We start from the raw sequence: 56,307 nt of genomic DNA on the forward strand, positions 1-56,307 counted from the left end.
ACCAGCGGGGGTTCGGCGTAGCCGTCCTCCGCCAGGAGGTGGAGAACCACCGCGCGCCGCGCCGCGCGCCGTCCGGACCGGACGGCGCGTCGGAAGTCGTCGGACCGGCGCAACCGGTTCGACGCAGGCAACACGAGGTGGTCACCGTCGATGAGTCGCTCAGGCCGCGAGGCGCTGGCGACCCTTGCCACGGCGGGCGGCGATGATGGCGCGACCCGCACGGGTACGCATCCGAAGACGGAAGCCGTGCTTCTTGTGCCGGCGACGGTTGTTCGGCTGGAACGTCCGCTTGCTCACTGGAATGACTCCGGTTACTCGAGATCACAGAATTTGTCGACAAATCCACTGATTGGATCTGCCCGGTGGTGCAGTCCTGCGAACCATCGGAGAACCAGAGAGAAGGTCTCGCAGGGAGCGCAGCACGAAACGGCCGGCTCAACACCGACTGATCCACGGTACGTGGCTGGCTGTGGACAGGTCAAACCAGGTATCCCCAGACTTTTCCACAGCCTTGTGGACAGAATAGTGGGCAGCCGGTCGCGCCGATGTTCGTCACGGTCCGAACTGGACCGCCACTGAGAGCGATCACCAACCATGACTACGCTCCGACGTCTACCCGACACGCCGCAAGTTGCCCCCAATTTCCTGTTCATAGCCTGTGGATGACGGCTTGAAGCTGCCTGGTCGAACTTGTTAGCGTCACTCCCTCACACCAGAGGTCCCGCACCCCGCGATCGGTAACCAACCTGCTCCCGCGTTCGTTCACAACTGTGGACAACCGTGTGGACAGTGCGGCCGCCGAGAGCGGAGTCAGCTGCCGCGCTGAGCCGAATAGCACCACGACTCACCGGCCGCACGGGCGTCCGGGTCGAACGGCCGCACCGCCCGGGTCCCCCCGGTAACGAGTCGGCCGCCGCAGCGATGAATCGGGGAGCAACGCGTGGTCGAGGACGATTCCGCCAGTGCGGAAGTCACACCGGTGGAATACACGACAGCCGAGTACCGGACCGACTACAACGGCGACGGCAGACAGGACCTGCGCCCCGAACCCGACGCCGGCCTCCGCCCCGAACCCGAGGCGAATTTCCGTACCGAGGTCCTACCCACGCCCGAGCCGCTGCCCCGCATAGACACCGCGCCGGCGCCCAGGCCCGAAAAGCCGCGGATGGATCCGGGCGACTACTTGAGTCCGTCGCTCCCGATCCCGATGCCCGCCTCGCCGGCCCCCGGCTACCGGCCGGCGCCGCCTCCAGGTCCCTACGGCTACCGCTCGGAGCTCGAGCGCGCGGCCACCGATCTTCCAGCAGGACCACCACAGCCCACGGCGGGTACGACGTACTTCGGTACGGCGCCTGCCGTCGGCAATGTCCGCTACTCCGGTCAGCCCGGCGCGTGGGGTGCCGCGACCGAATGGGGTACAGGCAGCGGTGACATCGCGGGCTCGCTACCGAACGAGGGTGATGCACGTGTGGACACCACCAACCAATGGTCACCAGACCAACGGCCTGCTCAGCAGAACGCCGCTGACCGGCCGCCCGTCGAGCACCGCCCGGCAGACGCACCGGCCCCGGAGCCGCACGCACCCGAGCGGCCAGTCCAGCAACAGCAGCCAGTCCAGCAGCCGGTCCAACCGCAGCAGCAACAGGTCCCACACCAGCACGCACCTCAGCAGCCGGCACCGCAGCAACTCGCACCGCAACACCACGTGCCTCAACAGCAGCCAGCTCAGCCTCAACAGCAGCCAGCTCAGCAGGTCCCCCAGCAGCAGCCCCAACAGCAGGTGGTCCCACAGCAGCAGGTGGTCCCACAGCAGACGGTCCAGGAGGTGGCAGCACCGGTGACGGATCTAGGCGAAGCCTGGGCCCGGGTGCTCGCGGGTCTGCCGCCGAACCAGCGTGCCTGGCTGACCAACTCACGTCCGGTGACGCTGCACGAAAGCACCGCGATCGTCGCGGTGCCCGACGACTTCACCCGCGGCCAGCTGGAGACCCGGCTCCGTCCGGACCTCGAGCGGATCCTGACCGAGAGCTTCGGCCGGGACATCCGGATCGCCGTCACCGTCGACCCGTCCCTCGACCCCGAGCTCCGCGAGCAGCAGCAGGCCGCCCAGCAACCGCCCCAGCCGTACGCCCAGCAGCAACCGCAACACCACCCACAACAGCAGCCGCCGCAACAGCCCGCGGTACGCCAGCCGCTGAACACCGACGGCGCCTACCAGCCGACGATCCAGTCGGCTCTCACCGATCCGGCCAACGCGGCACCACAGCAATTCCAGCAGCCGGCGCCGCAGCAGCAGTCGCCGTTCGGTCAGCCAATCGGTTCGGTCGCCCCGCTGCCGAACGGTGCGCCGACGGCCACCGAGGGACAAGGTGAAGCCCGGCTCAACCCGAAGTACACCTTCGAGACCTTCGTCATCGGCAGCTCGAACCGGTTCGCGCACGCGGCCGCGGTGGCGGTCGCCGAGGCCCCGGGCAAGGCGTACAACCCGCAGCTGATCTACGGCGACTCCGGTCTGGGCAAGACCCACCTGCTGCACGCGATCGGGCACTACGTCCGCAGTCTCTACACCGGGGCCCGCGTTCGATACGTCTCCAGCGAAGAGTTCACCAACGACTTCATCAACGCGATCCGCGACGACAAGGCGTCCCAGTTCCAGCGCCGGTACCGCGATGTCGACGTACTGCTGATCGACGACATCCAGTTCCTGGAAGGCAAGATCCAGACCCAGGAAGAGTTCTTCCACACCTTCAACACGCTCCACAACGCGAACAAGCAGATCGTGATCAGCTCCGACCGCGCGCCAAAACGCCTGGAGGCGTTGGAGGACCGGCTGCGGAACCGGTTCGAGTGGGGCCTGATCACCGACATCCAGCCGCCCGACCTCGAGACCCGGATCGCGATCCTCCGGAAGAAGGCCGCGACCGAGCGACTGACCGCGCCGCCGGAGGTGCTGGAGTTCATCGCGTCGAAGGTGCAGACGAACATCCGTGAGCTCGAAGGCGCCCTGATCCGCGTCACCGCGTTCGCCAGCCTGAACCGGCAACCGGTCGATCTGAGCCTGGCCGAGATCGTGCTGAAGGACCTGATCCCCGAAGGCAGCAAGCCCGAGGTGACCGCCTCCATGATCATGGGCCAGACCGCGTCGTACTTCGGTCTGTCGATCGACGACCTGTGCGGCTCGAGCCGGAGCCGCGTGCTCGTGACCGCTCGTCAGATCGCCATGTACCTGTGCCGCGAGCTCACCGATCTCTCGCTGCCGAAGATCGGCCAGCAGTTCGGCGGACGCGACCACACCACCGTCATGCACGCGGAACGGAAGATCCGTCAGCTGATGTCGGAGCGGCGCAGCGTCTTCAACCAGGTGACCGAACTGACCAACCGGATCAAGCACCAAGCGAAGCAGCAATGAGGTCCGGTGACCGCGATCAGTTTCCTGTACGCCGAGCGCTACGACGCGGTCACCGAACCACACAGCCTGGGGACACAGCTGTGGAAAACTGTGGGTATTGCTGGGGACACGTCGGTCGAACGTGTGGACGCCCTGTGGGGACAGAATCCGTCATCCGCAGCCGTCCCCAACACGACCGAGATTCATCCACACGGCGTCCCCAACCCAAAAGGGCACGTGACCTGGGAAGTCGCCGCTTTTCCACAGTATCCACCGGTGCGAAGAACACTATGGAATCTGTAGAGAGGTCCCAGTCCACAAAACGAACGGCCGGCCCGATCTGGGGAAAACCCCACTCTCGCGCCGGTTGGACGAACCTGTCAGGCTGTCTCCGTAGGCACCTGAAGAACCCCAGCAACGACGGCGACGCGACCCGCCCGAAGCGCCACGTCAGGCCCGATTGGCGCACAACACACTTGTCCGTGGCAGGATCTGCCTGGCACACAGCCGAATCAGGAGGCACCCAGCGGTGAAGTTTCGCGTCGAGCGCGACGTACTGGCCGAGTCGGTGGCCTGGGCCGCGCGCAGCTTGCCCAGTCGTCCCAGCGTTCCGATCCTTGCCGGCCTTCTGGTCGAGGCATCCGACGGACAGATCACCTTGTCCGGCTTCGATTACGAGACCTCGGTCCGGGTCACTGTGCCCGCGCAGGTCGCGGACGCCGGCAAGTGCCTGATCTCCGGCCGGCTGATGGCCGATATCTCCAAGAGCCTTCCGAACCAGCCGGTGGACATCGCCGTGGACGGCGCGAAGGCCCAAGTCACTTGCGGCAGTTCGCGCTTCACGCTCCAAACGCTTCCCACAGAGGAATATCCGGCTTTGCCGGAGCTTCCGGCTGCCAGCGGGACGGTCAAGGCCGACGTCTTCGCTCAGGCCGTCTCCCAGGTGGTCACCGCAGCAGGCCGTGAGGACACCCTCCCGGTGCTGACCGGTGTCCGGGTCGAGATCGAGGGATCGACGATCTCCCTGCTCGCTACCGACCGCTACCGGCTGGCCATTCGTGAGCTCGAGTGGAACCCGCAGTCCCCCGACGCATCGGCGGCCGCTCTCGTGCCGGCCCGGGTGCTGTCCGAGACCGCGAAGGCGATGACCGGCTCCGACGTGATCGTGTCGCTGGCCGCACCCGGCACCGGTGACGGCATCGTCGGCTTCGAGGGCGAGGTGTCCGGCGGCAACCGGCGCGCCACCACCCGGCTGCTGGACGGCGAGTTCCCGAAGGTCCGCGGCATCATCCCGACCGACTCCGCGATCGCGACCCGGGTCCGGATCGACACCGCGACCCTGGTCGAAGCGGTCAAGCGGGTCGCGCTGGTCGCCGAGCGGAACGCTCCGGTTCGGTTGACCTTCGACGACGACACCGTGACCCTGGATGCCGGCAGCGGCGACGAGGCGCAGGCATCCGAGTCGATCGAGGCCCGTGTCTCCGGTGACCCGGTGACCGTAGGCTTCAACCCGACGTACCTGCTCGACGGTCTGAACGCGATCGGTACGCCGGTCGCGCACCTGGCCTTCACGCAGGCGACGAAGCCGGCCGAACTGACCGGTGTCAGGGACTTCGACGGCGAACCGATCAGTGAGTTCCGGTACGTGCTGATGCCGGTCCGCCTGAACAGCTGAACGCCAACAGAACAAGGGGATTCACGATGGAGCTCGGCCTTGTCGGTCTCGGCAAGATGGGCGGCAACATGCGCCAGCGGATCCGCAACGCCGGCCACACGGTGGTCGGCTTTGATCACAACCAGGACATCTCCGACTCCACGGACTTGGCCGACATGGTCGGCAAGCTCACCGCAACCGATCAGCCCAAGGTCGTCTGGGTGATGGTGCCGGTGCAGGCCATCGACCCGGTCGTCACCGAACTGGCCGAGCTGCTCTCCCCCGGCGACATCGTCATCGACGGCGGCAACAGCCGCTGGACCGACGACACCCGCCGCGCCGCCCAGCTCGCCGAGAAGGACATCCGCTTCGTCGACTGCGGTGTGTCCGGCGGCGTCTGGGGTCTGGAGAACGGCTACGCCCTGATGTGCGGCGGCGACACCGACACCGTCGCGACCGTGATGCCGATCTTCGAAGCGCTCAAGCCCGAGGGCGAGTTCGGCTTCGTGCACGCCGGCAAGGTCGGCGCCGGGCACTTCACCAAGATGGTCCACAACGGCATCGAGTACGGCATCATGCAGGCGTACGCCGAGGGTTTCGAGCTGCTCGAGGCCGCGGAGATCGTCGACAACGTGCCGGCCGCGTTCGACTCCTGGCGTGAAGGCACCGTGATCCGGTCCTGGCTGCTGGACCTGATGGTGATCGCGCTCAAGGAAGACACCCACCTGGACAAGATCCGCGGGTACGCCGAGGACTCCGGTGAGGGCCGTTGGACCGTCGAGGCTGCGATCGACAACGCCGTACCGGTGCCTGCCATCGCCGCCGCGCTGTTCGCCCGGTTCGCGTCCCGGCAGGACGACTCGCCGGCGATGAAGGCGATCGCCGCGATGCGCAATCAGTTCGGCGGTCATGCCGTGAAGGGTGCCGACGCGGCCGACCCGTCGTACGCGACACCCCCGATCAAGCACTGAGGTGTACGTCACCGCCCTGGGTCTGCTCGACTTCCGGTCCTACCAGCAGGCGGAGGTCCAGCTCACCCCGGGCGTGACGTCCTTCGTCGGGCCGAACGGCCAGGGCAAGACCAACCTGGTCGAGGCGATCCACTACACCGCGACGCTCGGATCGCACCGGGTGGCCAATGACGCACCGCTGGTGCGAGCGGGCGCCACCCGGGCGATCGTGCGGACCGAGATCCGCAGCCAGTACGACCGGGACGTGGTCGTCGAGCTGGAAATCAATCCTGGGAAGGCAAATCGGGCCCGGATCAACCGATCACCGGTTCCGCGGCCCCGGGAAGTGCTCGGTCTGCTGCGGACGGTGCTGTTCGCGCCGGAGGACCTGGCGCTGGTCAAGGGCGATCCGTCCGAGCGGCGCCGGTTCCTGGACGAGCTGCTGACTCTGCGGGCGCCGCGGATGGCCGGCGTACGGCAGGACTACGACCGGGTGCTCAAGCAGCGGAACTCGTTGCTTCGCAGCGCCTCGCAGGCACGTCGGCAGAACCGTTCGAGTGCGGCCGAAGGGCAGTTGCGCACCCTCGAGGTCTGGGACTCCAACCTCGCCCGCGCCGGGTCGGAGCTGCTCGCGACCCGGCTGGAGTTGCTGGAATCCCTGCGCCCGTTGGTCTCCGGCGCGTACGACGCTGTTGCCCGGGGCAAGGGTGATGCCCGGTTGGAGTACAAATCGTCGGTGCTGCTCGAACCGGGCGTGACGTCGCGCGAACAACTGGCCGAGGTCCTGCTCGAGGGAGTCCGGGAGAAGCGCCAGGACGAGCTCGATCGCGGTGTCTCGCTGGTCGGTCCGCACCGCGACGACGTCGTACTCGGGCTCGGGGACTTGCCGGCGAAGGGGTACGCGAGTCACGGTGAGTCCTGGTCGTTCGCACTCGCGCTGCGACTGGCGTCGTACGAACTCCTTCGTGCGGACGGGGGTGAACCGGTGCTGATTCTCGACGACGTGTTCGCCGAGCTCGACACCCAGCGCCGGAACCGGCTGGCGGAGCTGGTCGCGCCGGCCGAGCAGGTGCTGGTGACCGCGGCGGTCGGCGCTGACGTGCCCCCAGAGCTCAGCGGGGCGCGGTTCGACGTCGGCGAAGGGGTCGTTCAGCGTGCCTGAACCCCCGGATTCCTCTGAGAGCGGGCCTGAGAGCGAACCGGAGCATGACAAGCAGGGCCTGGATCTGGCGAAGTCGCTGGCGGGCCGGCTGAAGCAGCAGGCCGCGAAGGGCGGCATCAAGCCGGTCAAGCGGCGCCGCCGGCCGCGGATCGACGGCTCCCAGATCAGCAGCGCCCGACCCGACGACCGCGATCCGCAGAAACTGACCAACACGCTCGGCCGGCTGATGCGCGACCAGGGCTGGGAGGTCGACGTCGCCGTTCACGGCGTGATGGCCCGCTGGCCGTCCATCGTCGGCCGCGAGATGGCCGAGCACTGCAAGCCCGAGTCGTACGACGACACCGTGCTGACCGTCCGTACGTCGTCCACTGCCTGGGCGACCCAGCTCAAGCTGCTCGCGCCCGACCTGGTCCGCCGCCTGAACGCCGAGCTCGGCGAAGGCACCGTCACCCGCGTCAACGTCCAGGGCCCGCACACCCCCTCGTGGCGAAAAGGCCCCCGCACCGTCCGCGGCGGCCGCGGCCCCCGAGACACCTACGGCTGACCGGACTGGGTTGTGCCCGCGACCCATCCAAGCCCTAGGATCGGGCGCGATGCGCACGCTCGTTGACGGCTTTCGCGAGATGGTCCACCTGATCGGAGACACGTTCCGGCTCTGGTGGAAGAACTTGCTGCCCATGACCACCTGGTGGATCGCCGGTTTCGTCGGCTTCACGGTCTGTGTGCAGGGCGCGATCTGGCTGGCAAAGCATGCGCATTCCAGTCTCGGCACCGGCGTGTTCGCCGTCGGCGTGCTGCTGCAGATCACCGCGGCCGTCGGCATGATCCGGACCTGCGCGATGTCGCTGTACCGCTGGCGGGACGCGGCGAGCAGCGAGTCCGAGGAGACGTCCGACCCGACGCAGCGTGGTCTGCTGGAGTTGCTGGCCATCACGTTGCTGCCGCTGGTCGCGGTCTGGTCGGCCTGGGGTTTCTTCGACGACCAGGTCAGCTCGCTCAGTGCGACGTACCTGGTGCAGAACGGGGCGCAGCCCGGCTCTGCGTTCTTCCACCTCGGCAATCACAGCTGGCATGGGTACCTGCCGGCGCTGGTGATCCTGCTGGTACTGCGCCGGGTGCTGCAGGCGGTCGACGACCGCTGGCCGAACCGCCCGGTGAAGTTCGCGCAGGTCTGGGCCGAGGCCTTCTTCGTCCTGCTGACCTTCGTCATCACGCCGTACGCGATTGCCGAGGGCAAGGTCTGGTTCCAGACGCGGAGTTTCTGGTACTGGTCGCTGGACTGGTGGGACGGCGTCAAGCACTTCTTCGAAGGCATCCACATCCCGCTGCCCGCCGGTATCGAGTTCCTCTGGGGCTTCACCTGGGAGACGCTCTGGCCGCTGTTCAAGCTGGGCGTCGGCGAGCCGCTGACCTGGCTGGCGATCACCACGGTCGTCTTCGGCCACCGGGTGCTGTCCAGCGGCGGCGTCTTCCGTGGCACGCGGCTCGAGAGCCGCCTCGGCGGCCAGGCCGAGCAGCAGGAGGCGCAGCAGCGTGGCCGGCTGGTCGGGCTGACCTACAAGGCGCCGGACCTGCTCCTCGGTGGTCTGCGGGAGAAGTTCTACCCGGCCATCAACGCGTTCCGGCTGCTGGTTCGGGTCGGACCGGTGTTCCTCGGCGTGGTCTGCATGGTCTACACCCTCTGGCTGCTCGGTGACGACTGGGCTTTTGTCTGGATCCAGCGGCTGCTCGGCATCCACGGGCAGTACTGGGGCCTGATGACGTACGAGATCGCCGACCTTGGCCGGAGCATCATCTTCGAGCCGCTGCGGATCGCCTTGCTGGCGGCCGCCTTCGACCTGTGCATCTCGGTCGGCAACGAGCGGCGTGCCGAAGCCGCGGCGGCGGCGCAGGCCGAGGCACCGGAGACCAAGCAGACTGTGACCGTCTGACGGTAGGGATCCTGATCAGGGAGTGATCAGGACCCGGTGGTGCTCGATGTAGTCCTCGACGACCAGGCCGGTCAGGTGCTCGACCGCGGACTTCGGCACGATGTAGACCTTCGCGACCTGGGCCGGCTTGTCCATGGTGAACGGATGGTCGTCATCCCCGCAGTACGTCGGTAGCGGGTAGTCGAACGGCTGCTCGGTGTCCCACGTGTTCCCGCGGTCGTCGCGGAGGTTCGCGTCGCAGGTAAACCCGCGGTCCTTGAGAAACACACCGGTGCGCGGGGTGACGGTCAGGGTGGCCACGACGATCACCGAGCCGGCGGGCTCGTCCATGCTGATCGTCTCGCCGTCCTTGTCGAGCAGCGTGGTGGTGGCCTTCAGCGAATCAAGCTTCCACTCGACGTGCTGAACCGTCACCGGTCCCTGGCTGACGACGTTGTCGATCCGGCCCTCGTTGTAGATCCGCTCGTCGTCGTTGAGGTACGGCCGCAGCATCACGAAAGTACCGGTGGACAGCAACGCCAGCAGCAGCCCGGACTGAACCACCAGCCGGGACACCCGGCCGCCGATCTTCACGACGCCACCCGGGTGACCGAGGACTCGACGATGTACTGCGGAGCCGCGGTGTCGGCCATCTGCTGGGCGATGGCCTCGGTCGGGATCCCGAGGTCGACCTGGATCTCGGAGTTGTAGACGTTGAAAAGCATCATCGAGCGCAGTCTCAGGGTCAGGTTCTTCATGTCGGTCGGATTGACCTCGAACACGATCGTGCCGGCGCGCGCGTAGCCGGCGTTCGGGAAGTCCAGGTTGCTGTTGTTCAGGCCTTCGGCCGGCTCGTACACACTGCCTCCGTCGGCCGTCAGCGTCGGCTCGATGCTGTCCGGCTTGCGGTCGCCGCGGACCGTGTCCCACTCGATCGCGACATAGATCCCGTTGGTGTCGATCGGCTTGTCGTCATCGCCGGCGGAGCTGTCGAGCACCGTCCGGGCGAACTTGATCCGGGTCACCTTCACGGTCGAGCCGCTGCCGGTGAAGTCGAGCGCCTGGCCGATCGTGCCGTGCTCGACCTTGATGTTCTGCTGGTCGTACACGTGCTCAGGGGTCGCCAGCCGGGTCAGGCCGCCGAGCAGCACGAACAGGATGCCGACCAGGATCGTCGCGGGGCGGTAGAGCTTCACTTGCTGCCCCCGTCGACGACGACCTTCGGCGCGAGCCGGACGACCGCGGCCGCGCTTTCGTTATGCCAGTAGGGTTTGTCGCTCGCACCGAGGCTGGAGTTGTCGGATTCGTAGTGCTCCTCGAGGACGCCGATCTCGACGACGTCGGCGGTGAAGTTCGGCCCGACCTTGAACTTCACGCTGCAACTCTCCGGCGGCAACCCGTAGACGAGCTGCCAGCCGATCTTGTCGCCATGACAGGACGCGCCCTCGGACTCCACGTTGTCCTCACCGTGGCCCGGCACGAACAGGAACATCTCACCGTCGACGCGGCTGCTCGTGTGTTCCTCGGAGTCGATGTTCTTCGCGTCGAAGTACACCACCAGGTTCGCCTCGGCCGCGTCGTACTCCGTCTTTGGCTTCCGGACGATCTCCGCCTTGGTCAGGCTGTACTCGAACCGGCCCGCGGTCACGGTTGCCGGGGCGGTCAGGGTCGGGACCGTGCGGCCCACCTTCTTCTTCCAGCCGCCGGTGGCCAGCACGACGAGCGATGCCACCACGACGAGGGCGATCACCAGCAGCCAGATCCGCCGGTGCCGGTGAATCACCCGGTCGGCGATCATCGCATCGATGACCTCGTCGAGACTTTCCACGGCAGCGATCCTAAGGGGCGGTGGGTGCGCGCCGGGCACCGCTTACCCAGCATCGGCCCACCATCGGCTCACCATCGCTCCGGAGCCCGGGAAGCGGTCTGGACCGGTCGGTGCCGGAATGGTCAGTCGTGAAACGCCCGAAGGCCACTGAGTGGCCGTGAGCGCTTTCCGGCCCCCCACCCGCGAGAGGGGACATGGCGAGGCGGGAGAAAAGACGCCCTGAGGTGAGTTTCGGGCGGCTGGTGGCAGGTTCTGCTTCGGTCGACGGGTAAGATGGAGGGTGTAGGGCGAGCCGCGCCTCTACCATCACCGTAGAGGGCGGCTCTACTGTGCCGCGATGCCTCGCGAAGGCGGGGTCCGAGGAGGACATTCACCGGTGACCGACGAGCCGATCGAGATCGACGCCAACCAGTCCGCTGACCCCGTCGGCTCCGCCGTACCCGACACAGCCGTGCCCGACCCGGTCGCACCCGATCTCGACGAGATCCCGTCGACGATCGTCGAGCGGGAGTACGACGCGAGTGCGATCCAGGTCCTGGAGGGTCTGGACGCGGTCCGGAAGCGTCCCGGCATGTACATCGGGTCCACCGGTGAGCGCGGTCTGCACCACCTCGTCACCGAGGTCGTGGACAACGCGGTCGACGAGGCAATGGCCGGGTACGGCGACCGCATCGTCGTCACGCTGCTCGCCGACGGCGGCGTCCGGGTCGAGGACAACGGCCGCGGTATCCCGGTCGACATCGTCGAGTCCGAGGGCTTGCCGGCCGTCACCGTCGTACTGACCGTGCTGCACGCCGGCGGCAAGTTCGGCGGCGGCGGGTACAAGGTGTCCGGCGGTCTGCACGGCGTGGGTGTGTCCGTCGTGAACGCGTTGTCCACCACCCTCCGCGTCGACGTGAAGCTGAACGGCAAGCTCTACACCCAGACCTTCACGAACGGTGTCCCGAACGCGGACCTCGCCGAGATCGGTACGTCGACCTCGAACGGAACCACCGTCACGTTCTGGGCCAGCCACGACGTCTTCGAGACCACGACGTACTCGTTCGAGACGCTGGCCACCCGGTTCCGTGAGATGGCCTTCCTGAACAAGGGCCTGGAGATCGTCATCCGTGACGAGCGGCCGGACCACACCGAGGACGGCCACCCGGTCGAGCAGTCGTTCAAGTACGACAACGGCCTGGTCGACTACGTGAAGTACCTGACCGGCATCCGCGAGACCGTGCACCGCGACGTGATCTCGTTCGAGGCCGCGGCGCAGGAGAAGAACAGCATGAGCCTCGAGGTCGCGCTGCAGTGGAGCGGCTCCTTCCAGGAGTCGGTGCACACCTTCGCGAACGCGATCAACACCCACGAGGGCGGCACTCACGAAGAGGGCTTCCGGGCGGCGCTCACCTCGCTGGTCAACTCGTTCGGCGAGAACCAGGGGATGATCAAGAAAAAGGAGGACAGGCTCACCGGTGACGACATCCGGGAGGGCCTGACCGCGATCATCTCGGTGAAGCTGGCCGAGCCGCAGTTCGAGGGCCAGACCAAGACCAAGCTCGGCAACACCGAGGTCAAGGGCTTCGTCCAGCGGGTCGTGAACGACCGGCTCGGTGCCTGGTTCGAGCAGAACCCGGCCGAGGGCCGCGAGATCATCCGCAAGGCGACCGCGGCGGCGAGCGCCCGGATCGCGGCCCGCAAGGCCCGCGACCTGGCCCGCAACCGCAAGGGTCTGCTCGGCGGCGGCGGTCTGCCGGGCAAGCTGGCCGACTGCCAGTCGACCAACCCCGAGGAGTGCGAGGTCTACATCGTCGAGGGTGACTCGGCCGGTGGCTCCGCGAAGGGCGGCCGGGACCCGAAGTTCCAGGCCATCCTGCCGATCCGGGGCAAGATCCTGAACGTCGAGAAGGCACGGATCGACCGGGTCCTGCAGAACAACGAAGTACTGGCGATCATCTCCGCGCTCGGCACCGGTATCCACGAGGACTTCGACGAGGACAAGCTCCGGTACCACAAGATCGTGATCATGGCCGACGCCGACGTCGACGGCCAGCACATCCGGACCCTGCTGCTAACGCTGCTGTTCCGGTTCATGCGGCCGCTGATCGAGCGCGGTCACGTGTACGCCGCCCAGCCGCCGCTGTACAAGATCCGCTGGAGCAACCAGCCGGACGAGCTGGCCTACACCGACCGCGAGCGGGACGGTCTGCTCGAGGCCGGCGCCGAGGCCGGCAAGAAGCTGCCCAAGGAGAACCCGATCCAGCGCTACAAGGGTCTGGGCGAGATGAACGCGAACGAGCTGTGGGACACCACGATGGATCCGGCCAACCGGGTCCTGCTGCAGATCACGCTGGACGACGCGATCCGCGCCGACGAGACGTTCCAGACGCTGATGGGCGACGACATCGAGGCGAGGCGCAGTTTCATCCAGCGCAACGCCAAGGACGTCCGCTTCCTCGACATCTGATCTCGCTGCTCACCGACGTACTGATTTGAACGGGACTTTTTCATGACCGAGACCCCTACTGGCCACGACCGCGTCGAACCCCTCGACCTGCAGACCGAGATGCAGCAGTCGTACCTCGACTACGCGATGGCGGTCATCGTCGGCCGCGCGCTGCCCGAGGTCCGCGACGGCCTCAAGCCGGTGCACCGCCGCATCCTCTACGCGATGTACGACGGTGGCTACCGGCCGGATCGTGGTTTCAACAAGTGCTCCCGCATCGTCGGTGACGTGATGGGTCAGTACCACCCGCACGGCGACTCGGCGATCTACGACACCCTGGTCCGGCTGGCGCAGCCGTGGGTGATGCGCGCGCCGCTGATCCAGGGCCAGGGCAACTTCGGTTCGCCCGGTAACGACCCGGCCGCCGCGATGCGGTACACCGAGTGCCGGATGGCGCCGCTGGCGATGGAGATCGTCCGCGATATCGACCAGGACACGGTCGACTTCCGGCCGAACTACGACGGCAAGTCGCAGGAGCCGGTGATCCTGCCGGCCCGCTTCCCGAACCTGCTGGTCAACGGCTCGTCCGGGATCGCGGTCGGCATGGCGACGAACATCCCGCCGCACAACCTCCGTGAGGTCGCGGCCGCGGTCGACTGGGCGCTGGAGCACCCGGACGCGACCCGGGAAGAACTGCTCAACGCCTGCCTGCAGAACATCAAGGGCCCGGACTTCCCGAACGGCGCGCTGATCGTCGGCTACAAGGGCATCGACGACGCGTACCGCACCGGCCGTGGTTCGGTCACGATGCGCGCGGTCGTCGACATCGAGGAAGACGCCAAGGGCCGGACCAGCCTGGTCGTCACCCAGCTGCCGTACATGGTCAACCCGGACAACCTGGCGCTGAAGATCGCCGAGCTGGTGAACACCGGCAAGATGACCGGCATCGCCGACATCCGCGACGACAGCTCGTCCCGGACCGGGCAGCGGCTCGTCATCGTGCTGAAGCGTGACGCTCAGCCCCGCGTCGTACTGAACAACCTCTACAAGCACACCCCGCTGCAGGACACCTTCGGCTGCAACATGCTCGCGCTGGTCGACGGCGTACCGCGCACCCTGAGCGTTGACCTGTTCATCAGCCACTGGATCGACCACCAGATCGAGGTCATCCAGCGGCGGACTCGCTTCCGCCTGCGCGAGGCCGAGAAGAACGCGCACATCTACCGCGGGTACGCGAAGGCGCTGGACGCCCTCGACGAGGTGATCGCGCTGATCCGGCGCAGCCCGGACGTGGACGAGGCGCGCACCGGCCTGATCCAGCTGCTCGACATCGACGAGATCCAGGCGCAGGCGATCCTGGACATGCAGCTGCGCCGGCTGGCCGCCCTGGAGCGGCAGAAGATCATCGAGCGGTTGCAGGAGCTCGAGACGATCATCGCCGACCTCGAGGACATCCTGGCCAGCCCGGAGCGGCAGCGCTCGATCGTCAAGGACGAGCTCGGCGAGATCGTGGCGAAGTACGGCGACGAGCGTCGTACCGAGATCATCGCGGCCGACGGCGACCTGTCGGTGCAGGACCTGGTGCCGGACGAGGACGTGGTCGTCACGATCACCCGCGGCGGGTACGCGAAGCGGACCAAGACCGACCTGTACCGGACGCAGAACCGGGGCGGCAAGGGCGTCCGCGGCGCGCAGTTGCGGGCCGAGGACGAGATCAGCCACTTCTTCGCCACCACGAACCACCACTGGATGCTGTTCTTCACCACCAAGGGCCGGGTCTACCGGGCCAAGGTGTGGCAGCTGCCCGAGTCCGCCCGGGACGCGAAGGGCTCGCACGTCGCCGGCTTGCTCTCGTTCCAGCCGGACGAGCAGATCGCGCAGGTGCTGACGCTGCGTGACTACGAGCAGTCCGAGTACCTCGTCCTCGCGACCAAGCGCGGCCTGGTCAAGAAGACGGCGCTGACCGACTACGACTCGGCCCGGCAGAGCGGCATCATCGCGGTCAACTTCCGCGAGGACGACGACGAGCTGATCGGCGCCGACCTGGCCACCGCCGAGGACGACCTGCTGCTGGTGTCCCGCAAGGGCCAGTCGATCCGCTTCACCGCGAACGACGAGCAGCTGCGGCCGATGGGCCGGGCCACGTCCGGCGTGACCGGGATGAAGTTCCGCTCCGGTGACGAGCTGCTGTCGATGTCGGTGATCCGAGCCGGCGCGGACGAAGAGGCGCAGTTCGTCTTCACCGTGACCGATGCCGGGTACGCGAAGCGGTCGCGAGTCTCGGAGTACCGCCAGCAGGGTCGTGGCGGTCTCGGTATCAAGGCGGTGAAGCTGAACGACGAGCGTGGTTCGCTGGTCGGCGCGATCATCGTCGTCGACGACGACCAGGTGCTGGCGATCAAGGCCAGCGGCCAGGTCGTCCGCAGCCGGGTCGACAGCGTGCCGGTCAAGGGCCGCGACACGATGGGCGTCCGGTTCGCCGGCGTCGGCGAGTCCGACGCGGTCGTCGCCATCGCCCGGAACACCGATCTGGCCATCGCCGAGGAGGAATCAGAGGCGGCCGAGGAGGGTACTGTCGCTGAAGGTGCCCAGAATGTGGACGGATCGACAACCGAAACCACCTCTGAGAGCGTCCAGAATGATGACGAACGTTCGACGGACGTGGACGGCGCGGCTACCGTCGAAGACGACGAAGCCGGCCAGGAGGGTGACTGATGACCAACCGCGCGAGGCCAACGTGGCCTGAAGGCGCGGCCGACAGCTCCAAATCCCAGCGCACCGCGCCGGGTGGGACGCCGTCTGCCGCTCCGGCCAACCCGGCCTCCAACGGTCGCTCCAACGGCCAGCCTCCGAACGGTCAGCGGCCGTCGGAGTACCGACCGCAGCCGCGACCGGGCAACGCCGGCGCCCCGGTGCAGCAGCGCCCCGCCCCGAGTACGCCGGGCCGGCCGGAGCCGTGGTCCCCGGGAGTCGTCGGTACGCCGTCGATCACGCCGACCCCAGGCTCGCCGTTCGCCGAACCCGAGGCGAAGCCCGACTCGTTCGGTGACCGGGTGAGCGCTGCTCGTCAGGCAGTGCTCGACAAGGCCGCCGCGGTGAAGGCAGCCAAGCCGGACCGGTCCGAGCGGGTCGATGCCAAGCAGGCCCGGCTGGCCGAGAAGGACGCCAAGGCGTCGGGTCGGCCGCAGACGCGGAAGGCGCGGCTGCGGATGTCCCGGATCGACCCGTGGTCGGTGATGAAGACGGCGTTCCTGCTGTCGATCGCCTTCGGGATCGTCACCTGGATCGCGGTGTTCATCATCTGGTCCGCGATCGGTGCGGCCGGGGTGTTCGACAACATCAACAGCACCGTCCAAGAGGTACTGGGCACGCCGACCGCCGAGCCGTTCCGGGTCGAGAACTACATCAACACCGGCAAGGTGATGGGGTTCACCACCCTGCTGGCGTGCGCCGATGTGCTGATCATCACCGCGCTCGCCACCCTCGGATCCTTCCTCTACAACATCGCCGCCACGCTGCTCGGCGGCCTCGAAGTCACCCTCGCCTCGGAGGACTGATCGGCCGCGGCCGGGTCCGGTGCGGCCCGGCCGGAACCGGTTTGGGAGTAGGGCGTCTGGTGCGGTAATCTCTCCCGGGTTCGATACCGCAGTACGCGGGCCTATAGCTCAGACGGTTAGAGCGCTGCCCTGATAAGGCAGAGGTCACTGGTTCAAGTCCAGTTAGGCCCACCCTCACGTATGTGAAGCCCTTGATCCGAGGAGTTCCAGTGCTGAAGAAGCTCCTGCTGGTGCTGGTAGCCGGCATCGGTGGATACTTCGCTTACAAGAAGACCCAGCAGTCCCGCGCCGACAAGGACCTCTGGGCCGAGGCCGTCGACCCGGTAACCCCGGGCCGCTGACCACCCCACGGGGGCGTAGCTCAACTGGCAGAGCACTGCCTTTGCAAGGCAGGGGTTAGGGGTTCAAGTCCCCTCGTCTCCACCGCCGCCGGTTGCTTCTGAGCAACCGGCTTCTTGCGTACTACGGTCAACCCCGCGTGCGTGCGACTACTCGGCCGGCGCCCGCGAGTGAGGCTGCCGTCGATGGGGGCCGTGAACACCCTCTGGTGGCCTAGCACCTGTTATTACCTGTCCCAGCCCACCAGTAGGTGTTCAAGCCCCCGACAGTTCGCGGCGACGGCCGGCCTACGGCGGGTGACGTCGACTGCCGGTCAGCACCGTCCCCTTGGTCGCTCGATTGTCGGGCCACCACGTCATACGTCAGGAGCGCTCCGCGTTCTATTGCAGGCGCGTGCCTGGCATGATTCGTGAGTGAACACAGACCGTCGCGTGGAGCCGCGATTGGCTGACGGTGCGGCCGGCCACTGTTGGCGGGTGGCGCTGCCCATCCGGCTCGGCACGGGAGCGGCAGTCGTCGCTACCGGCGCGATCGCCCTGATCTCCACCGCGATGCAAGACGACCACCCGATCAGCGACCCGCTAACGGCGCTCGCGATATATGCGGCGCTCTGGTGGCTTGGCATCGTACGGCCCGCGGTCTGGCTCTCACCCGGCGAGCTGGTTGTGCGCAATCCGCTGCGGACTCACCGAATCGCCCGAGACAACGTCGTTTCGGCTAGGGCCCGTTCCCGAGGAGTTGCCATCATTCGGCGCGATGGTCGCCGCTGCACCGCCGTGGGCTTGTGGAAGCCCAGGATCGCCCAGGAGCGCGCGGCCAGCCTGATTACCAACTGGGCGCAGACCCCGCCATCGAGCAATCAAGGCGAGGCCCCCGAGAGTTCGTACCCGGAGACCCAGGAAAGCCCGACCAGGCGGCGCGTTGTCGACATCCTGGCCGCCGCTGGCCTCGCCGTCGCCCTCACCATTCCGGCCCTACTCCTGGCCTGGCCCCACAACCCTCAGTGGCTGTGGGCAGTCGCCGGCCTCATCGTGGTCATCGCGATCGTGCCGTTCGGCATAACTCGACAGGCGAAGGATGCGCTTCGGCGCGATCACTGAGACCCCACAGAACCCCGACGACCCTGAGCCAGAGCAACCGGCAGTGCGGAACTATGCCTGTACCGGCCCATCCGGATGCAGGCGCTCGTCCAGCCATCGGGGCCATCGGGGCCAGCGATGCTCCCAGTCCCACTGCCAGGTCTCATTGGCGAACCCGACAGGGTCCAGCTCGATCCCGGGCATTCCGATGGCTTGACCGTGTTCACGTAGGAGCCTCTGGAGCAGCTTCGGGTCCAGTTCGTCGGTCAGCTCGAGTACGACCAGCTCCTTCTCCGTCCTCATCGTGATCACGCGACCTGTCTCCGTCAGAGCAGCGTCGTACTCGCCGTCATCGACGTCGATCGCTTCCATCCAGTCCTGTGCGTCGGCTATCGACGGGAACACATTCACGTCGACACCGGCGAAGACGAAGACAACTCGCGGAGAGGCAAGCACACCCTCAGCATCGCGAATGTACGGCGATCACGCACACGACCCGCCTGAGCGCCTGATCGCTTGGCCGGCGTCTGCTGACGAGCGAGCTGTCGGGCCGCGCTCTCGGCGTACCCGGCTACCTGCGGAGCATTGTCCAGAGGGTCGGGCCGTTTTCGGGGAGTGAGATCTCCTGGATCACGGCGAAGCCGAATCGCTCGTAGAGCGGAACGTTCCTCAGATTGCTGCTCTCCGTATAGGCAGGCCCGTCGATGCCTGCCAGGCGGCGTTCCAGCAAAGCCGAACCGACGCCTCTTCCCGGAGTCGAGGCGCCGAGCTGTGCGAGGTACCAGAACTGTCCGGCCGGCCTTGCTCGCGTGAAGGCGCGCTCCAGCACAACTCCACGGCGGAAACCCGACCGCATGCCGAGAAGCAACCTCGACAACCCCATCAGCGCTTGCCGAGGTGACACGCTGTGGCCCGGTGGATCCCACAAGGCCGCCCCCACCGGTCGACCGTCGTCCAACGCAAGATCGGCGCAACTGGGAGCGGCATGCAGGTGAAGGGCAAAGGCTCGAAACATCTGAAGGTCGCCGCCTGCCTTCGGCATCAGCCAGCGGACCACGGGATCGGCGACGAACGCAGTGGCCAAGACCTTGCTGACGGCAGTCCGATCCTGCGCCGTGGCTCCACGGACCTCCAGCATGCCGGGAGTCTATTGGCCCCAGCTTCGCCAAGCGACATGTGCTGGACCGAGGAGTCAGACAGGGCTGATCGCGGGGCGGAGGCGGAGCAGTCCGTCTGGGAGGGTGTCGGCCCAGGCGGCCATCTCGGCGGTGACCTGGATTGGTTGGGCCATGATGAATGGCTGGGCTTGCGCGTCTGAGCCGGTGCCGAAGGACTCCAGGCGCCAGTCCCGCCAATTGGCCCGCAGGACGTCGCGGAGCTCATCGAGTTGCGCACAGGTGAAGGGGCTGGGCACCACACACAGCTGATCCGGAAAGTGCTTGGACAACTGCCGCTTCATCGCGTCGACGTCGGTGGCGGCAACGACGAGGACTTCGTGGTCTGGGGAGGGACGGAAGATCACCCGGTGGACGATTGCCCCGGACGATTCCAGGTCGCCGAAGTCGATGTCGACGTCCAGGTCCCGTACGTGGTGTCGCCAGCCACCGTGGGGCGGCGGGCACAGTGGATCCCTCCACTCCGGATGTGACTCCCGAGGAAGCCTCTCCTGTCTCTGTGCCTCGACCTCGATGCTCTCGTCGCGCCATATCCCGACCACCGAGAGATGGCCGCGGATCCCGTTCGGTGCAACATCGGTGGGCACTGCCTCCGCGCCGATCAGCCGGATCGACCGATCTGACTTCCAGCCGGGCGGTCTGATGATCAGGTCATGTACGCGCGCCACGTCCAGCCAATCACCGTCCGGACCGGTCACCAGCCGACCCCACGTCCGGACCCTGTCCCCTGCCCCGAACACCAAGTCCCTGGCCCGCCATAAATCCATGGTCCTCCCCGGCCGGAACGACGACCCGCAGCCGCCGGTGTGCCCGCTATTCGCCGGTGGTGCCGTCTAGGGATTGGCGGAGGAGGTCGGCGTGGCCTAGGTGGCGGGCGTATTCCTCGATCACGTGGGCGAGGATGAAGCGGACGTCGGTGTCGCCGAACTCCGGGTTGGGGACTGTGCGCGGTACGTTTCGGGTGCCGTTCGTGAAGAGGGCGCGTGAGTCCTCGCAGGCTGCCAGGTAGTCGGCGTACACCTCGTGGGCGGGCGTGGGGTCCGTCTCGTCGAACCACTCGCCGCCGTCTGCGGTGATGTAGGACTGGTACGGGAAGAACTGCGGGGTGGTGTCCGCGAGTTTGAGTTGTAGCCAGTAGCGCTCGACTCCCTGTAGGTGGCGCATGAGTCCGAGCAATGTCAGGTCCGACGACGGTACGGACCGTTGGCGCAGCTGAGCGTCCGTGAGTCCCTCGCACTTCCAGAGGAACGTCGCCCGGTGGTAGTCGAGGTTCGACGCGATCACCTCCAGCCACGAACCAGTCAACACCCGCTCGGGCCTGACCACCTTCTCGATAATCACGATGTCGCTCACGCGGCAGCCCTCCATGGTTCGCATGCGTGTACCTGTTCGATGCCCGGGGTGGCCGTGGATCGACAGACTGGTGCGCTAACGACAGGAGGTATCGGGCGATCTGGCCTGAATCGCGAACCGCTCAGGCGGGCGAGGCGGTATACGTAGACGACTACGTCCTGTCGTTACGGCGACCGTTGGTCAGTGTTCGAGCAGACCGCCGGCTAGGACTGGTGGGACGTGGCCGGTTGGCGGGCGTGACTGGAACAGGGCGAGGCCGATGTCGACCAGCGCGGCGCGGCGGAGGGCGGGGACGTCGGCTAGAGGGGTCCAGACGGATTCGGCCGTTTCGCCGTTGGGTTCGGGGCGGAGGGTGCCGGCGGTGATGCGGGCGGCGTAGAAGATGCCGATGTTCTGATGGTCCTCGGTGCCTGGCCGGCGACTCTCGACTCCGGGGATCACTCGGGAGTCGACGCCGAGCAGGCTCTCGACGACAGCCGTGCAGCCCGTCTCTTCCGCGATCTCGCGGACGACGGTGTCGAACGGGTCCTCACCCGGTTCAACGCCACCACCGGGCAGCGTCCACCAGGTGCCATCGCCGTACGGCGAGACGTATCTCGCCAGCAGCACCCGTCCGTCCTCGACACACACCCCGTACGCCGCCAGCCGTCGACTCATTCCCCGAACCCTAGATGCAGAAGGGGTGCCCGGCCGGGTCGGCGTAGACGTGGTGGTGGGGCCCGCTGGTTTGGAGGGGTTGGGCGCCGACGGTCAGGGCGTGAGCGCGGGCTGCGGGTACGTCGGGGGTGGACAGGTCCAGGTGAACTTGCTGGGGGTAGGCAGGGTCGGGCCAGCGTGGAGCGGGTGACGTGCTCTGCTGGAAGGCGAGTGCCGGGGTGCCGGCGAGGACTACTCGAGAGGGTGCGTCGAGCGGTCGGTCCAGGAGCGTGCTCCCCGGGCACGCGAAGACGATGTTCTGGATCGTCAGGCTCACCCCTTCACCTCACCCGACCGCACGGCGGTTGTCGAGCGGTGGGCGATTGTGTGCGGTTTGTAGTCGAGAGCTTGCGGGCTGTTAGCGTCTGACGTGAGTTCAAACGATCGTGTGAAATGACTACTGGGGAGAGTTGATGAGAAAAACTGCGGCCATGTTGGCCGGTCTTCTGTTGGCGGCGGGTGGTACGTATCTCGTGGCGGCGCCTGCGGCGCAGGCGGCTGATTGTGGAGGGACCTACACGATTGTGGTCGGTGGCACCGGCGACAACGACTCCAATGCGCCGTACTGGCAAGGGAACATCAGCCAGCGGGTCGGGTATCCGGCCCAGCCGATCGGTTACAACGCCCGCCAAGGCGTCAACGAGCTGAACCGGCTGATCCGCGATCACCGCAACGCCTGCCCGGATCAGCACGTCAAGGCGATCGGGTTCTCGCTAGGCTCAGCGGTGGTGCACACGTGGGTCACCGAGAACTGGCAGACGATCGATAACGTCAACGCGGTCCTGATCGCCGATCCCAAGCGGGCCGCGGGTCCGGGCAACGCGGGAGCCGCGGCGCACCCGCTCGTCGCCCCGGTTGTCGGCGCACCGCTGGCCGGCGCGGACAACTTCTTCGGCGACATTCCGACGCTGACGCTCTGCACCGACGACATCATCTGCAACATCGACGCGTCGTCCGGGCTCCCGGGATACCTCTGGGAAGGCAAGCACGGCAACTACAACTTCAACGTTGACGTGTACTCCGACGACGCCAGAGGCCAATGGTTCAACGGGGTCTACATCCCCTGACAGGTACGACGGCGTGCCGGCCGGCAACCAGTCGGCCGGCACCCCGCACTCAGCTGAGATCCGGGACGGTTGCAGCGCTGACGTAGTCGCGGAACAGCTTGATCTCACCGTTCTGGATCCGGAACACCTGGACGCAGGTGGCCTGGAACGGTTCGCCGGTCGTCGTGTTCCGGCCGTCGGTGACGAGTTCGAGGATCACCACCTCGGGGTCGACCGTCTCGTGCAGCTGGACGACGCGCAGGTCGACGATCTCGACGGGATGATCGGCAGCCTTCAACGAGAACTCGCGGATCGCCTCGCGTCCGTCGAGGCGATCAGGTAGGCCGGCAACGGCGAACGGCATCTCGATCACGCCGTCCTCGGCGAACAGATTCGCGAACGACTCGAAGTCGCGATCGACGATGTGGCGGCGACGGAGCTCGAGTACTTCCAGTGGTGTCATGACCCCTCCAGCGATGTTTGGTTCAACGACCGTAGAACGAAAACCCCAGATATTCAACATCTGTAGAATGAATTCGGTGAACGAGACCACCAGAGACCGGCGGCGGATCGAGACGCAGGAGCGGATCCTCGCCGAGGCACGTCGGCTGTTCGCCGAGGCCGGGTACGACCGCACGACGATCCGCGCGATCGCCGCGGCCGCGCAGGTGGATCCCGGTCTGGTGATGCACTACTACGGCAATAAGCAGCAGCTGTTCGCACGCGCAGCGGAGACGAAGAGCCAGGCCGTCCTCGACGGAACCGCGGACGAGATCGCCGAGCAACTGCTCGACCGGCTGCGGCAGTCGCTGATCGAGGAGCCGGTCGCCTCACTCGCCGTACTGCGCTCGATGCTCACCCATCCCGACGCCGCCGACGAGGTCCGCGAGAACGCACAGCTCCGCGGCAGTACGTTCAGCAAGGTCATCCCGGGCGACGACGGCGAGCTCCGGGTCGATGTGGTCAGCGCCGTGCTCATCGGCGTTGTACTCGGTCGGCACCTGCTCAAACTCGACCATCTCGCCGATGCCGACCCGGACAAGATCATCGAACTCCTCCGCCCCGCGGTCGAATCCCTCACCCGGGCGGAATAGGGCCCTCGAAGCGGAGGTTGGCGACGGTATGAGTGTTGAGATCGGAGTGATCCTGCCGACGTCCACCCCGGATCCCACCAAGCCGATCCTGGGCGACGTGCGGGACAGCGCTCGGTACGCCGAGGAAGTCGGGCTGGACTCGGTGTGGTCGACGGACCATCTGATCGCGAGCGCGCCGATGCTGGACAGTTCCGTCGTACTCGCGACCGCTGCCGCGGTAACGGAGCGGATCACCGTCGGATACAACGTGATGCTGCTGGCGTTGCGACCGGTGGCGTGGGCGGCGAAGCAGATCAGCACGCTGCAGCTGGTGTCGAACAACCGGCTCGTTCTAGGTGTCGGCACGGGCAACCCGGCGCACGGTGACATCGGCTGGCGGGCGGCCGGCGTCGACTTCACCCAGCGCGGGCGGCTGACCGACGAGGCTCTCGCCGTACTGCGGGATCTCGTGGCCGGCAAGGCCGCGACGGTGCGACCGGATCTCGAGGTGACGCTCTCCCCCGGATCCGCGGTCCCACCGATCTTTGTCGCCGGCAACGGTCCGCGCGCGCATCGCCGGGCGGCGCGGTACGGCGATGGCTGGGCAACGATCGGGATGTCGCCGGAGGAAGTACGCAAGAGCCTGGAGCAGATCAACGAACTTGCCGATGGCAAGCAGTTGAAGGCGACCGTGATCGCCCCACAGCTCGAAGGAGACCAAGTCGAGCAACTGGCCGCCTACGAGGCCGCTGGAACCGAGCGCGTCATCATCCCACCCACAGGCGATTGGCACGACGACTACGACCAGGCCGCCGATCTCCGCAGCCGCTATCAGGAACGCTGAGTCGTCAGGACCGCGATGTCTCGGATCTCGTCGACCGGGCAGGTCAGGATGTCGCGGTCGAGAACGATGAAGTCCGCAAGCTTCCCCGGCTCGATCGATCCGAGCCGGTCGCCCACACCGAGCACTGTCGCCGCGTCCGCTGTCCAGCCACGGATCGCTTCAGCACGAGAGATCGTCTTCGACGGCGTCAGCAGACTGCGCCCGCTGCGACCATCGGTGCGGGTCAGCGCGGCCCACACGTGAAACAGCGGCGGATGGGCGCCGTCACTGGCCAGTGCGGTTGGTACTCCGGCATCGATCCACCACCGCACCGGCGTCACGTGCTCCCACTGATCGCCAGGTAGCCGCTCGACGTACGCCGCCTCTCCACGGCCGTAGTCCACTCCGGCGCAGACCTGCGCGACGATCCCCATCGCCGCGAGTCGGGCGATCTGCTCCCGGGTCACATGATGGAAGTGCTGCACAACCCAAGCGCGCGAGGTCAGAGGCGTCTCGTGATGCACGGTCTCCAGCGCACTGACCGCGATCTCGCAGGCCGCGTCACCCGTGGCAAGGACGTTCAGCCGAAGGTCGTTCTGTACTGCGAGACGCGCGAGCTCGGCCAACTCGGCTGTGGACAACACCGAGGAACCGTTGCCGAGTTCGCCGTGCGGATCGAGGTACGCCGTACTCATCAGAGCGCCGCCGAAGTGCATCGGAGCATCGAGAGAGACCGTGATCCCCCGGATCCGCAGATGATCGTCGCCCGTACCGTCGCCGGCCGCATCCGCAACGGACGTCAGCCAATCCGCAAGGTTCACACGACCGACCGGCACCTCGTAGGTGCCGACGACCCGGCAGGCCAGTCGGTCTGTTTCCCGCATCACGCGCAGATCGGGGACGAACGGACTGTTGCCATGACCCTCGTAGATGGTGGTCAGACCGTGAGCAAGGTTCTGCTGCATGGCGGTCGCGATCGCGTCCTGCCGGGACTCCGGACTAGTGGCTGGAAGCAACGACAGGAGTCGGCCGACGAGTGGATTGCGAGCGTTGTAGAAGATCAGCCCATGGATCACACCGGTCGGTTCGCCGGCTGCGTCACGCTCGATCCGGATCCCTGGCTGGTCGGGGGTGTCGCGGGTGATGCCGAGCAACTCGAGTGCCTTGCTGTTCAGGATCGCGGGGTGCGGCCAGAACGGCGGGGTCGGGATGTGTACCGGGTTGTCCGGCGCGACCGCGTCGAGGTCGGCCCGGGTCGGCCAGCGCCCCTCGGCGAGCCCGTCCGGCAGGTCGAAGTAGTCCGGCGGTTCGCCGATCGACGACGTCACGATCCATTCGCCGGGCTCCGCCTTGGTCGCCGCGGTGCGGATCCGTTCGGTGATTGCGGCGATCGAGGTCAGCCCGGCCAGCTGCGGATCGGCCAACTTGTCCACAGCGATGTGCACCGTATGTGCATGCGCGTCGATGAACCCGGGCAGCACGGTCCGCCCGCCGAGATCGACCACCGGCCCGTCGAGTCCGGCGATCTCCTCGTTGGTGCCGACGGCAACGAACCGTCCGTCGGAGACCGCGAAGGCCTCCGCGATCGAGAAGTCGCCGTCGACGGTGACGACGTTCCCGTTCAGATAAACGGTCATGACAGCTCCTGTACGTCGGAATTCGGCCAGCCCGGGTTTCCGTTCCGGATGAAGGCGATCCACGCCGTCTGGACCACGTCGACCATCCGGGCGAGCTCGTCGCCAGCTGCGCCGGCCAGCATCGCCGCGTCCCGGCAGGCGGCGAGATTGCCGAACACGAACGGCAGCTCGATGCAGTGGCACGCCCCGAGCGGGTTGCCCGGCGCACTCCAGTCGAAGCGATAGACCCACGCCGACTTCAGCTCCTCGGCGTACGCCCTGATCGGGGTGCTGAACAACGACTCGGTCACCTCCGGGCCGGCGCCGTACGCGTTGGCCTCGTCGCGACACCAACCGACCAAGACTTCCACCTCGGCGGTGTGCGGATCGTCGGCCACCAGGTGGAACGGCGGGATCGGCCCCGGGTGCCGGCGGACCAACTCGAGTTGGGCGGCGAGAATCTCGTCGACGGTCGCAGTGTGCGGGTCGGTTCCGAGGACGTCGAGAAACTCTGCCGCCATCGTGTCGGCCACGTCCAGAGTCTGCGGAGGCAGCCCGAGCGGTGGGCTCTCCAGGATCGCGCGGCGGAACAGACCGGTCGCGTTCATGGCGGCGATCGAGAGCGCGCCGCCGGACTGGCCGGAGACGGTGACCGCCTCCGGGTCGCCGCCGAACGCCGCGATGTTCTCCTGGACCCACCGCAGCGCCTGGACCTGATCGAGCAGGCCGAGGTTGCTGTGCTCCAGCCGCAGGTACCCGAGGGCGCCGAGGCGGTAGTTGATCGTGACGACAACGAGGTCACCGCGCTCCGCCAGCCGCGCGCCGTCGTACCAGTCGAGGCCGCCGGAGCCGGTGCTGAATCCGCCGCCGTGGATGAAGACGAGGACCGGACGCGGCGTGCCGGTCGAGCTCGGAGTCCAGACATTCAGGTTGAGGCAGTCCTCGGACTGCTCCAATGATCGGTCGCCGATGATCTGCGCGAGTCGGGACGGAGGCTGCGGCGCTGCCGGACCGACCTGGGTGGCGTCACGTACTCCGTCCCAGGCGGCGGCCGGACGCGGTGGCTGGAAGCGGGTCGACTCGGCGTACGGCACCCCGAGGTACGCGTCGACTTCTCCGACGCGGCGGCCGCGGAGGCGACCTTGGCTGACTGTTGTCTCTGGCTGGTTCATTCCTCGACCGTCGCAAGACCGGTCCTGGCGCGTCGCGAGCATGGCCAGATCTTGCTGATTCCGACATGATGGAGGCGATCATGGTGGATTTCGACCGGTTGGACGAGCAGCTCGTACACGCCTTGCAGGTGGACGGGCGGGCCTCGTTCAGCCGGATCGCGGCCGTTCTGGGCATCTCCGATCGGACGACCGCTCGCCGCTACCACCGCCTGCGCGAGACCGGCGCGGTGCGCGTGGTCGGCGTACCGTCGAGCGCGCGGCTCGGTCGGGTCGACTGGCTGATCCGGATCCAGTGCGCGCCCGACACCGCGGTTGCCGTGGCCGCGACGATGGCCCGCCGGGACGACACGTCGTGGGTCTGCCTGACCTCCGGCGGCCTCGAGGTCACCTGCATCACCCACGCCGAAGGCCCGCGCACTCCCCTGCTGCAGCAGCTTCCGCACGGTCCACGGATCACGTCGGTCACCGCGCAGTGCATGCTCCGCGCAGTCGCAGGGACGGCGGGCTGGGCCGGACGTACGGCGGCGCTCACGGACGAGCAGGTCAACGAGCTGAGGCCGGCGTCCCCGGAGTACGACGTACCGCTCGAGCTGACTGCGCAGGACGAACGGTTGCTGGCGGAGCTCGCCAAGGACGGGCGGACGGCGTACCCCGCCCTTGCTGCGGCGACCGGGATGCCGGAGTCGACCGTACGCCGCCGGCTCGGTGAGCTGCTCCGCTCCGGGGCGATGTACTTCGACGTCGAGGCCGATCCGATGATGTTCGGCTACGCCACCGAGGCGATCCTGTGGATGTCAGTCGCACCCTCGGCGCTGAGCACGGTCGCGGACGCGCTGACGCGGCATCCGGAGATCGCGTACGCCGCGGCCGTGACCGGGGCGACCAACCTGTTCGGATTCGTCGTCTGCCCGGACCCCGACGCGCTGTACGACTACCTCGCCGACCGGATCGGCACGCTCCCCGGCATCACCCATATCGAGACCGTCCCGCTGACCACCACCGTCAAACGAGCCGGGACCCTCCTGCCAAGACGGTGACGTGTCACGTTTATGCTCGGGAGCATGGCTGGAGTCGTGGTGGTGGGGGTTGGACCCGGGATCGGTCTCGCGGTGGCGCGGCGGTTCGGTTGGGGGGGAATGAGTGCCGGGCTGGTCGCCCGGTCCGAGTCGACGGTGAAGGCTGCCGCGGCCGAGCTCGGGAGTGCCGACGTACTGCCGGTGACCGCCGATGTGACTGACGAGGCCGCCCTGCGGGCCGCGCTCGATCGGGTGGTTCAGGCGTACGGCGTACCGGACGCCGTCGTCTACAACGCCGCGCTCATCCAGGCTGACCGAGTGGGCGACCTCACCGCGAAGCAGCACCTCGACGCCTGGGCCGTGAACGTGGTCGGCGCGATGACGACCGCCGCGCACCTCGCGCCCGCGATGGCCGAGCGTGGCAACGGATCGTTTCTCATCACCGGCGGCATGCCGCTGCCGAAGCCGGACTACGCGAGCCTTTCGCTGGGCAAGGCCGGCATTCGCGCCCTCGTCACGCTCCTGCACCAGCAGTACGGCGCTGCTGGCATCCACGCCGCGAGTGTCACGGTCAGCGGTGGCGTCGGCCCGGGCACCGGCTGGGATCCCGACGAGATCGCCAACCACTACTGGCGCCTCCACACCCAGGCGCCGGCTGAATGGATCCACGAGATCGTCATCTGACTTGGCCTGGTGAAGCTCGGTCCGAATGGCCCTGTCGTTCGGCGCCCGGGTTCGCGAGACTCGGGTTGTGTATGTTCCCAACCACTTTGCCCCCGATGACGACGCGGTTCAGGAGTTGCTGGCCAGTCACGGCGCCGCTGATCTGATCACGATGACGCCGGACGGAATGGTGGCGACGATGCTTCCGTTCAGCTACGACCGTTCGCGCAACGTGCTGCTCGGACACCTTGCCCGCAACAACGATCACTGGCAGCGCGAGGTGCTCGGCGAGGCGCTGGTGATCATGCGCGGACCGAACGCCTACGTCTCGCCGGCCTGGTACGCCTCCAAGCAGGAGCACGGTCGCGTCGTACCGACCTGGAACTACGTCACCGCACACGTGTACGGCGAACTGACCGTCCACGACGACGTCACGTGGGTCGAGGACGTCGTACGCCGCTTGTCGGATCAGCACGAACTGGGCCGGGCCGAACCGTGGTCGGTGGACGATGCACCGGAGAAGTACGTCCGCGGTCAGTTGCGGGCGATCGTCGGAGTCGAACTCGCGATCCACCGGATCGAGGCCAAGTTCAAGCTCAGCCAGAACCGCCCGGCTGCCGACATCGACGGCGTGGTCGACGGACTCCGTGCGGACGGCGAAGAACCCACCGCCGACGCGGTCGCCCGGCACCGGCCGTAGTCGAGATCAAACTGTTGTTTGAACCGGGCTGAGAGCGGTTGCCGTCGCGTGTACCCTCCGTGTCGGTATGCCGAGTCCGAGCCGAGTGAGGTCCTAGGTGGAGCCAGACGATGTCCTCGAGCAGGCTCGCCAGAAGATGGTCGAGATCGTCCAGCTGATGATGCGATACATGGACCGTCAGTCGCCTGGCCAGAGCCAGCGGTTCCGGCGGCTGATGGAGCGGGCTGTACCGGGGATGCCGGCGATGATCGATCAGGGCGGCACGATCCCCGAGATCACGGCACGGGTCAACGACTTCCAGCGGCCGGGTTGGGAACAGCGGGCGACGAAGGCCTTCGCCGAGCTGCCGAGGCAGGATCCGGTGTTCGCGGATCCGGCGGTGCGTGCCACGAGCAACGAGTACATCGCCATGCAGCCACGGATGCAGGAGCGCTTGACGGCGCTCACGGCGGAGATGCGAGACCTCGGCGCGCCCGGAGCCGCGGCGTTGTACCAGCAACTGGGGCGAGAGGCCGCCCGCGCCACCGCCCCAGGGCAGCAGCGCCCGATCCAACCCACCGGCCCGGCGCCGCGCTCGGCTGCAGGGCGGGCGACGCCTCCGCCGCCAGGCGCACAACCACAACCACAACCGAGGCAGGCTCCAGGCGGAGCCCAGCCGACGCAGTCCCAGCCACCCCAGCCTCAGCAGACCCAACCGCAGTCCGCCCAGTTGCAGCCCGCGCAGGCTGGAGAGCAGCAGGTGGGGACGCAGCGGACGGTGGCGCTCGAGACGTCAGACCCGGTGCTGTTGGATGCGCGGATCGTGGAGAGTGCCGGAAAGATCACGGTGACCGCGAAGCCGAACTGCACGCGGGCCACCCTGACGATCAGGACCGCCGACGCGAACGGACCCGCGGCAGACGCCATCCGGTCAGCCCGCCTGGAGGCCACCGCCGACGGCCGCATGACCACGTCGGCAGCGAAGAGCGAATCGGCGCCGACGGTCATGACCCGCACCACCAGCAACGGGGTCGTCCAGAACTTCAACGCATCCGGCAGCGGCAGCATCATGGTGACCGGCAGCATCGGCGAGCTGAACATCGGCGGCGGATCGATCACGATGGGTGACGTCCGCGGCAGCACCTTCGTGATCTCGGGCGGATCCTCGCCGATCGAGGTCGAGGCGGTGGTGCCCGAAGGAAGCACGGTTGTCGCCCGCACCGACAAGGCGAACATCGAGACCCACGGGAAGCTCGACTATGTCAGCGCCCGATCGAAGGAAGGCGCCGTCAGCTCTGGCAGCGCCGACCGCACCGACGGGACCGGCATGCCCGGTAGCGCCAGAAGCGCCGAGCTCCACTCCGTCAAAGGCCCGGTCACCGTGCATGCGGACCGTGCCTGCGACGTCCGGGCCGGATCCGTCGAGGGCGACGTCAAGGTCACCGCGAGCAGCCCGGAGGTCGCAGGCACCATGCGCGTGGACGCTGACAGCATCAGCGGCCGCAGCGAGGTGCCCCCGGAGTCCCGCGGGTTCGGCTCCGAAGCCGGCGGTCAGAGCCAGCGCGCCTCGGACGGCGCTCGTGACACCACCGTCCGCCAGAACCAGACCCCAACTCGCCAGACAGGAACCGGCCTAGGCGGCTGACAGCAGTCCGCGTCTGAAGGCTTCTGCGACAGCCGACGCGCGGTCCGGTACGGCGAGTTTGGCGTAGATGTTCAGCAGGTGCGTCTTGACCGTCGCCTCGCTGATGAACAGGTGGGCCGCGATCTCGCGGTTGGTGTTGCCGGCGGCAACCAACTCGATGACCTCGAGTTCGCGCGGGCTGAGGATCTCGGCCTTGGGCGGCGTACGGACGTGATTCATCAACGTGTTCGCTACCGACGGAGCGAGCACGGACGTCCCATCGGCAGCCGAGCGTACGGCCCGCAGCAGCTCGTCCCGCGGCGCGTCCTTGAGGAGGTACCCGGTCGCTCCCGCCTCGATCGCGGGTACGACGTACCCGTCGGTGTCGTACGTCGTCAGCACGAGCACCCTGGCCGCCACCCCGCGCTCGGTGAGCTCGCTGATCGCGGTCAGACCGTTCACGCCGGGCATCTGCAGGTCCATCAGGATCACGTCCGGCCGCAGCTCCTCGGCCAGCCGGATCGCCTCCGCGCCGTCGCCCGCCTGGCCGACGACCTCGAACCCGGGCTCGGCCGCGAACATCCCGCTCAGCCCGTCCCGCACGACCGGATGATCGTCGGCGATCAGCAGCCGGATCATGCCGACGCTCCCGACATCGGCACGGTCGCGGAGATCGCCGTACCGAAGCCCGGCTCGGACTCGACCTCGAGCGTCCCGTTCAGCGCCTCGACCCGCTGGCGCATCGCGACCAGGCCGAACCCGCCGGCCTCGGACGAGGTACTCCGCGATGGGTCGAACCCGACGCCGTCGTCGCGGACGTCCAGGGCGACCTTCTTGTCCATGTACGACAGCGTCACACCGACCCGGGTCGCCTGTGCGTACTTCGCCACGTTCACAAGTGCCTCCTGGGCAGCGCGGAGCAGAGTCGACTCAGCCTCCGGTGTCATCACCCGCGGTGTGCCGGTGGTGGTGAGTTGTACGTCGATCCCGTGCAGCGCCGACCACCGCCGTACGACATCGGCGATCGCCTCGCTCAACGTGGCCGACTGCAGCGGCTGTGGACGGAGCGCGTGCACCGAGCGCCGCGCCTCGGTCAGGCTCTCGCGGGCCAGCCCAACCGCGGTCGACACGTACCGCCGCCAGTCGTCGGCGTGCTCAGCGGCCTGGAGCTGGGTGACGATCCCGGTGAGACCCTGCGCGAGGGTGTCGTGGATCTCGCGGGCCATCCGCTGCCGCTCGTCGATGATGCCGGCCTCACGGGCCTGGGTCAGGAGCTGCTCGTGCAGGACCGCGTTCTCGGCGAGCGTGGACTCGAGCCGCTGGTTGGTCTCGGTCAGCGCGTCGACAGCGTCCTGACGCTGCTGACTGAGTACTTCGCCACGCCGGCCGAGCCACGAGGCGAAGCACATCCCGATCACGTTGACCGCGATCACGGCGGCGCAGCCGAGCAGTCCGAGCACGTTCGTCTTCGGGATGTCGTACGACTGCGCCCACCCCGCGATGACGGCGACGGCCCCGATCCCGATCAGCTCGACGGGCCACGGCAGCAGGATGAAGGTGTAGAAGTACCCGGCCGGGGTGAGGAAGCCGAACCACGGATCCCGCACCACGAGCACGGCCAGCAGCAGCACGAACCCGGCGATGAAGATCGCCATCGGGCGGTCCTGGGTCCGCCAGGGCGGGCGGAGCGTGAATATCCCGAGCGTCCACAGCGCGATCAGCGCGCACAGCACCAGGTCGACGGTCAGCGACCCGGGCTGGTCGTGCTTGATCGCGATGGTGACGGCGGCGAGGCACGCGAGAAGCACGTACGGCACCACCGTCAGCCGCATCGGCCAGGCCTGTTCGCTCATGTCACTTAGTTTCCCCGAAGACCGAGCGGAGGTGCTTGCCGTTGACCAGCAGCGCGACGCCGAGCAGCAGCAGTCCGCAGACGGCCTGCTCGCCCTTCATCCACAGCGGGAAGGTCCCCGGCAGCGAGATGATCACCACGATCGCGACCAGCATCACCGCCGACACGATCCGGAGCCGGAGGTAGCCCTTCCGGGATCCCTTCGAGGCCCGGCGGGCGAACGCGAAGGTCAGTGCGGCGCTGGCGACCACGATCGTGCCGCGGGTCCAGACCGCGTCGTTCACCGCCGTCGCGTTGTTGCGTAGGGCAATGATGGCGATCAGCGTCAGCACGCTGAGCGCGAGGTAGCCGGCCACCAGCAGTTGCACACTCCGCAACGCGGCCGTGCTCCGCGGGTGTTCGACGTTCACCGGGGTGGTCATGGCGGTTTCCTTTCGGGGTTGTTCTCGGTACTTCGACTGTCCCAATCCGGCCCCGGTCCGCACATCGCCCAGCCAGCTCCAAACGACTCCACCGATCGGTTGATCTCCCGGTCAGCGCATTTCCATAAACTGTGAATATAAAAGTGTTATGCTTCCGGCATGAGTCGTCAAGACGCGTCCGCCGCCATCGGGGCAACCCTCTATGACCTGGCCACCAGGGCCGCGAGACGCCTGCCCCGGGACATGAGCCTGACGTCCGCCGCCACCCTGGCCACCCTGGACCGGACCGGCCCGCGGCGCATCACCGATCTGACCGCGGTCGAGGGCGTCACCCAGCCAGCGATGACCGCCCTGGTCCGGGTGATGGAGGAGTCCGGCCTGGTCGAGCGGTGGGGCGACGCGTCCGACAAGCGGGTCACGCTGGTGTGCCTGACCGAGGCCGGCGCCGCCTATGTCCGGACGCGGCGCCAGGCGGGCGTCGACGCGTTCGAGCGGTTGATCGGCGAGCTCCCCGGCGACGAGGTCGAGGCGCTGATGGCGGCCCTTCCGGCGCTGAAGCATCTGGCAGAGCTCGAAAGCCAGGACCGCGAAGGGCCGAAGCAGTGACCGGGCAGCCGGTCGGCGGGGTCGCGGGGAAGGCGGTCCCGGTGGCGCGTTCCGAGGCGCGGCTGCTGGTCCCCGCCCTGATGTTCATCGCTCTGGTCGTGGCGGCGGTCGCCAGCCTGGGTACGCCGCTCATCACCAGCGTGGCGACCTCGTTCCACGTCTCGCTCGGCAGCGCGCAGTGGACGCTGACCATCGCGCTGCTCAGCGGCGCCGTCGCCACACCCGTCCTCGGCCGGCTCGGAGCCGGTCCGCACCGGCGGGCCACGATCCTCGCCACGCTGGCGATCGTCGTCGCCGGCAGCGCGCTCACCGTGCTGCCGCTGCCGTTCGCCTGGCTGCTCGTGGGCAGGGCAGCCCAAGGCGTCGGACTCGGTCTCACGGCGCTGATGATGGGCGTGGCCCGGGACCATCTTCCCGAGGAGCGCAGCGCGGCCACGATCGCCCTGATCTCAGTGGTCTCCATCATCGGAGCCGGCGTCGGCTACCCGCTGGCCGCGCTGCTCGCCGAGTTCGGCGGACTGCGGGCCGCCTACGGCCTCGGCCTGCTCGTCACCGCCGCCGCCCTTCTGACCGCGTGGCGCTCCATGCCCGAAGCCCCCGAAGGCCGCTCCGCCCACGTGGACGTGGCAGGCGCGGTCGTCCTGGCCGCGGCGCTGGTCCTGGTGCTGTTCCTCGCCGGCGAACGGAATCTGTGGAGTCGGCACCTCGCCGTGGCGGCGGGCCTCGCCGTCGTCGCGGTGGTGCTGCTCTGCGTCTGGGCCGTCATCGAGCTGCGAACCAAGACGCCGTTGATCGATGTGCGGGCGGCGCGGCACCCGGCGGTCGCCGGGGCGAACCTCGCCATGTTCGTCGGCGGGATCGGCATGTACCTCCTGCTCACGCTCATCACCCGGTACGCGCAGACGCCGCACGGCGCCGGCTACGGCTTCGGGCTGACGACCTTCGTCGCCGGGCTGGTCCTCATCCCGTTCTCGGTGCTGGGGTTCGTCGCCGGCAAGCTCACGCCACGGGTCCTGACGCGGATCGCCGGCCCCCTGGTCCTGGCCGGCAGCGCCGTCGTGGTCGGCGGCGGGTTCGCCCTGTTCGCGGCGGCCCGGTCGGACCTGGCCGAACTGTTCGTGGCGATGGGCGTGCTCGGCTTCGGCGTCGGCGGCTTCTCGGCCGCGATGCCTGGCGTCATCCTGGCCGTCACGCCCAAGAGCGAGACGTCGAGCGCCATGAGCTTCAACTACGTCGTCCGCAGCGTCGGGTACTCCCTGGGCAGCGCCATCGGCGGCCTGATCCTCGCCGCGGGCACCGGCCTCGGCCACCTCTTCCCCGACGACAGCGCCTACACCACCGCGGCGCTGGTCGGCATCGGCGCCATGGCGATCACGACGCTGACCAGCCTCGCTCTCGCCCGCCGCCGCTCGTCCAAGACCAACCCGTAAGTCCAACACAGGTCGGCAGGCACATGATCGTTGCCTTGCGCACCTTTCTTCCGTGTCAGTTTGTGTTCGGACTGTCACAAACTGTCACGGACTGTTTGCGGCTGCGTGCAGATGTCCGGACAGCCCTGGCGGCAGCGGGAGCCGTCGGCTGATTGTCGAAGCAGGCAAACGAAATCGACGAGGAGAGTTCGAGGCAGCCGGTCGACCACGGGAGGGTCCGGACGCGTGCTCGAGACTTATCGCGGTATCCCGCACTTGTTGGACACCTGGCTCGTGCTGACCGGCATGACGCTACCGATCGCCATATCCGCACTGCGCCGACCGGGCGACCTGATCCCCCGGCTGGCCGCGTTCTGCATGCCGGCCGCGTTCGCGCTGGTCATCGCGGCGACACTCAGCCCGACCGCGCATCGTCTCGCCCGGGTCGGCGAGTGCGGCACGCACCTGACCACCACCGGCGGACTGACGTCGCTCCAGGGCCTGCTCAACATCCTGCTGTTCGTCCCGGCCGCGGGCATGCTCACCCTGGCCAGCGGTCGTCCGGGCGACGGCATCGCCGCCGGGATCGGGATGTCGGCCGCGGTCGAGGCGGTGCAGGCGCTGCTTCCACAGCTCGGCCGCTCCTGCCAGCTGCACGACCTGGTCGCGAATTCGATCGGCGCCTTCTGCGGAGTCGGCCTCGCGGCCGGGCTGCAGCTCCTCACCCGGAGCCGCCTCCTGGTCACCCCGCCGTACGTCGTCGAGCACGCCGCGCTGCTCGTCGTACGACGGTCCCGGCGACCGGCCCGGCATCGGCGCGGAACCCTCGTCCCGCCCCGGCGGCCGGCTGCCGCGGTGAGATATCACAGAACGAATACACAGTTATCCGGATAGTTATCCACAGGTTGTGGATGGAACGGGGGATGACCGCGTGCCGACCTGGGGATATCCACAGATCAGGGCCGATTGTTCACGGCCGGACGTCCAGTCCGAGCGAGGTCGCGATGACCATCGCCTGGGTGAGGTCGATTCGGGCGTCCCGGAGCGTGACGGTCAGCGGGTCGAGCGTGGACAGGTCCGATCCGCGCAGGTCGGCCCCGGTGAAGTCGGCCCGCTGGAGGCTCGCGCCGGACAGGTCGAGGTCCCGCAGCGTCGCCTTCGCGGCCCGGATCCCGCTCAGCTCCGCCTCTCGCAGCTTCACTCCGGTGAACTCGGCCCCCTTCAGGTCCGCGCTCGGCAGCGCGGTGAACGACCAGTCCCCGCCGGCCACCTTCATCAGGTTGTAGGTGCAATCGTCGAAGAAGCTGCCGACCATCTTGCATCGGGTGAACGTCGTGTCGAACAGCGAGCACCGGGCGAACGTGCAGTTCACGAACGCGGCGTCGGTGTGCGTCGAGGCGTTGAACCGGACCCCGCGGAACGTGCACTCCTCGAACACGCCGCCGCGGTTGTCCACCTCGGTCAGGTCCGAGTCGATGAACAGCACCCGCTGATAGGTCTTCCCGGACGGGTCCGCATCGTCCCAGTCCCGGATCGTCGACTCGGTCGGCACACCCTGCCGCCCTCGGTCAGCCATGGCTCTCCCTCGCTCGCTGGGCCCCCAGCCTGTCACGCCGTACCGACACTGTGATGCGCACGACGGAGAACGGTAGGGCCACCGACAACTACGGACCGCACGATGGAGGTGTGACCGGAACTGAGCGGGTGATGGTGTTCGGTGCGGGGGGTTTCCTCGGTGCCAGGATCTGCGCGCTGCTCTCCGACCGCGGGGTCGAGTACCGCGGGCTGAGCCGGAGCCGGGGTGAACCGTACCGGCGGTGCGACCTGACCGCGATGCACCCGTACGCGCTCGACACCCAGATCGGGATGTACAAGCCGACCGTGATCATCAACGCGGTCGGCGCCACCTTCGGCGAGCCGGCCGAGCTGGTCCGGGCGAACGTGATCGCCGTCGAGGCCCTGCTCGCCTCGGTCCGGGACAACGCGGGCCACGCCCGGTTCGTCCAGCTCGGCACGGCGGCGGAGTACGGCGGTGGGCCGCACGGGACCAGCCTCGACGAGCAGACCTCGCCCCGGCCGCTCGGACCGTACGGGATCACCAAGTTGGCCGGGTCCGAGCTGGTGCTGCGGGCGCAGCGCGGCGGCGCGGATGCCGTCGTACTGCGGATCTTCGACGTGATCGGGCCGGGAGCGCCGGAGAACACGCTGACCGGCCGGGTGATCCGGGACCTGCGGTCGCGGCAGCTGATCGAGGTCGGGTCGCTGGATGTGTGGCGCGACTTCATCGACGTTCGGGACGTGGCCGACGCCGTGCTCGCGGTTGCGCTGGCCGACGCCACCCTGCCTCCAGTGCTGAACGTTGGGACCGGGCGGGCGACCCTGGCCCGGGACGTCGCCGGGCAGCTGTTCGAGCTGAGCGGTCAGCCGGCCACGATCGTGGACGAGGCCGACCAGGAGGCCGTACTCGGCGCGCCGTGGCAGCAGGCCGACACGACGCTGATCGGCGAGCAGCTCGGCTGGTCACCCAAGACCGCCCTCGACCAATCCCTCGCCGACAGCTGGGCCGAGCCCGCCTAAAGCGGACCGCCACGCATGCAGAACCCACGTTTTCGGGTCAACTAGCGCCGCCCGAGGGGGTTCTGCATGCGTGCAGGTCCGACACTAGGTTTGTGGAAATCCGTTCGATCAGTCAGCCCGCGCCGGATCGGCGACCGCCTGCCGTCAACGAGGATCTGGTCCTGACCGGACCCGACTTCGCTGTCGTGCTCGACGGGGCCAGCGCTCCGCGGGTCCACGTGGACTCCGGTTGCCGGCACACGGTCGCTTGGGTGGTCATGCAACTCGCAACCCAGCTCGCGACCCCGCTACTCACCCGCTCGTCCGCCCCACTCACCGACCTCCTCGCCGACGCGATCACCGCGGTCCGCGCGTCCCACGCCGGCACCTGCGACGTCACCAACCCGGACAGCCCGTCCTCAACGGTCACGATGGTCCGCCTCCACCCGGACCACATCGAACACCTGGTCCTGGCGGACTCGCCCATCGTCATTCGGTCACCCGACGGACAGATCACCGTCCACAGCGACGACCGCGTCGACCTTCTCCCCGACCGATCTCTCGAGACCGTACGCCGCCTGCGCAACCAGCCCGGCGGCTTCTGGGTCGCGAGCACCGAACCCAAAGCGGCGTACGAGTCGGTCACCGGCACCACGGACCGCGCCGACGTCGACGCGATCGCACTCCTCACCGACGGAGCGTCCCGCTACACCGAGCGCTACGGACACTCCTGGGACGAACTCCTCGACGTCCTCACCACCGAAGGCCTCCGCCAATTGATCGAGCGGGTACGACGGCATGACTCGACGTCCACAACCAGCGGCAAGCGGTACGACGATGCGAGCGTCGTACTGCTTCAGGGTCCGTAGGTCGGGAAGCCCGGGCCGGGGTGGTTGTAGCGCGGGGCGTACTGCGGAGGCTCCAACGGCCGCACCACATCCCGGACCGGTGGCGGGGTGACGCGGGTCTGCTGCCAGTCGGTGATCTGGAGCATCAGGAGCGACGCCGCGATACCGGCCACGATCAGCAGGACCGTCGCGACCGTGAAGCCGATGTCGACCCCGAGCGCGACCCGGACCATGAAGTCCTGCATGTCGTAGATGTCGACGTACGGACTGCTCGCGTCGCTGCTGTCCGCCACCTCGATCAGGCGGATGAACCAGACGATGAACCCGATCAGCGCAACAGTGCCGCCGCCAACGAGGATCACCCAGAACGCGGTCCAGGTCGCCCACCAGCCGTACAGCAGCGCCCGCAGTCGACTGGACCGGGTCGCGCCGGGCGGCTCACTCGCCTTGGCAATGTCATCGACGATCTGGAACGGGTACCAGAACTGCACGATCGGGCAGAACCAGGCCCCGACCACCCAGCCGGAGGCCCGCCGGTGCGGACCGCGCATCGGGTCGGCCGGGAACGCCGGCCGCGGCGCGAACGGTGAGTACAGGAAGTCGGTGTTCTCGCGGGCCTGCCACAGCCAGATCAGGAAGGCGATCCCGGTCCCCATCAGCAGGTAGCTGACCAGGTTGAGGAACGGGCCGGTGCCCGCGATCGACTGGACGCCGCGGTTGATCTCCTCCTCGGAGAGCAGCCCGTACACGAACCGCTTGACCTCGTCGTACGACCGCCAGAGCAGCACGCACTGGATCACCGCGGCCAACGCGGTCAGCCCCATCAGCACGATGCTGGCGATCGCGACCTTCCGCAACGAGCGATACCGCGGCGGGATCGGCGGCGGCTGGTACGGCAGCTGCTGGAACGGGACCGGGTACGGCCACGGTCCCTTGTACGGCCCTGGATTCGGCTGTGTCACCCCTTCCACCTCCCCGCAGCCAAGTTAACCCAAGACCAGGAGCGTGCAACCCCGTCGTCCACAGCCGAGATCAGACCGCCGCGAACGCCTCACGCACCGCGGGCAGCGCCAACTCACGATCCGCCGCCGACAGCCCGATCCGGGTCCGCCGATCCAGTACGTCGTCCTCGGTCAGCGCTCCCTCGTGCCGTACGGCGAACCACAGCTCGGCGTACGTCGTCCGCAGTCCGGGCGCGATCGGCTCCCGCAACTCCGGCGGACCGGCGATCACCTGCGGCGCCTCCACGCCGTACCGCTGGACGAACCGCGCCGGCGCCTTCACCGCGGCCAACCGGACCCGATCGGCCGCGCCCACCAACGGGATCCGGTGCGTCTGACAGGGTCGTCGTACGTCGAGTGAGGACTGCTCGAGCGCCTTGTCGAGGACGTCCTGCGCCATCCGGCGGTACGTCGTCAGCTTCCCGCCGACGATCGTCAGCACACCGTCCGGGCTGGTGATCACCGCGTGCCGCCGGGAGATGTCCGCGGTCTTGTCTTCACCTTTGTGGTGGCCGGTGTCGAGGAGTGGACGCAGTCCGGCGTACGTGCCGAGCAGGTCGGCTCGGGTCACTGGCTGCTGGACGGCGGCACTGATCGTGTTCAGCAGGAAGTCGATCTCCGCGTCGGTCGCGTGCGGTACGTCGCTCACCGGGCCGGGCGCCTCCTCGTCGGTCAGGCCGACGTACACCCGGTCGTCGGGCGCGGGGATCGCCATCACCACGCGGCGGAGCTCCCCCGGCACCGGCACGGTGAGTACGGCGGAGAGGCCGCCGAAGACCGACTGCGGCAGCACCAGGTGGGTGCCCCGGCTCGGCCGCAGTTTGATGCCGGAGGCAACTTGATCGGCCCAGATCCCGGCGGCGTTGATGACGATCTTCGCGTCCACCTGCAGCCGCTGATCGGTCAGCTGATCGACCAGGACCGCGCCGCGGCCGGTGACCTCGGTGGCGGCGACGCGAGTCAGGATGCGAGCGCCGTACTGCGCCGCGGTCCGGGCGATCGCGACGACCAGCCGGGCGTCGTCGTACAACTGGCCGTCCCAGGTCAGGAAGCCGCCGCGCATGCCCTCGGGTTTGAGTGTCGGCGCGTAGCGGAGGATCTCGGCCGAGCTGACCCGGCGGGAGTGCGGCAGGTAGTCGTCGCTGGTCCGCGCGAACGTGCGCAGGACGTCGCCGCCGAGGAACGCCGACCGCAGTAACGCCGCCTGGACGAACTTTGCCTGCGGCAACCAAGGCGCGATCTGCGGGATCGGGTGGACCAGATGCGGCGCGGTCGTCTTCATCAGGATGCCGCGCTCGACCGCGCTCTCGTACGCGATCCCGACATGCCCGGACGCGAGGTACCGCAGGCCGCCGTGCACCAGCTTCGAGCTCCACCGGCTGGTCCCGAAGGCCAGGTCGTGCTTCTCCACCAGGGCAACTGTGAGTCCGCGGGCGGCCGCGTCGAGAGCGACGCCGGCACCGGTGACGCCACCGCCGACGACCAGTACATCCACGCTCTTCAGTGAGGCAAGCTCACGAATACGCCGTGCCGCATTGAGACTCGAGTTGCCCACGGTGATCATGGCATTAGATACCTGGTCAGCATCACGCGCAGCTCCTCGTCGAGCTTCGGATACTCATCGTGCGAGGCCATCACCGGACCGGACACCGCGGATGCCAGCGAGACCAGGATGATCTGCCGGGCCAGCCACACCGGATCGCCGTCGCGGATCGACTCGTCGGCCTGCCCCTGGCGAATACCTTCCTCGACCAGCGCCAGGTGCGCGACCGTGCTGCTGCCGCGACGCTCCAGCAGGTACGGCGTGAGGAACTCGGGGTCGAGCTCGATGATCTTCCGCATCAGCGGGTGGACCCGGGTCTTCGCGACCACCTCGACCACGCCCTCGACCAGGCGGGCCCGGCCGTCGGCGGCGTCCGGCTGGAACGCGGACACCAGCGCGATCGTCCACTCGCGCGTCATCAGGGCGGCGACCACGGCCTGCACGTTCGGCCAGCGCCGGTAGAGCGTGGCGCGGGAGACCTCGGCGTGCCGGGCGATGTCGGCCATCGTCATCCGGCGCATTCCGATCGCCAGCAGCAGCTCGTAGGCCGCGTCCAGGATCCGCTCCTCGCCGATCGCGTTCGCCGGCGCGGGACGGGGAGTGGCTTCTTGCTCCCCGGTGTTCTCGGGCTGAGAGGTGCTGCTACGCTGAGACATCACATGTCAGAGTGTATCAGCGACTCTGTCATCCCGGAACCGTCCATGGAAGGTGGGAGCCAGGGGGTTCCACCTCCCATGGACGCTACCTCGCACGACCGCGGAAAGGCAGCCACCGATGACCGAATCCGACCTTCCGGTGGTGCAACTCACGCCCGGCCGCTGGGGCGATCCCGCCCACCCGGTCGACCTCCCGGCCGCAGCCGTCGATGCCCTCAAGCATCTCGGCGTACGGCGACCTGCTGGAGGGACCGTCGATCCGGTGGATCGGCCGGGGCTCGCGGCTGACCAGTTGGCGTTCCTCACCGGGATCGTCGGCGCTGAGCACGTGTCGACCGACCTCGACTCCCGCTGGGCTCATACCCGCGGCTACTCGACGACCGACCTCCTGCGGCATCGGGCCGGCGACACCTCGGATCTGCCGGACGCTGTCGTCTATCCGGCGACGCACGACGAGGTGGCCGCGCTGCTCGCCGGGTCTGCTTCCGTCGGCCTGGCCGTCGTGCCGTACTCCGGTGGCACCTCGGTTGTCGGTGGGCTCGCGCCGTCGCGGCGTTTCGTCACCGTGGACCTGCGCCGGCTCGATCAGCTGGTCGAGCTCGACGAGGTGTCGCGTACGGCGACGTTGCAGGCAGGCGTGCGTGGTCCGGCCGCGGAGGCGTTGCTCGCCGAGCACGGGTACACCCTCGGGCACTTTCCACAGTCTTATGAAGGCGCGTCGATCGGCGGTTACGCGGCCGCGCGGTCCAGCGGGCAGTCGTCGGCCGGGTACGGGCGCTTCGACCAGATGGTGGTCGGGCTGACGCTGGCCACGCCGCGCGGGACGATCGAGGTCGGGCGGGCGCCGATGTCCGCGGCCGGGCCGGATCTCCGCCAGCTCGTGCTCGGGTCGGAGGGGGCGTTCGGGATCATCACGTCGGTCGTGGTCCGGATCCGGCCGCGACCGACCGAGCGGCATTTCGAGGGCTGGCGGTTCGAGAACTTCGACGTCGGGCTGGCCGCCGTACGACGACTTGCCCAGGACGGACCGTTGCCGACGGTCCTCCGGTTGTCGGACGAGGTCGAGACCGCCGTGAACCTGGCCGACCCGGACGTGCTCGGTGGCGGATCAGGCGGCGTACTCGCGATCATCGGCTTCGACGGCCCGTACAACCAGGCGACCGCGGACGTCCTGACGGCAGCCGGCGGCGAGAACGCGGGTGAGGGTCCCGGTGAGACGTGGCGGGTGGGCCGCTACCGAGCGCCGTACCTGCGTGATCCACTACTCGACGAAGGCGCCCTGGTCGAAACCCTCGAGACCGCGGCGTTCTGGTCGCGCATCCCGGCTCTGAAAGCAGCTGTCACCGAGGCTCTCGTGGCTGCTTTGAGCGAGACTCCGCCGTTGGTCCTCTGCCATATCTCCCATGTGTACGAGACCGGCGCCTCGCTCTACTTCACCGTCATCTGCGCTCAGTCCGACGACCCGGTGGCCCAGTGGCGAACGGCGAAACAAGCCGCCAACAAGGCGATCGCGGACACCGGCGGCACCATCTCCCACCACCACGGCGTCGGCACCGACCACCGAGAGGCGTACCACGCCGAGATCGGCCCGCTCGCCGTAGAAGCCCTGCAGGCCGTCAAGCACACCCTCGACCCGGACGGCGTGATGAATCCGGGCATCCTGATCTGAGCCTTGACTTCAAGTTTGCTTGAGGTACGACGGTGTCGGCATGACTCCTGATTCCTCGAACCGTCCTGTCGCCCTGATCACCGGTGCGTCCGCCGGACTCGGTCTCGCACTGGCTCACGGGCTGGCCGACCGTGGCTGGACGCTGGTGATCGACGCCCGGGGCGCCGGTCCGCTGAAGGACGCGGCTGATGCGCTGGCCGACCGCACCGACGTGGTCCCGCTCGCCGGTGACGTGACCGATTCCGAGCACCGGGCCGACCTGGTCGAAGCCGTGAACCAGCTCGGTCGGCTCGACCTGCTCGTCAACAACGCCAGCTACCTCGGTCCGAGCCCTCTGCAGGCGCTCGCCTCAGCGGACCTCGACGAACTCCGTCATGTCTACGAGGTCGACGTACTCGCACCGATCGCGCTCACTCAGGCACTGCTGCCCGCACTCACTACGGCGACCGGTGTGCTGATCAACATCAGCTCCGATGCCGCGGTGGAGGCCTACGAGACCTGGGGTGGCTACGGCTCCGCCAAGGCCGCACTGGACCACGCGACCCGCGTTCTGGCGGCCGAGCACCCCACGCTGTCTGTGTACGCCGTCGATCCGGGCGATCTGCGGACTGCGATGCACCAGGCCGCGTTCCCCGGTGAGGACATCTCGGACCGGCCTGAGCCGGCGACCGTCATACCGGCGTTCCTGCAGTTGCTGGACAGTCGGCCGGCGAGTGGTCGGTACCGGGCTGCCGAGTTCGCGGCGGCGGTGTCGTCGTGACAGTGCACCCACACACCAGATTCGAGCTGCCGGACGCGCTGAACGCCGGCGAACCGCCGGAGGCTCGAGGCCTGTCGCGGGACCACGTGAAGCTGCTGGTCGCGGAGGGGTCGACCGTCGCGCACACCCGCTTCGACCGGATCGGTGAGTACCTGCGGCCCGGAGACCTGCTGCTGGTGAACACGTCCGGCACATTGCCTGCCGCGGTCGACAGCGCGTCGATCACCGTGCACTTCTCCACAGCACTCGACGACGGCACCTGGGTGGTCGAGTTGCGCGACGGCGGTGCGCCGAAGCTCAACGGTACGGCGGGTGATCAGGTGGAGCTCCCGGAGGGCGTGCTGACCCTGCTGGCGCCGTACCACCCGGAGAACAACCGCCTGTGGATCGCCAGGCCTCCAGTGCCCGATGTGCTCGGCTATCTGCAGCGGCACGGTCGTCCGATCACCTACAACTACGTGGGCAAGCGTTGGCCGCTAGCGGCGTACCAGACCGTCTTTGCGCGGGAGCCTGGTAGCGCTGAGATGCCAAGCGCCGCAAGGCCGTTCAGTTTCGAGCTGGTGAGTCACCTGGCGTCGCAGGGCGTACTGATCGCGCCGATTCTGCTGCACTGCGGCGTTTCCTCGCTGGAGAGCCACGAACCGCCTCAGCCCGAGCGGTACGACGTACCTGCGCACACTGCCCGTTTGGTGAACTGGGTCAAGGCCAACGGCGGCCGGGTCATCGCAGTGGGCACCACTGCTGTCCGAGCCATCGAATCAGCCGCCGGGGACGACGGGTCGGTCAGTCCGGCTCATGGCTGGACCGATCTGGTCCTCAGCCCGTGTCATCCGGTCCGCGTTGTCGACGGTCTCGTCACCGGCATGCATGCACCCGAGGCCTCGCACCTTCTGTTGCTGGAATCGGTGGTGGGTGATGACACAGTCCAGAGGGCGTACGACGCTGCGCTGAGCGAGCAGTATCTGTGGCACGAGTTCGGCGACAGTTGTCTGCTGCTGAGGGATTCATGACTTCGTGCCGGTGATCAGGCGCTCGCGGTCGAACATCAGCGACGCGACGCGCCAGCCGATGCGGTTCAGCACGAGGAGAATGACGGCGGCGAGGATCGCTGTCCGCAGGGACGGCTGGATCACGTTCAGAGCGACCAGGACCGCCAGGGCCACGGCCGGCAGGCTGGCGACGGTGGAGAGTTGCTGGGCCACCCGGACATCGTTGAAGCGCGTCGAGATCACGATCGCGATCCAGATCGAACATCCGGCCAGCAGTGGTGTGAACACCACTTGGGCGAGCAGGTCGGACGGGCGGATGAGAGCCGAGGCCACACCAGGCTTCGCGAAGACCCCGACACAGACCAGGAAGAGAGCAAAGACGCCGTACGCGACGGCGATTGCGGGGAGGAACGTCGCGAGAGCCTTGCCGAGCAGGAGTTCCTCGCGGCGGATCGGGGTGGTGAGAAGTGGCTCGAGGGTGCCCTGCTCACGCTCGCCGACGATCGAGTAGGAGGCGACCAGCGACGGTACGAGCGCCGGGATGCCGAGCATGTACAGCAGCACGTGTTCGTGCCGCAACGGCCCCGACGCCGATGACGTCAGGGCGAACACGCTGATCAGCGGCTGGACGGAGAAGACGAGCGGAATGATGGCCATCCCGGCCGCGAGGGTCCGGTTCCGCCGGAACTCGCGCAGCTCCTTGGACACGATCGCGCGGACCAGTCTCCTGTTCACGCTCATGACAGGCCTGCCGGTACGTCGATGAGCTCGAGGTAGACGTCCTCGAGGCTGTGATGCGACACGCTGATCGACAGCACGTCCGCGTCGGCCTTCACCAGGGCACGAGTGACACCTGGTGCCGCAAGCGCCGGATCCGTCACAGTCAGCACGTAGGTCGAGGGACCGTCCTCGCGCCAGCCCGAGACGCTCTCAACGCCAAGGAACACGTCGGCTGGGTTGGAGAGCGGACTGACCGTGCGCACGTTGAGGGTCCGGGCGAAGAGTTCGTCGCGTAGTTGGTCGGGCCGGCCTACGGTGCGGAGTGTGGTGTTCAGGATGGCGACGCGGTCGCAGAGCCGTTCCGCTTCGTCCAGGCGGTGGGTGGTGAGGAAGATCGTGACACCGCGCTGACGGAGTCCGTCGATCAGCTCGTGCACCTCGCGGGCGGCGACCGGATCGAGTCCGGAGGTCGGCTCGTCGAGGAACAACACCTGCGGATCGTTGAGCAGCGCCCGGGCGAGCGCCACCCGTTGCTTCAGGCCCTTCGACAACGAGCCGCAGGTGTCGTGCGCTCTCTCCGTCAGATGGACTGCCTGCAACGCCTGGTCGATCCGATCACGTGCGGCGGAGACCTCGTACAGATCGGCGAAGCATTGCAGGTTCTCGAGCACGGTCAGTCGCAGGTACAGGCCTGGCGACTCGGGCATGATCGAGATCCGCCGGCGGATCTCCACGCCGTTGTCCGGAATCAGAGGCAGACCGGCGACGGTGGCTGAACCTGCGGTCGGGGTGAGCAGCGTGCCGAGCGTCCGTACGGTCGTCGTCTTGCCGGCACCGTTCGGCCCGAGGAACCCGAACACTTCGCCGTACCCGATCTCGAACGAGACGTCATCAAAGGCCACACGGCTGCCGAAGCGCTTGCCCAGCCCGTTGGCCGACAACGCCGGAGAGCTCGAGATACCGGTGCCTTCGTCGGTCACCGCGCGGCTCCTTCATTCACCGTCGGACTACCGAGGTTACTCCGCAGACCCACGTCGGTCCGCGTGTCAGCTGTGGCACTTGATGACAGAACGGGCAGCGAATAGCCGTCGGTACACTCGGGGGCGTGACGGGACTTCGGGCGCGGACGCGTGACGTCGTACGGGCGCAGCTGGCTGCGGTGGCGATCGAGTTGTTTGCCGAGCATGGGTACGACGCGACGACGGTGGACGACATCGCTGCGGCGGCCGGGGTGTCGAAGCGGAGCTTCTTCCGGTACTTCCCGGCCAAGGACGACGTGGTCTTCCACGGTGTGGACGAGCTCGCGGATCAGATGGCCGCTGAGATCGGGACCGCGGAGGGCGACGACTGGGACGTGCTGCGCGAGGTGATGACGCGCTGGCAGGAGCAGGTGTTCGCCTCGGGTCAGACGCTCGAGCTGGTCGAGTCGTCGCCGAGTCTGCGGGCGCGGATGGTGGACAAGCGCGACGAGCTGCGGCGGAAGGTGAGTGAAGCGCTGCGGAAGCGAGCCGGGTCGGACTTGGACGAGTTCACCGCGGACCTGCTCACCTGCGCGGCCGGCGCCGTACTGGATGCGGCCGCACAGGAGTGGCTCCGTGTCGGAGGCGATCGCGCCGACCTGATCCGCCACGGCTTCGAAGAACTAGCCCCCGGCGGCCGCCGCCTCCTCGCCTAACCGACCCCAAGCTGACTGTCAGTGGTCGGCGGGGACCTTGACTGGTTTGTCGGCGATCCGTACGTCGAGGTGGCCTGCGTCCTTGAGCGCCGCGATCGCGTCGGTCGGCGAGGCACAGGCCGTCCGATGCGCCTCGTTGCCGGGCCGAGCTCGTTTGTCCACCGCGCGTGGGCTCATCTGGATGTCCTTACCAAGTTGGTCCCCCGTCGGGACGTCACCTGATTAGACGAGTACTTCGACCCAGTTGTCACCACCTTTGATTCAACTGAGCAAAAGTTGTGGCATAGGCCGTATCCGGCGACCCCGCGCCTACTGCGCGGCACCCGGCACGGCACCTCGCCGCACGGGTGCAAAGGCCACGATGCTCCGCATCGAGACCTTCGCCCCCGCACGCCGATGCACCACACCGAGCACCTGCTCGCTACGGCGCGGAGTCGCCGGATACGGCCTAGGCCGTTTGTTTGTTGCGGGGTTTGCGTTTGGAGAGTTGGAGGAAGACCCAGGCGAGGGCGGCGCCGACGATGAAGCCGCCCAGGTGGCCTTCCCAGGAGACGTTCGGGATCACGAATGACAGTACGGCGGTAACTCCGACGTACATGATGATCCAGGTGATGTCCTGGTTCCGGGCGCGGCTGATCACCAGCAGGGCGCCGACCAGGCCGAGGACCGCGCCGGACGCGCCGAGGGTCGCACCACCGGGTGCGGACAGGATCCAGACCGCGACGCTGCCGCCTAGCGCTGACAGCAAATAGAGAGCCGTGAAGCGCAGCCGGCCGAGCATGTGCTCGAGGGGCGGGCCGAGCTGCCAGAGCATGAACAGGTTCGAGAAGATGTGGAAGATTTGCACGTGGGTGAAGGCCGACGTGAGCAGCCGCCACGGCTCGCTCTCCGTCAGCATCGGCACCATCACCAGGTCCTGGAGGATCCGCGGGGGGCCGACGTGCACGAGGATGAAGACCAGCACGTTGAGCGCCAGCATCGTGTAGGTGACGATCGGCTGGTTGCCGCGCTGGATGCCGCCGAGCGAGGTCCGGGTCCGTGGGACCGATCGGACGCCCTCGTTGAAGCAGCTCGGGCATTGGAAGCCGACGGCTGCACTGTTCATGCAGGCCGGGCAGATCGGCCGGTCGCAGCGCTGGCAGCGCACGCCGGCGGGCCGATCCGGGTGCCGGTAGCAGACGGTCTCGGTCACGCGGGCGGGTCCTCCCCTGGAAGCTGCGGGGCCGGTTCGCGCCGGCCCCGCGGGAAAGTCAGGCGTTCTTGCGCTCGACGACGACCTTGTTGATCACGATCGGCTCGAGCGGCCGGTCGCCGGGTGCGGTCTTCGCGGTGGCGATCGCGTCGACGACCTTCCGCGAGTCGTCGTCGGCAACCTCGCCGAAGATCGTGTGCTTGCGGTTCAGGTGCGGGGTCGGCACGACCGTGACGAAGAACTGCGAGCCGTTGGTGCCGTGGCCGTACTGGATGCCGGCGTTGGCCATCGCGAGCAGGTACGGACGGTCGAACTGGAGCTCCGGGTGGATCTCGTCGTCGAACGCGTACCCGGGCGAACCGGTGCCGGTGCCGAGCGGGCAGCCGCCCTGGATCATGAATCCGTCGATCACCCGGTGGAAGCCCAGACCGTCGTAGAACGGCTTGGTGACGGGCTGACCCGTCTCGGGGTCGGTCCACTCCTTGGTGCCCTCGGCCAGGCCGACGAAGTTGCTCACCGTCTTCGGCGCTTGATTCGGAAACAACCTGATGACGACGTCGCCCTTGTTCGTCTGCAGGGTTGCGTACAGCTCTTCGGCCACGGGAGTCACTCCTAGTCGGAAAATGCGGATTACACCGTCGATCCTGTCATGCCACTCAAAAAACAAGACCAACAACCCGCCCCTCGCTCCGCTCAGACCAGGGAAGTGCCGAGAGGACGTCTCGGGGGTCAACCCCGGAGGTGGTCGGTTGCGGAGGTGGATTCTGGCTCCGCAACCGGCAATCCGAGGGGTTGACCCCTGAGATGGACGGGGGTGGTTGGGGTATAGCAGGAGTGGGCACCGGGAGATTGGCTCGTGAGGTCGTACGATGCAGATGCAGCCGGATTTGTCCAGAGCCGTAACCAGAACGAGCCCATGTCGCCGATGGGCGGGAGAGCTGTCCGCTGGGGCGGGCGGCACCGAGGAGGGAACCGTGGGTTTGAGGAAGTCCAAGGGCCGGGTCGAGGTCGCGAAGGACCGGGTCCGGCCATTCGCAGAGTCGGCGTCGGAGAAGCTCGGACCGGCCGTCGGTCAGGTCCGTGAGCACTTCGGGCCGGCCGTGGGCACCGCACGGGAGAAGGTGTCGCCGTACGCCGAGAAGGCCGTCGAGCGGGGCGCACATCTCGCCCACCAGGCGGTGGAGAAGGCAGGTCCGGTCCTCGACGACGCGCTCGCCAAGGTCGGCCCGGCCACCGAGCACGCGGCCGAGAGGGCTCGCGAGCGGCTGAACGACGACGTACTGCCGAAGGTGACCGCCGCGCTGGCGACCCTCGCGGCCGCCGCCGAGCCGGTCGTCGAGGAGACGGCCCGTCGTGGCAAGGCCACCAAGGCCGCGCTCAAGGGCGAGCTCGAGGTACCGAAGAAGAGCCACAAGCTCCGCAACGTGGTGCTGTTCCTCGGCCTCGGTGCACTCGCCGCAGCTGCGGTCAAGAAGTTGCTGACTCCGCCGGAGCCGGCCTGGCAGTCGACCCCGACCAGTGGTCGCGACTACAGCTCCGCCCCGGCCGGTACGACGCCACGCCCGACGGACACCACGTCGTCGAGCACGTCGACCAGCACGTCGACCAACGGCAAGACCGACACCCCGAAGGCGGAGGCTCCGAAGGCGGAGGCCAAGCCGGACGAGGTCAAGGACAGCGCCAAGGACGGCGTTAAGGACGAGGCCAAGGACGAAGTGAAGGCCGCGTCGAACGGCGCGACGAAGAAGACCACCACCAGGAAGCCGACGGGTTCGAGCGAGTCGAAGCCCACCGATTCCTGATTCACCGCAACGGCGAAGGTCCCGAACCCAGGTTGGGTTCGGGACCTTCGTTTGTACGTCGCCTTGCGCGAACGACGCTCTGGTCAGTTGACCTGCGGTTCCGGGTCGTCCGCTCGCGTCATCGTGTAGCGGCCGGCGGACAGCAGTTGGGTGGCGTACCGGTGCGTGATGCAGGGATACGTGCCGCCGCAGCTCAGGCAGACCGCGTCGTTGCGGTGCAGCCAGGGGATGACCTTGAGCCGCCGGGTCCAGGTCAGCGGTTCCTGGTCGGGTGCGTGCATCCGGAGTGCCGCGCGCGCGGCGTCCTGGATCTCGGGGGCCGACCATTCCTCGGCGCTCTTGTCCATCAGGGCACTGAGGTCGGGGTGGGGGTGGTCAGGGGTGCGGTCTCTGTTCATTTGTATGTCTTCCAAGGCAGGTGGGAGGGCGCCTGAATCGCTCGCTTCAAACGTTAGTGCCCCAACGGCACCACTGCGCCCCGGATCAGCCCCGACCGAGTGTCAGATCTTCGTCAGGTCTTGCCCAAGGTCTGACGTCCGGCTCAGGTCCACAGCGTCTCGAGGGTGACCCGGGCCTCGAGCTCGAGCAGGTGGCGCTTGGTCGGGATGCCGCCGCCGAAGCCGACCATCTTCCCGCCCGCTCCGACCACTCGATGGCAGGGCAGCACGATCGCGATCGGATTCCGGTTGCAGGCCGTCCCGACGGCCCGGGCGGCGCCCGCGTCGCCGACGATCTTCGCGACCTCGCCGTACGTCTGCATCTCGCCGTACGGGATCCGGGACAGTTGGGTCCAGACCGCGCGCTCGAAGTCGGAGCCGTTGCGGACCGACAACGGCAGCGAGAACTCCTGGAGCTCGCCGGCGAAGTACGCCTTCAGTTGCTCGGCGGCCTCGGTCAGCAGCGGATCGGCCGTGACCGGACGGTCGGCGGCACCGAAGTGCAGCCGGCACAGCCCGGTGTCGTCGACCGCAAGGGTCAGCTCGCCGATCGGCGAATCGATGACAGACCAGCGCATACGACCATCCTGACCGCTGCCACCGACAGTTTCCGGCGGAAATGCGTCACGGACGTGACGCAACGTGTTGTCCTCGCCCGGTCACGCGGTGTTGTGCTATGTGTGATCCATGCCGAGCCAGGCGTCACGCGTACCGCTGGACCGGTGGTTCAGTTCCGAGCGGGCGATGGGTGTCGGCGCATCGATCCTGATCGGACTGGTCACGGTCACCACCTGGGCGACCGCATGGTCGGACTGGTTCTCCTACCGCACCCTCAAGACGTACGGCGCGGATCCGCAGAAGCTGGACGAGGCCAGCCTGATCTCCGGGTCGCTCGGCATCATCTCCGCCATCGCGCTGTTCGCGGCCGCGGCGGTGTTCATCGTCTGGCTCTGGCGGGTCCGGTGGAACGCGGAGATGTTCTGCCGCGGCGAGCACCGGTTCACCCGCGGCTGGGTGCTCGGCTGCTGGCTGGTCCCGGTGGTCAACCTCTGGTACCCGAAGCAGGTCGTCGACGACATCGTCGCGGCCAGCGATCCGCGGACCGATCCGCACACCCCGGAACTCAAGAACATCCCGGGCACACAGCTGGTCTGGGCCTGGTGGATCACCTGGGTGATCGGGCTGGTCAGCGGAAACATCGTACAAAGAGGCGTTCTTGCCGGCGCGTCGCAGCTAGGAGATCTGCGGACCAACGTCATACTGTCCACCGTCTCGGCGCTGTTCACCACCGGCGCGGCCGTGCTCGCGGTGATCCTGATTCAGCGGATCGACGAACTGCAGAGCACGCGTCCATGGGTGCCGTGGTGGGCGGTCGGGACACCGCACAGTGGCTACCAACCTCCTGCGGTGTAAACCAAACCGTCACGCCCCGTCGAATGCCTCGTTACCACTGGTGATGGGCGTACGAAAAGAACACGTTAAGTCGACACCCTCCGTGCTGGGGCCGACTCCCTTGGCGTACCTACTTCGTGGTATCAATGTGGCTCGGTCATGCGGGGGCAGGACCTGGCCGAAGCGCCGAAGAGACGACGGAGTTCCAGCAACGCGAGGGACGCGAGACGTGAGCCACCCGCAGGCATTAATGACCGATGTCGAGGACCAGGAAGATTGGCAGCCGCACGCGGCTGAAGAGTTCCAGCAAGTCGGGACGGTCGGCAAGATCGCGATCGGACTGCTGGGCGCATCGACGGTCACGCACCTGCTGTCCACTTGGTCGGACTGGAACACGTACTCCGTTGTCCACCGCTACCTCGGCGGTATGCCGAACGTCGACGACGCGGATCTGAACCGCGCCGACGCGATCGCCAAGGTCACCGCGATCCCGAACGTGATCATCTCCGTCGCCGCCGCGGTCGTCTTCGTCATCTGGCTCTGGCGGGCCCGGGTCAACTCCGAGGTGTTCTGCCAGGCCGACCACCGCCGCAGCCACGGCTGGGTGCTGGCGAGCTGGTTCTGCCCCGGCCCCAACCTCTGGTACCCGAAGCAGATCGTCGACGACGTCTGGCTCGCCAGCGACCCCAAGACCCCTGTCTACACAGACGACCTGCGCCGGTTCAGGACTCCGCCGCTGACGTCTGTCTGGTGGGTCGCCTGGATCGGCGCTCTCGCGTTCGACGTCGTGGTCCGCCGGTTCCTGATGTGGATGGAGGCGACCGTCGGGTCGCTCCGCGGGATCGCCCTGGCAGGTACGGCGTCCCTCGTGTTGACCGCGGTCTCCGCAGTCGCCGCGACGATGGTGATCCGCAAGATCACCCACATGCAGACCACCCGCAAGTGGGTGCCGTGGTGGGACCAGGGCCCGAAGCTCAGCGCCGTACCGTCGTACGAGGTGACGCAGGTTCCGTCGTACGCGAATGACGACACCGACGAGCAGCCCGCGATCTCCGAGCCGATCGCCACCGCGCCGGCGTTGGGTCTGGTCCGCGAGCCGCAGCCGCAGTTGCAGATGGCCGGCGGTCCGCAGGCCCCGATCGACAGCCCGTTCGCGCCGGCAGCACAGCAGGCTCCCCCGGCGTACGCTCCGGCCGCACCGCAAGCCCCGGCGGCCTACGCACCGCAAGCGCCCGCACCGAGCCCGTTCGCGCCGGCTCCCGCTGCACCGCAGGGTTTCCCGGGCGACGGCGCTGCCGCACCGGCTGCCTTCGCCGGCGACCCCGGCGTCGAGGACTCGCCGAAGTGGAGCCCGTTCGCTCCGGTCGTGGACAACTGGCGTGACGACGAAGCCGGTCCGGCCACCGAGCAGTTCAGCCCGATCGAATCGTGGCGGGACGAGAAGCCGGCCGCCGAGACGACGTACGAGTCGCAGACCTCCTGGAGCGACTACAACAACACCGACGACGTGCTGGGTACGACGACCACCAGCAGCTGGCTCGACGAGGCCGCGCCGATGACCGTCGCCCAGCCCGACCCGTACGCGTACCAGCCGGAGCCGCAGCAGCCCGCCGAGGACTCGTGGGCCACTCGCTACTCCGAGCCGTACACGTACGAGTCGGAGTACACGTCCTCCCCCGCGGAGGTCCGGACCGCACCCGAGCCTGAGCCCGCGCCAGTTGCGCGCGCCGGACGTCGGGCCGCTCGGGTCGCGGTCGACAGCCCATCGGCGATTCAGCCGGCCGTGCCGAGCCACGCCACGCAGCCGGAGCCGGACTACTCGAGCTACACCGATCACAGCGTCTACGGGCAGTCCGAGCACAACCAGCCGTCGTCGCACGTGTCCGCGTCCTCCGGGTACTACGAGCCGACGCCGGCCCCGACCTACCAGGAGCCGGACGACTTCCTGACGCCGTCGAAGCCGCTGCCGCCGGTCCCGTCGTACGGTCCGGAGCCGTCGTCGTACTCCAGCAACGACAGCAACTCGGACTACAGCAGCACCAGCTACGAGTCGGACTACTCCTCGTCGTCGTACAGCTCGGAGTACAGCGGCTACAACTCGGACTACTCGAGTTCGAACGGCAGCTACGAGTACGACGCCTACAGCAACAACAACGGCGGCGGCTCGGAGTACACCAACAGCACCGAGTCGTACGAGACCTACAGCCCGAACTACGCGACCGAGTCGTACGGTACGCAGTACTCGCCGGAGCCTGAGCAGACCGAGTACCAGCAGCAGTCGCCGTACGCCTACGAGGAGCAGCCCGAGGACCCGGAGCAGCCGACCGCGCCGCGGACCCAACCGCGCCGTGGCCGCTGGATCTGATCTGATAGCTGTATGCGTTTAGGTTTCGCCACCCTCGGTTGTCCCGGAGCTCCGCTCGACGACGTCCTGGCGCTTGCCCAGGGCAACAACTTCACCGGTCTCGAACTGCGGGCCGCGCCGGACGAGTTCACTCACACCGGCCTGACCGCGGAGCAGCGGCGTGAGCTGCGGACCCGGATCGAGGACGCCGGGCTGGAGATCTTCGCGGTCAGCAGCTACGTCAAGATCTGCGCGGTCGAGGAGCAGCCGCTCGAGGCCCACCTCGAGCTCGCCGCGGACCTGGGCGCTCGCGGCGTCCGCGTCTTCCCCGGCGACGACCCGGCCGCCGACACCGGTACGACGGACTCCCCGAGCGCCGGCGAGATCCGCGCCCTCGACCGGGTGACGTCCGCGCCCCGAGACGTCCCGATCCTGCTGGAGACGCACGACTCGCACTCGACCGCCCGGCAGGTCGCCGCGTTCTGCGCGCTGCTCGACACCGACGTCCCCGGCCACAACGTGAAGGCGATCTGGGACAGCTCGCATACCTGGTCGCACGGCGAGACCTTGGACGAGTCCTTCACCCTGCTGCGGCCCTGGCTCGAGATCGTCCAGTTCAAGCAGGCCGACTCGCAGCAGGACTACCGCCCGGTCGCGATCGACGCCGGCGACTTCCCGATCCACGACCTGATGAAGGTGCTGGACGGGACCGACTACCCGCTCTCACTCGAGTGGGAGCTCAAGTGGCACCCGCACCTGCCGTCGTTGGCGGAGACACTGCCGGCCGTTCACGCCTGGCTGGGCGAGGGCGCAGTCAAGTAGCGCGCGATGGTCGGGCCGAGCCACGCCACCGCTTCGTCGGTGGACAGCGCCACGATCGGCTCGAGCTCCAGGATGTAGCGGCAGAACGCGAAGCCGAGCGCCTGGGTGGCGATCAACCCCGCCCGTACCGCCGGCTGGTCCACAGCAGCCCGCTCGAACGCGGGCGTGAGCTGCCCGATGAACACCTGCCGCATTCGCTCGGCCGCGGCTTCGTTGGTGACCGCGGTGCGCAGCAGCACTTGTAGCGTGTCGTCCTCCTCCCAACGCTCGATGAGATGGCGGACGAGCACCTGACCGAGCTGGTCGCGCGGTACGTCGCTCAGGTCCGGCAGCCGTACGTCGAACTCGGCTGCCGCCGCGAACAGCTTCTCCTTGCTGCCG

The 56,307-nt window shown here is 67.9% G+C and carries 61 protein-coding genes and 2 tRNA genes (2 of these 63 cut by a window edge); 34 read left to right on the forward strand and 29 right to left on the reverse strand.

The features are described from left to right. Positions 1-134, reverse strand: partial view of a ribonuclease P protein component gene (rnpA, locus tag EV650_RS23455; protein WP_134121171.1) — the 5' portion only. 208 nt of this gene lie to the left of the window's left edge; the window shows 134 of its 342 coding nt (coding positions 1-134); the start codon lies at positions 132-134; its stop codon lies beyond the left edge, outside the window. A gap of 25 nt (positions 135-159) precedes the next feature. Next, positions 160-297 (reverse strand): 50S ribosomal protein L34, encoded by a 138-nt coding sequence (gene rpmH / locus EV650_RS23460; RefSeq protein ID WP_130386492.1) that lies wholly within the window; start codon positions 295-297, stop codon positions 160-162. A 1,540-nt stretch (positions 298-1,837) separates the two neighbouring features. Here rpmH and dnaA point away from each other — a divergent pair. The 7 genes from dnaA (at position 1,838) to EV650_RS23495 (ending at position 9,085) form a co-directional block, all read left to right on the forward strand. Then, positions 1,838-3,409 carry a chromosomal replication initiator protein DnaA gene (dnaA, locus tag EV650_RS23465; protein ID WP_134122637.1) on the forward strand — a complete coding sequence of 524 codons (1,572 nt, stop codon included), beginning with the start codon at positions 1,838-1,840 and terminating at the stop codon, positions 3,407-3,409. 6 nt (positions 3,410-3,415) lie between these two features. Further along, on the forward strand, positions 3,416-3,691 hold the full coding sequence (locus tag EV650_RS23470) for a hypothetical protein (RefSeq protein ID WP_134121172.1): 276 nt from the start codon (positions 3,416-3,418) through the stop codon (positions 3,689-3,691). Positions 3,692-3,917: 226 nt separating this feature from the next. Further along, positions 3,918-5,063, forward strand: coding sequence for a DNA polymerase III subunit beta (gene dnaN, locus EV650_RS23475; protein WP_134121173.1), 1,146 nt, complete (start codon positions 3,918-3,920; stop codon positions 5,061-5,063). A 26-nt stretch (positions 5,064-5,089) separates the two neighbouring features. Continuing rightward, the gene (gnd, locus tag EV650_RS23480; RefSeq protein ID WP_134121174.1) at positions 5,090-6,013 is read left to right on the forward strand and encodes a phosphogluconate dehydrogenase (NAD(+)-dependent, decarboxylating); all 924 of its coding nucleotides are present in this window, start codon (positions 5,090-5,092) and stop codon (positions 6,011-6,013) included. A 1-nt stretch (position 6,014) separates the two neighbouring features. Then, positions 6,015-7,154, forward strand: a complete 1,140-nt coding sequence (recF, locus tag EV650_RS23485; protein ID WP_134121175.1) for a DNA replication/repair protein RecF — start codon at positions 6,015-6,017, stop codon at positions 7,152-7,154. After that, positions 7,147-7,698: a DciA family protein gene (locus tag EV650_RS40715; protein WP_202874848.1), complete on the forward strand. Its 552-nt coding sequence runs from the start codon at positions 7,147-7,149 to the stop codon at positions 7,696-7,698. The genes recF and EV650_RS40715 overlap by 8 nt, the downstream gene beginning before the upstream one ends. 49 nt (positions 7,699-7,747) lie before the next feature. Further along, entirely contained in the window at positions 7,748-9,085 is a 1,338-nt protein-coding gene (locus tag EV650_RS23495; protein WP_134121176.1) for a hypothetical protein, read from the forward strand. Positions 9,086-9,100: 15 nt separating this feature from the next. Here EV650_RS23495 and EV650_RS23500 read toward each other — a convergent pair whose 3' ends face one another. From EV650_RS23500 to EV650_RS23510, 3 genes are read right to left on the reverse strand one after another with little or no spacing between them, the layout of a single operon-like run. Further along, on the reverse strand, positions 9,101-9,658 hold the full coding sequence (locus tag EV650_RS23500; RefSeq protein WP_134121177.1) for a hypothetical protein: 558 nt from the start codon (positions 9,656-9,658) through the stop codon (positions 9,101-9,103). Then, positions 9,655-10,260, reverse strand: coding sequence for a hypothetical protein (locus EV650_RS23505; protein WP_134121178.1), 606 nt, complete (start codon positions 10,258-10,260; stop codon positions 9,655-9,657). The genes EV650_RS23500 and EV650_RS23505 overlap by 4 nt, the downstream gene beginning before the upstream one ends. Beyond that, positions 10,257-10,892, reverse strand: coding sequence for a hypothetical protein (locus EV650_RS23510; protein WP_134121179.1), 636 nt, complete (start codon positions 10,890-10,892; stop codon positions 10,257-10,259). The genes EV650_RS23505 and EV650_RS23510 overlap by 4 nt, the downstream gene beginning before the upstream one ends. Before the next feature lie 376 nt (positions 10,893-11,268). Here EV650_RS23510 and gyrB point away from each other — a divergent pair, with 376 nt between their 5' ends. The 7 genes from gyrB to EV650_RS23540 all read left to right on the forward strand — a co-directional run bounded on the left by gyrB (position 11,269) and on the right by EV650_RS23540 (position 18,316). After that, the gene (gene gyrB / locus EV650_RS23515; RefSeq protein ID WP_238174404.1) at positions 11,269-13,341 is read left to right on the forward strand and encodes a DNA topoisomerase (ATP-hydrolyzing) subunit B; all 2,073 of its coding nucleotides are present in this window, start codon (positions 11,269-11,271) and stop codon (positions 13,339-13,341) included. A gap of 42 nt (positions 13,342-13,383) precedes the next feature. Next, the gene (gene gyrA / locus EV650_RS23520; protein ID WP_134121181.1) at positions 13,384-16,035 is read left to right on the forward strand and encodes a DNA gyrase subunit A; all 2,652 of its coding nucleotides are present in this window, start codon (positions 13,384-13,386) and stop codon (positions 16,033-16,035) included. Further along, positions 16,035-16,877 carry a DUF3566 domain-containing protein gene (locus EV650_RS23525; protein WP_134121182.1) on the forward strand — a complete coding sequence of 281 codons (843 nt, stop codon included), beginning with the start codon at positions 16,035-16,037 and terminating at the stop codon, positions 16,875-16,877. The genes gyrA and EV650_RS23525 overlap by 1 nt, the downstream gene beginning before the upstream one ends. A 97-nt stretch (positions 16,878-16,974) precedes the next feature. Continuing rightward, positions 16,975-17,048 (forward strand) — tRNA-Ile (locus EV650_RS23530). Between the two features lie 38 nt (positions 17,049-17,086). Next, a complete protein-coding gene (locus tag EV650_RS41130) occupies positions 17,087-17,218 on the forward strand; it encodes a DLW-39 family protein (RefSeq protein ID WP_238174405.1) in 132 nt (43 codons plus the stop codon). Positions 17,219-17,227: 9 nt separating this feature from the next. Then, positions 17,228-17,300: transfer RNA gene (locus tag EV650_RS23535), tRNA-Ala, on the forward strand. Between the two features lie 392 nt (positions 17,301-17,692). After that, positions 17,693-18,316 carry a hypothetical protein gene (locus EV650_RS23540; RefSeq protein WP_134121183.1) on the forward strand — a complete coding sequence of 208 codons (624 nt, stop codon included), beginning with the start codon at positions 17,693-17,695 and terminating at the stop codon, positions 18,314-18,316. Between the two features lie 51 nt (positions 18,317-18,367). On the opposite strand, the gene EV650_RS23545 is transcribed toward EV650_RS23540, so the two are convergent. The 6 genes from EV650_RS23545 to EV650_RS23570 all read right to left on the reverse strand — a co-directional run bounded on the left by EV650_RS23545 (position 18,368) and on the right by EV650_RS23570 (position 21,796). After that, complete coding sequence (locus EV650_RS23545; RefSeq protein WP_134121184.1) at positions 18,368-18,751, reverse strand: hypothetical protein; 384 nt, start codon at positions 18,749-18,751, stop codon at positions 18,368-18,370. A gap of 115 nt (positions 18,752-18,866) precedes the next feature. Further along, the gene (locus tag EV650_RS23550; protein ID WP_134121185.1) at positions 18,867-19,433 is read right to left on the reverse strand and encodes a GNAT family N-acetyltransferase; all 567 of its coding nucleotides are present in this window, start codon (positions 19,431-19,433) and stop codon (positions 18,867-18,869) included. Between the two features lie 54 nt (positions 19,434-19,487). Then, positions 19,488-20,168, reverse strand: a complete 681-nt coding sequence (locus EV650_RS23555; protein ID WP_134121186.1) for a hypothetical protein — start codon at positions 20,166-20,168, stop codon at positions 19,488-19,490. Between the two features lie 115 nt (positions 20,169-20,283). Beyond that, complete coding sequence (locus tag EV650_RS23560; protein ID WP_134121187.1) at positions 20,284-20,823, reverse strand: DinB family protein; 540 nt, start codon at positions 20,821-20,823, stop codon at positions 20,284-20,286. A 180-nt stretch (positions 20,824-21,003) separates the two neighbouring features. Continuing rightward, entirely contained in the window at positions 21,004-21,480 is a 477-nt protein-coding gene (locus EV650_RS23565) for an NUDIX hydrolase (protein ID WP_134121188.1), read from the reverse strand. 10 nt (positions 21,481-21,490) lie between these two features. Continuing rightward, a complete protein-coding gene (locus EV650_RS23570) occupies positions 21,491-21,796 on the reverse strand; it encodes a VOC family protein (RefSeq protein WP_134121189.1) in 306 nt (101 codons plus the stop codon). 136 nt (positions 21,797-21,932) lie between these two features. Between EV650_RS23570 and EV650_RS23575 the strand changes: the two genes are divergently transcribed. Then, complete coding sequence (locus EV650_RS23575; RefSeq protein ID WP_134121190.1) at positions 21,933-22,586, forward strand: cutinase family protein; 654 nt, start codon at positions 21,933-21,935, stop codon at positions 22,584-22,586. Positions 22,587-22,635: 49 nt separating this feature from the next. On the opposite strand, the gene EV650_RS23580 is transcribed toward EV650_RS23575, so the two are convergent. Continuing rightward, a complete protein-coding gene (locus EV650_RS23580) occupies positions 22,636-23,028 on the reverse strand; it encodes a nuclear transport factor 2 family protein (RefSeq protein WP_166678246.1) in 393 nt (130 codons plus the stop codon). Between the two features lie 76 nt (positions 23,029-23,104). On the opposite strand from EV650_RS23580, the gene EV650_RS23585 reads away from it, so the two are divergent. Continuing rightward, entirely contained in the window at positions 23,105-23,659 is a 555-nt protein-coding gene (locus EV650_RS23585) for a TetR/AcrR family transcriptional regulator (protein WP_202874850.1), read from the forward strand. A 28-nt stretch (positions 23,660-23,687) separates the two neighbouring features. After that, positions 23,688-24,482 (forward strand): LLM class flavin-dependent oxidoreductase, encoded by a 795-nt coding sequence (locus EV650_RS23590; RefSeq protein ID WP_134121193.1) that lies wholly within the window; start codon positions 23,688-23,690, stop codon positions 24,480-24,482. Here EV650_RS23590 and EV650_RS23595 read toward each other — a convergent pair. Both EV650_RS23595 and EV650_RS23600 read right to left on the reverse strand, forming a co-directional pair. Beyond that, entirely contained in the window at positions 24,470-26,098 is a 1,629-nt protein-coding gene (locus tag EV650_RS23595; protein ID WP_134121194.1) for an amidohydrolase, read from the reverse strand. The genes EV650_RS23590 and EV650_RS23595 overlap by 13 nt on opposite strands. Then, positions 26,095-27,249: a carboxylesterase/lipase family protein gene (locus tag EV650_RS23600; protein WP_166678247.1), complete on the reverse strand. Its 1,155-nt coding sequence runs from the start codon at positions 27,247-27,249 to the stop codon at positions 26,095-26,097. The genes EV650_RS23595 and EV650_RS23600 overlap by 4 nt, the downstream gene beginning before the upstream one ends. 80 nt (positions 27,250-27,329) lie before the next feature. On the opposite strand from EV650_RS23600, the gene EV650_RS23605 reads away from it, so the two are divergent. The 4 genes from EV650_RS23605 (at position 27,330) to EV650_RS23620 (ending at position 31,252) form a co-directional block, all read left to right on the forward strand. Further along, entirely contained in the window at positions 27,330-28,286 is a 957-nt protein-coding gene (locus tag EV650_RS23605; RefSeq protein WP_202874852.1) for an Lrp/AsnC family transcriptional regulator, read from the forward strand. 24 nt (positions 28,287-28,310) lie between these two features. Beyond that, entirely contained in the window at positions 28,311-28,949 is a 639-nt protein-coding gene (locus EV650_RS23610) for an SDR family oxidoreductase (protein ID WP_202874859.1), read from the forward strand. A 67-nt stretch (positions 28,950-29,016) separates the two neighbouring features. Further along, the gene (locus EV650_RS23615; protein ID WP_134121196.1) at positions 29,017-29,628 is read left to right on the forward strand and encodes an FMN-binding negative transcriptional regulator; all 612 of its coding nucleotides are present in this window, start codon (positions 29,017-29,019) and stop codon (positions 29,626-29,628) included. 97 nt (positions 29,629-29,725) lie between these two features. Further along, positions 29,726-31,252, forward strand: coding sequence for a DUF4097 family beta strand repeat-containing protein (locus EV650_RS23620; protein ID WP_134121197.1), 1,527 nt, complete (start codon positions 29,726-29,728; stop codon positions 31,250-31,252). On the opposite strand, the gene EV650_RS23625 is transcribed toward EV650_RS23620, so the two are convergent. The 3 genes from EV650_RS23625 to EV650_RS23635 are packed head-to-tail and all read right to left on the reverse strand — an operon-like array spanning position 31,241 to position 33,505. Continuing rightward, positions 31,241-31,870, reverse strand: coding sequence for a response regulator (locus EV650_RS23625; protein ID WP_134121198.1), 630 nt, complete (start codon positions 31,868-31,870; stop codon positions 31,241-31,243). The genes EV650_RS23620 and EV650_RS23625 overlap by 12 nt on opposite strands. Further along, positions 31,867-33,084: a sensor histidine kinase gene (locus EV650_RS23630; RefSeq protein WP_134121199.1), complete on the reverse strand. Its 1,218-nt coding sequence runs from the start codon at positions 33,082-33,084 to the stop codon at positions 31,867-31,869. The genes EV650_RS23625 and EV650_RS23630 overlap by 4 nt, the downstream gene beginning before the upstream one ends. A gap of 1 nt (position 33,085) precedes the next feature. Further along, positions 33,086-33,505: a hypothetical protein gene (locus EV650_RS23635; RefSeq protein WP_202874860.1), complete on the reverse strand. Its 420-nt coding sequence runs from the start codon at positions 33,503-33,505 to the stop codon at positions 33,086-33,088. A gap of 159 nt (positions 33,506-33,664) precedes the next feature. Here EV650_RS23635 and EV650_RS23640 point away from each other — a divergent pair, with 159 nt between their 5' ends. The 3 genes from EV650_RS23640 to EV650_RS23650 all read left to right on the forward strand — a co-directional run bounded on the left by EV650_RS23640 (position 33,665) and on the right by EV650_RS23650 (position 36,414). After that, positions 33,665-34,111 carry a MarR family winged helix-turn-helix transcriptional regulator gene (locus tag EV650_RS23640; RefSeq protein ID WP_238174406.1) on the forward strand — a complete coding sequence of 149 codons (447 nt, stop codon included), beginning with the start codon at positions 33,665-33,667 and terminating at the stop codon, positions 34,109-34,111. After that, entirely contained in the window at positions 34,108-35,541 is a 1,434-nt protein-coding gene (locus EV650_RS23645; protein ID WP_134121200.1) for an MFS transporter, read from the forward strand. The genes EV650_RS23640 and EV650_RS23645 overlap by 4 nt, the downstream gene beginning before the upstream one ends. Positions 35,542-35,766: 225 nt before the next feature. Next, positions 35,767-36,414 (forward strand): VanZ family protein, encoded by a 648-nt coding sequence (locus tag EV650_RS23650; protein ID WP_166678248.1) that lies wholly within the window; start codon positions 35,767-35,769, stop codon positions 36,412-36,414. A gap of 76 nt (positions 36,415-36,490) precedes the next feature. On the opposite strand, the gene EV650_RS23655 is transcribed toward EV650_RS23650, so the two are convergent. Beyond that, entirely contained in the window at positions 36,491-37,096 is a 606-nt protein-coding gene (locus EV650_RS23655; protein ID WP_134121202.1) for a pentapeptide repeat-containing protein, read from the reverse strand. Between the two features lie 110 nt (positions 37,097-37,206). Between EV650_RS23655 and EV650_RS23660 the strand changes: the two genes are divergently transcribed. Beyond that, positions 37,207-38,097 (forward strand): NAD-dependent epimerase/dehydratase family protein, encoded by an 891-nt coding sequence (locus EV650_RS23660; protein WP_238174407.1) that lies wholly within the window; start codon positions 37,207-37,209, stop codon positions 38,095-38,097. 92 nt (positions 38,098-38,189) lie between these two features. After that, a complete protein-coding gene (locus EV650_RS23665) occupies positions 38,190-38,945 on the forward strand; it encodes a protein phosphatase 2C domain-containing protein (RefSeq protein WP_238174408.1) in 756 nt (251 codons plus the stop codon). Here the strand turns inward: EV650_RS23665 and EV650_RS23670 are convergent. The 3 genes from EV650_RS23670 to EV650_RS23680 form a co-directional block, all read right to left on the reverse strand. After that, positions 38,933-39,886 (reverse strand): DUF4328 domain-containing protein, encoded by a 954-nt coding sequence (locus EV650_RS23670; protein ID WP_134121203.1) that lies wholly within the window; start codon positions 39,884-39,886, stop codon positions 38,933-38,935. The two genes, EV650_RS23665 and EV650_RS23670, sit on opposite strands and share 13 nt — an antisense overlap. 70 nt (positions 39,887-39,956) lie before the next feature. Then, positions 39,957-41,420 (reverse strand): glycerol-3-phosphate dehydrogenase/oxidase, encoded by a 1,464-nt coding sequence (locus EV650_RS23675; protein WP_238174409.1) that lies wholly within the window; start codon positions 41,418-41,420, stop codon positions 39,957-39,959. Positions 41,421-41,485: 65 nt separating this feature from the next. Further along, the gene (locus EV650_RS23680; protein ID WP_134121205.1) at positions 41,486-42,124 is read right to left on the reverse strand and encodes a TetR/AcrR family transcriptional regulator; all 639 of its coding nucleotides are present in this window, start codon (positions 42,122-42,124) and stop codon (positions 41,486-41,488) included. Between the two features lie 118 nt (positions 42,125-42,242). Here EV650_RS23680 and EV650_RS23685 point away from each other — a divergent pair, with 118 nt between their 5' ends. The 3 genes from EV650_RS23685 to EV650_RS23695 are packed head-to-tail and all read left to right on the forward strand — an operon-like array spanning position 42,243 to position 45,563. After that, positions 42,243-43,793, forward strand: coding sequence for an FAD-binding oxidoreductase (locus EV650_RS23685; protein WP_134121206.1), 1,551 nt, complete (start codon positions 42,243-42,245; stop codon positions 43,791-43,793). A gap of 40 nt (positions 43,794-43,833) precedes the next feature. Then, complete coding sequence (locus tag EV650_RS23690; RefSeq protein ID WP_134121207.1) at positions 43,834-44,553, forward strand: SDR family NAD(P)-dependent oxidoreductase; 720 nt, start codon at positions 43,834-43,836, stop codon at positions 44,551-44,553. Further along, on the forward strand, positions 44,550-45,563 hold the full coding sequence (locus EV650_RS23695; protein WP_134121208.1) for an S-adenosylmethionine:tRNA ribosyltransferase-isomerase: 1,014 nt from the start codon (positions 44,550-44,552) through the stop codon (positions 45,561-45,563). Before EV650_RS23690 ends, EV650_RS23695 begins: the two co-directional genes overlap by 4 nt. On the opposite strand, the gene EV650_RS23700 is transcribed toward EV650_RS23695, so the two are convergent. Together EV650_RS23700 and EV650_RS23705 are read right to left on the reverse strand one after the other, a co-directional pair. Further along, on the reverse strand, positions 45,558-46,283 hold the full coding sequence (locus tag EV650_RS23700; protein WP_134121209.1) for an ABC transporter permease: 726 nt from the start codon (positions 46,281-46,283) through the stop codon (positions 45,558-45,560). The genes EV650_RS23695 and EV650_RS23700 overlap by 6 nt on opposite strands. After that, the gene (locus tag EV650_RS23705; protein WP_134121210.1) at positions 46,280-47,242 is read right to left on the reverse strand and encodes an ABC transporter ATP-binding protein; all 963 of its coding nucleotides are present in this window, start codon (positions 47,240-47,242) and stop codon (positions 46,280-46,282) included. Before EV650_RS23705 ends, EV650_RS23700 begins: the two co-directional genes overlap by 4 nt. Before the next feature lie 125 nt (positions 47,243-47,367). On the opposite strand from EV650_RS23705, the gene EV650_RS23710 reads away from it, so the two are divergent. Then, positions 47,368-47,937 (forward strand): TetR family transcriptional regulator, encoded by a 570-nt coding sequence (locus EV650_RS23710; protein ID WP_134121211.1) that lies wholly within the window; start codon positions 47,368-47,370, stop codon positions 47,935-47,937. An 18-nt stretch (positions 47,938-47,955) separates the two neighbouring features. Here EV650_RS23710 and EV650_RS40435 read toward each other — a convergent pair whose 3' ends face one another. The 3 genes from EV650_RS40435 to EV650_RS23720 form a co-directional block, all read right to left on the reverse strand. Further along, positions 47,956-48,114, reverse strand: coding sequence for a hypothetical protein (locus tag EV650_RS40435; RefSeq protein WP_166678249.1), 159 nt, complete (start codon positions 48,112-48,114; stop codon positions 47,956-47,958). A gap of 271 nt (positions 48,115-48,385) precedes the next feature. Beyond that, entirely contained in the window at positions 48,386-49,129 is a 744-nt protein-coding gene (locus EV650_RS23715; protein ID WP_134121212.1) for a rhomboid family intramembrane serine protease, read from the reverse strand. A gap of 58 nt (positions 49,130-49,187) precedes the next feature. Continuing rightward, a complete protein-coding gene (locus EV650_RS23720; RefSeq protein WP_134121213.1) occupies positions 49,188-49,730 on the reverse strand; it encodes a peptidylprolyl isomerase in 543 nt (180 codons plus the stop codon). Positions 49,731-50,103: 373 nt separating this feature from the next. On the opposite strand from EV650_RS23720, the gene EV650_RS23725 reads away from it, so the two are divergent. Continuing rightward, a complete protein-coding gene (locus tag EV650_RS23725) occupies positions 50,104-50,931 on the forward strand; it encodes a hypothetical protein (RefSeq protein ID WP_134121214.1) in 828 nt (275 codons plus the stop codon). Positions 50,932-51,014: 83 nt separating this feature from the next. Here EV650_RS23725 and EV650_RS23730 read toward each other — a convergent pair whose 3' ends face one another. After that, a complete protein-coding gene (locus EV650_RS23730) occupies positions 51,015-51,329 on the reverse strand; it encodes a hypothetical protein (protein WP_134121215.1) in 315 nt (104 codons plus the stop codon). Between the two features lie 143 nt (positions 51,330-51,472). Continuing rightward, positions 51,473-51,946 (reverse strand): methylated-DNA--[protein]-cysteine S-methyltransferase, encoded by a 474-nt coding sequence (locus tag EV650_RS23735; RefSeq protein ID WP_134121216.1) that lies wholly within the window; start codon positions 51,944-51,946, stop codon positions 51,473-51,475. Between the two features lie 109 nt (positions 51,947-52,055). Between EV650_RS23735 and EV650_RS23740 the strand changes: the two genes are divergently transcribed. From EV650_RS23740 to EV650_RS23750, 3 genes are all read left to right on the forward strand, one after another. Beyond that, on the forward strand, positions 52,056-52,781 hold the full coding sequence (locus EV650_RS23740) for a DUF4328 domain-containing protein (protein WP_134121217.1): 726 nt from the start codon (positions 52,056-52,058) through the stop codon (positions 52,779-52,781). Between the two features lie 229 nt (positions 52,782-53,010). After that, complete coding sequence (locus tag EV650_RS23745) at positions 53,011-55,125, forward strand: DUF4328 domain-containing protein (protein ID WP_238174410.1); 2,115 nt, start codon at positions 53,011-53,013, stop codon at positions 55,123-55,125. 12 nt (positions 55,126-55,137) lie between these two features. Then, positions 55,138-55,926 (forward strand): sugar phosphate isomerase/epimerase family protein, encoded by a 789-nt coding sequence (locus EV650_RS23750; RefSeq protein WP_134121219.1) that lies wholly within the window; start codon positions 55,138-55,140, stop codon positions 55,924-55,926. On the opposite strand, the gene EV650_RS23755 is transcribed toward EV650_RS23750, so the two are convergent. After that, on the reverse strand, positions 55,893-56,307 hold the 3' portion of the coding sequence (locus tag EV650_RS23755; protein ID WP_134121220.1) for a TetR/AcrR family transcriptional regulator. The gene runs 146 nt beyond the window's last position; only the last 415 of its 561 coding nucleotides appear in the window; its start codon lies beyond the right edge, outside the window; it ends in the stop codon at positions 55,893-55,895. The two genes, EV650_RS23750 and EV650_RS23755, sit on opposite strands and share 34 nt — an antisense overlap.

It is taken from the genome of Kribbella kalugense, assembly GCF_004365875.1.
GTDB lineage: Bacteria > Actinomycetota > Actinomycetes > Propionibacteriales > Kribbellaceae > Kribbella > Kribbella kalugense.

Coding starts and splice junctions, on each gene's coding strand:
- EV650_RS23610 (WP_202874859.1), top strand. CDS start 28,311: ATGGCTGGAGTCGTGGTGGTGGGGGTTGGACCCGGGATCGGTCTCGCG.
- EV650_RS23580 (WP_166678246.1), bottom strand. CDS start 23,028: ATGACACCACTGGAAGTACTCGAGCTCCGTCGCCGCCACATCGTCGAT.
- EV650_RS23565 (WP_134121188.1), bottom strand. CDS start 21,480: ATGAGTCGACGGCTGGCGGCGTACGGGGTGTGTGTCGAGGACGGACGG.
- EV650_RS23700 (WP_134121209.1), bottom strand. CDS start 46,283: ATGAGCGTGAACAGGAGACTGGTCCGCGCGATCGTGTCCAAGGAGCTG.
- EV650_RS23495 (WP_134121176.1), top strand. CDS start 7,748: ATGCGCACGCTCGTTGACGGCTTTCGCGAGATGGTCCACCTGATCGGA.
- EV650_RS40435 (WP_166678249.1), bottom strand. CDS start 48,114: ATGAGCCCACGCGCGGTGGACAAACGAGCTCGGCCCGGCAACGAGGCG.
- EV650_RS23640 (WP_238174406.1), top strand. CDS start 33,665: ATGAGTCGTCAAGACGCGTCCGCCGCCATCGGGGCAACCCTCTATGAC.
- EV650_RS23730 (WP_134121215.1), bottom strand. CDS start 51,329: ATGAACAGAGACCGCACCCCTGACCACCCCCACCCCGACCTCAGTGCC.
- EV650_RS23630 (WP_134121199.1), bottom strand. CDS start 33,084: ATGAGCGAACAGGCCTGGCCGATGCGGCTGACGGTGGTGCCGTACGTG.
- EV650_RS23595 (WP_134121194.1), bottom strand. CDS start 26,098: ATGACCGTTTATCTGAACGGGAACGTCGTCACCGTCGACGGCGACTTC.
- EV650_RS23590 (WP_134121193.1), top strand. CDS start 23,688: ATGAGTGTTGAGATCGGAGTGATCCTGCCGACGTCCACCCCGGATCCC.
- EV650_RS23600 (WP_166678247.1), bottom strand. CDS start 27,249: ATGAACCAGCCAGAGACAACAGTCAGCCAAGGTCGCCTCCGCGGCCGC.
- EV650_RS23745 (WP_238174410.1), top strand. CDS start 53,011: ATGACCGATGTCGAGGACCAGGAAGATTGGCAGCCGCACGCGGCTGAA.
- EV650_RS23575 (WP_134121190.1), top strand. CDS start 21,933: ATGAGAAAAACTGCGGCCATGTTGGCCGGTCTTCTGTTGGCGGCGGGT.
- gnd (WP_134121174.1), top strand. CDS start 5,090: ATGGAGCTCGGCCTTGTCGGTCTCGGCAAGATGGGCGGCAACATGCGC.
- EV650_RS23635 (WP_202874860.1), bottom strand. CDS start 33,505: ATGACCACCCCGGTGAACGTCGAACACCCGCGGAGCACGGCCGCGTTG.
- EV650_RS23605 (WP_202874852.1), top strand. CDS start 27,330: ATGGTGGATTTCGACCGGTTGGACGAGCAGCTCGTACACGCCTTGCAG.
- EV650_RS23740 (WP_134121217.1), top strand. CDS start 52,056: ATGCCGAGCCAGGCGTCACGCGTACCGCTGGACCGGTGGTTCAGTTCC.
- EV650_RS23550 (WP_134121185.1), bottom strand. CDS start 19,433: ATGCTGGAGGTCCGTGGAGCCACGGCGCAGGATCGGACTGCCGTCAGC.
- EV650_RS23625 (WP_134121198.1), bottom strand. CDS start 31,870: ATGATCCGGCTGCTGATCGCCGACGATCATCCGGTCGTGCGGGACGGG.
- EV650_RS23690 (WP_134121207.1), top strand. CDS start 43,834: ATGACTCCTGATTCCTCGAACCGTCCTGTCGCCCTGATCACCGGTGCG.
- EV650_RS23525 (WP_134121182.1), top strand. CDS start 16,035: ATGACCAACCGCGCGAGGCCAACGTGGCCTGAAGGCGCGGCCGACAGC.
- EV650_RS23655 (WP_134121202.1), bottom strand. CDS start 37,096: ATGGCTGACCGAGGGCGGCAGGGTGTGCCGACCGAGTCGACGATCCGG.
- gyrA (WP_134121181.1), top strand. CDS start 13,384: ATGACCGAGACCCCTACTGGCCACGACCGCGTCGAACCCCTCGACCTG.
- EV650_RS23680 (WP_134121205.1), bottom strand. CDS start 42,124: ATGTCTCAGCGTAGCAGCACCTCTCAGCCCGAGAACACCGGGGAGCAA.
- EV650_RS23750 (WP_134121219.1), top strand. CDS start 55,138: ATGCGTTTAGGTTTCGCCACCCTCGGTTGTCCCGGAGCTCCGCTCGAC.
- EV650_RS23685 (WP_134121206.1), top strand. CDS start 42,243: ATGACCGAATCCGACCTTCCGGTGGTGCAACTCACGCCCGGCCGCTGG.
- EV650_RS23735 (WP_134121216.1), bottom strand. CDS start 51,946: ATGCGCTGGTCTGTCATCGATTCGCCGATCGGCGAGCTGACCCTTGCG.